General features: G+C 61.5%; 53 protein-coding genes and 1 pseudogene (2 of these 54 cut by a window edge). 33 read left to right on the top strand and 21 right to left on the bottom strand.

Annotated elements, in window-relative coordinates; genetic code table 11:
* Window positions 1-286, bottom strand: partial view of an SDR family NAD(P)-dependent oxidoreductase gene (locus NKH54_RS16475; protein WP_023696321.1) — the start only. Its footprint begins 512 nt before the window's first position; 286 of the gene's 798 nt are visible here — the first part of the coding sequence; its start codon is at window positions 284-286; its stop codon lies beyond the left edge, outside the window.
* Window positions 287-802: 516 nt separating this feature from the next.
* On the opposite strand from NKH54_RS16475, the gene NKH54_RS16480 reads away from it, so the two are divergent.
* From NKH54_RS16480 to NKH54_RS16500, 5 genes are all read left to right on the top strand, one after another.
* Window positions 803-1264 (top strand): hypothetical protein, encoded by a 462-nt coding sequence (locus tag NKH54_RS16480; RefSeq protein ID WP_352597037.1) that lies wholly within the window; start codon window positions 803-805, stop codon window positions 1262-1264.
* Complete coding sequence (locus NKH54_RS16485) at window positions 1261-2481, top strand: NRAMP family divalent metal transporter (RefSeq protein WP_352597039.1); 1221 nt, start codon at window positions 1261-1263, stop codon at window positions 2479-2481. Before NKH54_RS16480 ends, NKH54_RS16485 begins: the two co-directional genes overlap by 4 nt.
* Window positions 2481-2840, top strand: a complete 360-nt coding sequence (locus NKH54_RS16490) for a hypothetical protein (protein ID WP_023668067.1) — start codon at window positions 2481-2483, stop codon at window positions 2838-2840. The genes NKH54_RS16485 and NKH54_RS16490 overlap by 1 nt, the downstream gene beginning before the upstream one ends.
* Before the next feature lie 2 nt (window positions 2841-2842).
* A complete protein-coding gene (locus NKH54_RS16495; protein WP_023681169.1) occupies window positions 2843-3175 on the top strand; it encodes a hypothetical protein in 333 nt (110 codons plus the stop codon).
* 113 nt (window positions 3176-3288) lie between these two features.
* A complete protein-coding gene (locus NKH54_RS16500; RefSeq protein WP_023668069.1) occupies window positions 3289-3438 on the top strand; it encodes a hypothetical protein in 150 nt (49 codons plus the stop codon).
* On the opposite strand, the pseudogene NKH54_RS16505 reads toward NKH54_RS16500, so the two are convergent.
* A pseudogene (locus tag NKH54_RS16505) lies at window positions 3382-3831 on the bottom strand (GNAT family N-acetyltransferase); the annotation flags it as partial. The gene NKH54_RS16500 and the pseudogene NKH54_RS16505 sit on opposite strands and share 57 nt — an antisense overlap.
* Before the next feature lie 202 nt (window positions 3832-4033).
* Between NKH54_RS16505 and NKH54_RS16510 the strand changes: the two are divergent.
* The 5 genes from NKH54_RS16510 (at window position 4034) to NKH54_RS16530 (ending at window position 7867) form a co-directional block, all read left to right on the top strand.
* A complete protein-coding gene (locus NKH54_RS16510) occupies window positions 4034-4348 on the top strand; it encodes a hypothetical protein (protein ID WP_031201473.1) in 315 nt (104 codons plus the stop codon).
* Window positions 4349-4982: 634 nt separating this feature from the next.
* Complete coding sequence (locus NKH54_RS16515) at window positions 4983-5393, top strand: DUF427 domain-containing protein (protein ID WP_031209115.1); 411 nt, start codon at window positions 4983-4985, stop codon at window positions 5391-5393.
* 40 nt (window positions 5394-5433) lie between these two features.
* Complete coding sequence (locus NKH54_RS16520; RefSeq protein WP_023668074.1) at window positions 5434-5853, top strand: HD domain-containing protein; 420 nt, start codon at window positions 5434-5436, stop codon at window positions 5851-5853.
* A gap of 332 nt (window positions 5854-6185) precedes the next feature.
* The gene (locus NKH54_RS16525; RefSeq protein WP_023668075.1) at window positions 6186-6692 is read left to right on the top strand and encodes a YciE/YciF ferroxidase family protein; all 507 of its coding nucleotides are present in this window, start codon (window positions 6186-6188) and stop codon (window positions 6690-6692) included.
* A 128-nt stretch (window positions 6693-6820) separates the two neighbouring features.
* Complete coding sequence (locus tag NKH54_RS16530; RefSeq protein ID WP_352668291.1) at window positions 6821-7867, top strand: ATP-dependent DNA ligase; 1047 nt, start codon at window positions 6821-6823, stop codon at window positions 7865-7867.
* 653 nt (window positions 7868-8520) lie between these two features.
* On the opposite strand, the gene ku is transcribed toward NKH54_RS16530, so the two are convergent.
* A complete protein-coding gene (gene ku / locus NKH54_RS16535) occupies window positions 8521-9510 on the bottom strand; it encodes a non-homologous end joining protein Ku (RefSeq protein WP_502907537.1) in 990 nt (329 codons plus the stop codon).
* Here ku and NKH54_RS16540 point away from each other — a divergent pair.
* The 5 genes from NKH54_RS16540 (at window position 9503) to NKH54_RS16560 (ending at window position 19503) form a co-directional block, all read left to right on the top strand.
* The gene (locus NKH54_RS16540; RefSeq protein WP_353028572.1) at window positions 9503-10045 is read left to right on the top strand and encodes a DUF6894 family protein; all 543 of its coding nucleotides are present in this window, start codon (window positions 9503-9505) and stop codon (window positions 10043-10045) included. The two genes, ku and NKH54_RS16540, sit on opposite strands and share 8 nt — an antisense overlap.
* Before the next feature lie 23 nt (window positions 10046-10068).
* Entirely contained in the window at window positions 10069-10689 is a 621-nt protein-coding gene (locus tag NKH54_RS16545; protein ID WP_353028573.1) for a cysteine hydrolase family protein, read from the top strand.
* Window positions 10690-10983: 294 nt separating this feature from the next.
* Window positions 10984-11259 (top strand): hypothetical protein, encoded by a 276-nt coding sequence (locus NKH54_RS16550; RefSeq protein ID WP_023725485.1) that lies wholly within the window; start codon window positions 10984-10986, stop codon window positions 11257-11259.
* 446 nt (window positions 11260-11705) lie between these two features.
* Window positions 11706-17417, top strand: coding sequence for a HAMP domain-containing protein (locus tag NKH54_RS16555; protein WP_031198412.1), 5712 nt, complete (start codon window positions 11706-11708; stop codon window positions 17415-17417).
* A 49-nt stretch (window positions 17418-17466) separates the two neighbouring features.
* Entirely contained in the window at window positions 17467-19503 is a 2037-nt protein-coding gene (locus NKH54_RS16560; protein ID WP_245265500.1) for a PAS domain-containing hybrid sensor histidine kinase/response regulator, read from the top strand.
* Window positions 19504-19587: 84 nt separating this feature from the next.
* Here NKH54_RS16560 and NKH54_RS16565 read toward each other — a convergent pair whose 3' ends face one another.
* From NKH54_RS16565 to NKH54_RS16595, 7 genes are all read right to left on the bottom strand, one after another.
* Window positions 19588-20016 carry a GFA family protein gene (locus NKH54_RS16565; protein ID WP_081839719.1) on the bottom strand — a complete coding sequence of 143 codons (429 nt, stop codon included), beginning with the start codon at window positions 20014-20016 and terminating at the stop codon, window positions 19588-19590.
* On the bottom strand, window positions 20009-20185 hold the full coding sequence (locus tag NKH54_RS16570) for a PCC domain-containing protein (protein WP_023704643.1): 177 nt from the start codon (window positions 20183-20185) through the stop codon (window positions 20009-20011). The genes NKH54_RS16565 and NKH54_RS16570 overlap by 8 nt, the downstream gene beginning before the upstream one ends.
* Window positions 20186-20211: 26 nt before the next feature.
* Window positions 20212-20529 (bottom strand): hypothetical protein, encoded by a 318-nt coding sequence (locus NKH54_RS16575; RefSeq protein ID WP_023704644.1) that lies wholly within the window; start codon window positions 20527-20529, stop codon window positions 20212-20214.
* Window positions 20530-20798: 269 nt separating this feature from the next.
* Complete coding sequence (locus NKH54_RS16580) at window positions 20799-21770, bottom strand: SDR family oxidoreductase (protein ID WP_352668372.1); 972 nt, start codon at window positions 21768-21770, stop codon at window positions 20799-20801.
* Between the two features lie 183 nt (window positions 21771-21953).
* Window positions 21954-22595: a hypothetical protein gene (locus tag NKH54_RS16585; RefSeq protein WP_023691383.1), complete on the bottom strand. Its 642-nt coding sequence runs from the start codon at window positions 22593-22595 to the stop codon at window positions 21954-21956.
* Window positions 22596-23046: 451 nt separating this feature from the next.
* Complete coding sequence (gene ftsZ, locus NKH54_RS16590; RefSeq protein WP_023702103.1) at window positions 23047-24027, bottom strand: cell division protein FtsZ; 981 nt, start codon at window positions 24025-24027, stop codon at window positions 23047-23049.
* Window positions 24028-24349: 322 nt separating this feature from the next.
* On the bottom strand, window positions 24350-25219 hold the full coding sequence (locus NKH54_RS16595) for a LysR family transcriptional regulator (RefSeq protein WP_023668092.1): 870 nt from the start codon (window positions 25217-25219) through the stop codon (window positions 24350-24352).
* Window positions 25220-25454: 235 nt separating this feature from the next.
* Between NKH54_RS16595 and NKH54_RS16600 the strand changes: the two genes are divergently transcribed.
* Both NKH54_RS16600 and NKH54_RS16605 read left to right on the top strand, forming a co-directional pair.
* On the top strand, window positions 25455-25610 hold the full coding sequence (locus tag NKH54_RS16600) for a YjiS-like domain-containing protein (protein ID WP_023681184.1): 156 nt from the start codon (window positions 25455-25457) through the stop codon (window positions 25608-25610).
* Between the two features lie 141 nt (window positions 25611-25751).
* Entirely contained in the window at window positions 25752-26822 is a 1071-nt protein-coding gene (locus NKH54_RS16605; RefSeq protein WP_050485629.1) for a DUF930 domain-containing protein, read from the top strand.
* An 88-nt stretch (window positions 26823-26910) separates the two neighbouring features.
* Here NKH54_RS16605 and NKH54_RS16610 read toward each other — a convergent pair whose 3' ends face one another.
* From NKH54_RS16610 to NKH54_RS16635, 6 genes are all read right to left on the bottom strand, one after another.
* Window positions 26911-27654 (bottom strand): ribonuclease activity regulator RraA, encoded by a 744-nt coding sequence (locus NKH54_RS16610; protein WP_027048645.1) that lies wholly within the window; start codon window positions 27652-27654, stop codon window positions 26911-26913.
* Between the two features lie 23 nt (window positions 27655-27677).
* Complete coding sequence (locus NKH54_RS16615; RefSeq protein WP_023754437.1) at window positions 27678-28841, bottom strand: mandelate racemase/muconate lactonizing enzyme family protein; 1164 nt, start codon at window positions 28839-28841, stop codon at window positions 27678-27680.
* 32 nt (window positions 28842-28873) lie between these two features.
* Window positions 28874-29971: an ABC transporter ATP-binding protein gene (locus tag NKH54_RS16620; RefSeq protein WP_027048644.1), complete on the bottom strand. Its 1098-nt coding sequence runs from the start codon at window positions 29969-29971 to the stop codon at window positions 28874-28876.
* A 124-nt stretch (window positions 29972-30095) separates the two neighbouring features.
* Window positions 30096-30986 (bottom strand): carbohydrate ABC transporter permease, encoded by an 891-nt coding sequence (locus NKH54_RS16625; protein WP_353028574.1) that lies wholly within the window; start codon window positions 30984-30986, stop codon window positions 30096-30098.
* Window positions 30983-31942, bottom strand: a complete 960-nt coding sequence (locus NKH54_RS16630; protein WP_023702110.1) for a carbohydrate ABC transporter permease — start codon at window positions 31940-31942, stop codon at window positions 30983-30985. Before NKH54_RS16630 ends, NKH54_RS16625 begins: the two co-directional genes overlap by 4 nt.
* 81 nt (window positions 31943-32023) lie before the next feature.
* A complete protein-coding gene (locus NKH54_RS16635) occupies window positions 32024-33502 on the bottom strand; it encodes an ABC transporter substrate-binding protein (RefSeq protein WP_023668101.1) in 1479 nt (492 codons plus the stop codon).
* A 203-nt stretch (window positions 33503-33705) separates the two neighbouring features.
* Between NKH54_RS16635 and NKH54_RS16640 the strand changes: the two genes are divergently transcribed.
* The 5 genes from NKH54_RS16640 to NKH54_RS16660 are packed head-to-tail and all read left to right on the top strand — an operon-like array spanning window position 33706 to window position 38637.
* A complete protein-coding gene (locus NKH54_RS16640; protein ID WP_023681193.1) occupies window positions 33706-34416 on the top strand; it encodes a GntR family transcriptional regulator in 711 nt (236 codons plus the stop codon).
* 54 nt (window positions 34417-34470) lie between these two features.
* Window positions 34471-35637, top strand: coding sequence for a mandelate racemase/muconate lactonizing enzyme family protein (locus tag NKH54_RS16645; protein WP_023729476.1), 1167 nt, complete (start codon window positions 34471-34473; stop codon window positions 35635-35637).
* A gap of 56 nt (window positions 35638-35693) precedes the next feature.
* Window positions 35694-37052 (top strand): mandelate racemase/muconate lactonizing enzyme family protein, encoded by a 1359-nt coding sequence (locus NKH54_RS16650; protein ID WP_353028575.1) that lies wholly within the window; start codon window positions 35694-35696, stop codon window positions 37050-37052.
* A gap of 47 nt (window positions 37053-37099) precedes the next feature.
* Window positions 37100-37426 (top strand): NIPSNAP family protein, encoded by a 327-nt coding sequence (locus tag NKH54_RS16655; RefSeq protein WP_353028576.1) that lies wholly within the window; start codon window positions 37100-37102, stop codon window positions 37424-37426.
* An 8-nt stretch (window positions 37427-37434) separates the two neighbouring features.
* Window positions 37435-38637, top strand: coding sequence for a mandelate racemase/muconate lactonizing enzyme family protein (locus tag NKH54_RS16660; RefSeq protein WP_353028577.1), 1203 nt, complete (start codon window positions 37435-37437; stop codon window positions 38635-38637).
* 74 nt (window positions 38638-38711) lie between these two features.
* Here NKH54_RS16660 and NKH54_RS16665 read toward each other — a convergent pair whose 3' ends face one another.
* Entirely contained in the window at window positions 38712-39350 is a 639-nt protein-coding gene (locus NKH54_RS16665) for a MarR family winged helix-turn-helix transcriptional regulator (RefSeq protein WP_023681198.1), read from the bottom strand.
* Between the two features lie 117 nt (window positions 39351-39467).
* On the opposite strand from NKH54_RS16665, the gene NKH54_RS16670 reads away from it, so the two are divergent.
* Window positions 39468-40910, top strand: a complete 1443-nt coding sequence (locus tag NKH54_RS16670; RefSeq protein WP_353028578.1) for an MFS transporter — start codon at window positions 39468-39470, stop codon at window positions 40908-40910.
* A 69-nt stretch (window positions 40911-40979) separates the two neighbouring features.
* Window positions 40980-41816, top strand: a complete 837-nt coding sequence (locus NKH54_RS16675) for an amidohydrolase family protein (RefSeq protein ID WP_353028579.1) — start codon at window positions 40980-40982, stop codon at window positions 41814-41816.
* Between the two features lie 49 nt (window positions 41817-41865).
* On the opposite strand, the gene NKH54_RS16680 is transcribed toward NKH54_RS16675, so the two are convergent.
* On the bottom strand, window positions 41866-42651 hold the full coding sequence (locus NKH54_RS16680; protein ID WP_023729471.1) for an SDR family NAD(P)-dependent oxidoreductase: 786 nt from the start codon (window positions 42649-42651) through the stop codon (window positions 41866-41868).
* An 83-nt stretch (window positions 42652-42734) separates the two neighbouring features.
* Between NKH54_RS16680 and uxuA the strand changes: the two genes are divergently transcribed.
* The 5 genes from uxuA (at window position 42735) to NKH54_RS16705 (ending at window position 50074) form a co-directional block, all read left to right on the top strand.
* Window positions 42735-43919 (top strand): mannonate dehydratase, encoded by a 1185-nt coding sequence (gene uxuA / locus NKH54_RS16685; RefSeq protein ID WP_353028580.1) that lies wholly within the window; start codon window positions 42735-42737, stop codon window positions 43917-43919.
* 204 nt (window positions 43920-44123) lie between these two features.
* A complete protein-coding gene (locus NKH54_RS16690; RefSeq protein WP_353028581.1) occupies window positions 44124-45413 on the top strand; it encodes a D-arabinono-1,4-lactone oxidase in 1290 nt (429 codons plus the stop codon).
* Window positions 45410-46582 (top strand): alanine racemase, encoded by a 1173-nt coding sequence (locus NKH54_RS16695; protein WP_023702123.1) that lies wholly within the window; start codon window positions 45410-45412, stop codon window positions 46580-46582. Before NKH54_RS16690 ends, NKH54_RS16695 begins: the two co-directional genes overlap by 4 nt.
* Window positions 46583-46659: 77 nt before the next feature.
* Window positions 46660-48372 carry an aldehyde dehydrogenase family protein gene (locus tag NKH54_RS16700; protein WP_353028582.1) on the top strand — a complete coding sequence of 571 codons (1713 nt, stop codon included), beginning with the start codon at window positions 46660-46662 and terminating at the stop codon, window positions 48370-48372.
* Between the two features lie 49 nt (window positions 48373-48421).
* The gene (locus NKH54_RS16705) at window positions 48422-50074 is read left to right on the top strand and encodes an FAD-binding dehydrogenase (protein ID WP_023815859.1); all 1653 of its coding nucleotides are present in this window, start codon (window positions 48422-48424) and stop codon (window positions 50072-50074) included.
* 239 nt (window positions 50075-50313) lie between these two features.
* Here NKH54_RS16705 and dgoD read toward each other — a convergent pair whose 3' ends face one another.
* Window positions 50314-51462: a galactonate dehydratase gene (gene dgoD, locus NKH54_RS16710; protein WP_023668116.1), complete on the bottom strand. Its 1149-nt coding sequence runs from the start codon at window positions 51460-51462 to the stop codon at window positions 50314-50316.
* 7 nt (window positions 51463-51469) lie between these two features.
* Entirely contained in the window at window positions 51470-52159 is a 690-nt protein-coding gene (locus NKH54_RS16715) for a FadR/GntR family transcriptional regulator (protein WP_245259915.1), read from the bottom strand.
* A gap of 245 nt (window positions 52160-52404) precedes the next feature.
* Between NKH54_RS16715 and NKH54_RS16720 the strand changes: the two genes are divergently transcribed.
* The 4 genes from NKH54_RS16720 (at window position 52405) to NKH54_RS16735 (ending at window position 56743) form a co-directional block, all read left to right on the top strand.
* On the top strand, window positions 52405-53394 hold the full coding sequence (locus NKH54_RS16720) for an arabinose ABC transporter substrate-binding protein (RefSeq protein WP_353028583.1): 990 nt from the start codon (window positions 52405-52407) through the stop codon (window positions 53392-53394).
* A gap of 70 nt (window positions 53395-53464) precedes the next feature.
* A complete protein-coding gene (gene araG, locus NKH54_RS16725) occupies window positions 53465-54976 on the top strand; it encodes an L-arabinose ABC transporter ATP-binding protein AraG (RefSeq protein WP_023712137.1) in 1512 nt (503 codons plus the stop codon).
* A gap of 11 nt (window positions 54977-54987) precedes the next feature.
* Window positions 54988-55938: an L-arabinose ABC transporter permease AraH gene (gene araH, locus NKH54_RS16730; protein ID WP_023687901.1), complete on the top strand. Its 951-nt coding sequence runs from the start codon at window positions 54988-54990 to the stop codon at window positions 55936-55938.
* Window positions 55939-55963: 25 nt separating this feature from the next.
* Window positions 55964-56743 carry an SDR family oxidoreductase gene (locus NKH54_RS16735; protein WP_353028584.1) on the top strand — a complete coding sequence of 260 codons (780 nt, stop codon included), beginning with the start codon at window positions 55964-55966 and terminating at the stop codon, window positions 56741-56743.
* A gap of 62 nt (window positions 56744-56805) precedes the next feature.
* On the opposite strand, the gene NKH54_RS16740 is transcribed toward NKH54_RS16735, so the two are convergent.
* A protein-coding gene (locus tag NKH54_RS16740) for a GlxA family transcriptional regulator (protein ID WP_027050697.1) crosses the window boundary here: on the bottom strand, window positions 56806-57671 show its 3' portion. The gene runs 82 nt beyond the window's last position; the window shows 866 of its 948 coding nt (coding positions 83-948); the start codon falls outside the window, past its right edge — the gene reads right to left on this strand; the stop codon is at window positions 56806-56808.

Raw genomic sequence — 57671 nt, forward strand, 5'->3', positions numbered from 1 at the left:
TGCCGAGCCCGCGTCCCGCATTGAGAAACAACAGGTCGATATCGCGATCGCCGATCTGGGAGATCAACCGATCGGCGCCCTCGACGGTCGCCAGATCGGCCTCAATGGCTTCGACCGTTACATTGTGGGTTTCAAGTGCCTCTGCCGCCTGCCGGATAGCCGGCTCGTCGGCGGCGATGATCAGGTCGTAACCGTCTTTAGCGCACAGCTTTGCGAGTTCCCTTCCGATGCCACTCGAGGCGCCGGTCACCACAGCGAGTTTGGCGTCCGTCATCATATCCTCCATCTTCGTGCCATCGGAACCACGAGTGGGCACAATTGTTCCGCGGCGTTTGGGCTGGATTGATCGTGCGCTGTCATGACGGTCAGGCGACGGTCGTCGTCGCGGTCCTCGCGCGCATTCATGGATGGGCCGTTGCGACAAAAACCGTTCTACGCCATGAGAACTCGCCATGGCCTACCTTCAAAAAGGCCCCCCAAACGCATGGATTGAGTACTCAGAACGGATCAGTTGAAGTTGGAACAAGTGGCCCGGTTGGAAGTTCGAACCGTGCAGCGTTGTTGCCCTCCCATGTTGATGCTGCGCGATCGGGTCATCCCCTCAGCCCGATCTGCCCGCGCTTCTCCGCGCCAAAGAGAAGCGCGGGCCCCCCTCTTTTAACGGCTGTCCGGGATGGAGCGTTTTGTTACGTTGGACTAGCCGACCTCACAGGCTCGTCGTCGGTTTCGTTTGACGAGCTCTCCGAGCGCTCTAGATCATTGATGCCGGACGCAGTTGGTTCGGGCCGGGGAGGAAATCCGCGTGGCGCATCCAACGCGCGCTGTACCCCATAACGACCGTCATTTTCCGGTTGGCTGCCTGTGCTTGCTTCTGATGCTAGCCGGGTTGGCCGGATGCTCGTCTTCCAATCAGGTGGCGCAGCAATCACGAACAGCGGCCTCCGCGGCACAGACCGTATCGATGGTACTGGATGCCTGGGTGGAGGGAGCGGCACCGTCCGCCTATGCCACGGCCGCACTGCACTCGGTCGGAAAAACGCTGGCCGATGTCGAGGCGCAAATTCGATCGGCCGAGACCGCTGAACCAGCCGGGCGAGCTGGACTGACGGCAGCAGTCAACAGTTTGTCGGTGGCGGTGGCGCATGCCGAGGCTGGATTGCGGGTGAACAATCGCACTGAGGTGAAAAGCGCACAACAGGATCTTCGGGCGGCCATGCGCTCGCTCGCCGCCGCTTACACCAGCGCTTTCGGACCAAAGCCGTGAAGAAGCTTCTGGAAATATCGCTTGGCGTCGTCACCAGTGTCGGAGGTTTCCTCGAAGTCGGGTCGATGGCTACGGCGGCGCAGGCGGGTGCCGCCTTCCGATTCCAGCTGATCTGGGCCATAGTTCTCGGCACCATATGCATCATCTTTTTGGTTGAAATGGCCGGTCGGTTCGCGGCGATGAGCCATCACACGATCTCAGAGGGCATTCGTGAAAGGTTTGGGTTCAACGTCTTCCTATGGCCGTTGCTCGTCGTCCTTCTCGTCAATTTCATGGTGCTGTCCGCTGAGATCGGCGGTGTGGCCATCGCACTCGAACTTGCCACCGGCATAGGCTTCCAGTGGTGGGCACTGCCGGTGGCGTTGCTGGCATGGCTGCTGCTGTGGAAAGGCACGTTTGGCTTTATCGAGAAAGGCATTTCGGTCCTCGGCCTCGTGACGCTGTGCTTCGTGGTTGGTGCGGTGATGTTAAAGCCCGACTGGACAGCGGTCGCTGGCAGCGCCGTGCCCTCGCTGCCGGCTCACGATGCCATCAATTACTGGTTCATGGCGGCCAGCATTCTCGGCGCCTCGATATCGCCTTATCTTTTCATGTTCTATTCCTCGGGAGCTATCGAGGACAAATGGGATGAAAGCCACCTGGGAGCCAATCGTGCCATCGCCGGGCTGGGCATGACCTTCGGTGGGACCATTTCGATCGGCGTGTTGATCGTCGCTGCTCTCGTTCTCGCGACGCGCGGCATCGACCAGGTGGACGACTATCACCAACTGCCGTTGATGCTGATCCCTATATTCGGCTTCTGGGGGTTCGTTCTATTCGTTGCCTCGCTCGCCATTGCCTGTTTCGGCGCCGCACTCGAAGTAGGGTTGCAACAGGCATATCTGGTGGCACAGGGCTTTGGCTGGACCTGGGGCGAGGATCGCAAGCCGCGCGATGATCCGGGCTTCAGTGCCGTCTATACGGCATCATTGTTTTTGGCCGCCATTCCGATCATGCTTGGCCTCGACCCACTGAGGCTGACCATCTTTTCCATGGCGGTAACGGCGGCGAGCCTTCCGCTGACGGTAGTTCCATTTCTCTTCCTGCTGAATGACGAACGCTATGTCGGCGAACATCGCAACGGCATCATTTCGAATGCCGCCGTTGTCTTCATTATCGCGCTTGCCTTCGTGCTCGCCGTGGTGACGATTCCGCTGCAGATATTCGGAGGCACATGATGGAATTGATGCGTGATCTCCTGGACAAGCAGGTGTTCGACCGCCGGCGGGTCAAGATCGGCAAGGTCGACGGAGTGGTGGCCGAGTTGCGGCGGGGCAAACCACCAAGGATTGTCGCGATAGAACTCGGCTCCATCACTTTGGCGCGCCGCCTTGGCGCGCGGCCCGGGGAATGGATGGCGCAACTGGCGACGAGGGTGGGTGGCAAACGCCACGCCGAGCCACACAGGATTGCGTGGAAAAAGGTGCAGGACAACGGGCTCGACATCGAATGTGACATCGAGGTGGGCGAGACGTCGATTTTCGCCTGGCAGGACTGGTTGCGCGATCATGTCATCGGGCGCATCCCAGGAGCGTGATGATGAGGACAGTCAACCTCGAACATCTTGCCGGGCGACGCGTGCTCTCGCAGCGTGGAAAGAGCATCGGTCACATCGAAGAGATTCTCGCCGAACAGCGTGGCGACGAGCTCGTCGTTACTGAATTCCACGTTGGCATCTACGCCGCGTTCGAGCGTCTGTCGGCTTCGACCATCGGCATCGCGATGCTCGACCTGTTTCGGCTGCGCCGTCGCGACGGCCTGTACCGCATTCCCTGGGATAAACTCGATATCTCCGATCCGGCGCGACCGCGGCTGCTATGCCCGATGACCGAGCTTCCCGGATGGAAAGGGCAAAAGGACCTTCGGGAGTAGATGGCTACGGCTGGGAGGGCTAAGGCGCCGGCGTTTTGCCGGCGAACAGCCGTTCGTGCAGATGGCGCCTCCGCAAAGATTACTGCAGGTTTCTTGCGAAGGAAGATGCGGGCATGTCCTGGAATAACGAATTCGACTTTGCCGAATTCCTCAAACCCATGAAGCCGGTAAAATTGAGGCGCCTGGAAACTGCTCGTCTCGACGACGGCTCTCTTGCATCCGCGCCTAATGGCTTCCTCCTCAATCGCCATAAGAAGCTGTGATCCATAGGATCGGCCACGCAATTTGTCAGGCAAGAAGAACATGTCGAGAAACAGGAGCCCCAGTTCCGTTCTGCCCCAAATTCCACCCCAGATCTTTCCCGAGGGGTCGGTAAGCTCCGCGCCGATCACTGCCCGGTCATCGATTCCGGTTTGTTCGATGTTGTGTCGATAGAGCGCAGCGGCCGCCTGCGTTCGTGCATCCCCGTTGTGAGCCAGAGCGATTGTAAATCCTTCGGATCGAGCCGGCATGCGTTCTGCTCCTGCGTCGGAATGGTCTTGAGATTCAACCGTCAGACTAACATCAAGGCGGCCGGTTCGCTCGCAGCTCTGATCGCCGCTTCTGTTGTAACCCGTCTTGCCCACATTCCGCATCGCGATCCGCGTCGGATGCATGCAGCCGCGCCCAACATATCGCTTTGGTGTTGAACAAAGCCCATCCTGCCCTTGTCAGGTCTCATCACAATTCGTGCGACGTCAAGAGTGTCCACCTCGACGAAGGCTGCTGCGGATCACAATCCATTACGCCGGGAACAATGAGAAAAACCTGTCGTTGGGAAAGCGATCGCAATTCGGCGATTCAAACACGGAGACTCCAATGTTGAAGAAAATTCTAGCCGCGTCGGTGCTAACTATTGCCTTGGCCGGTTCCGCCTTGGCGCAGACAAATGGAACGGGTGCTGGCGGCACGGCTGGCACGGGTAATGGAACTGGTACTGGAACTGTTGGCAGCGGCGGCGCCGCTGGCACTGGCAGCGGGAATGCGGCCGTGCCAACCGATCCGAATTCCACAAACTCGACTACAAAATCGAACGGCATGACCGACCGTTGCAAGGACGCCGCAGGCAATGACATCGATAACAACACTGCAAGTGGCGCAACGACCTCGACCGTGCAAAATTGCAACAAGTAGTCGATGGACCTAGCGGCTTCGGCCGCCCGAAGGCCCGCCATCAAGACAATGGCGGGCCTCCGAATACGTGCCTCGCATGCTGCCTGGATACATAGGAGCACATGTGTCCAAAGAGACCCGGCGGGCCAAACTCGATCGCTTAGCAGCCTCGATTCCGAAGCACGAATTCGAATTCCTAATGAAGATTGCAAAGCTAAGCCGTCATGACCTACTTGGCCTGATCGCTAAACACGATGGCGGCAGGGGCAAGGTCTATAGGGACCTTGCGGCCCACTTGGCAGCAACTCAGGCCGCCCCGGAGCCCGTGCGTGAGGCGGCAGCTGACGACGGCCAAACAGCTGGAGCATCTCCTGCCAGGAACTCGCCCGCCGGCAAGTAGCGGCGAAGATCATTTCGGTGCCAGCCCTGACGCTCCACGGAAGCGACCACCGTGTCGTCTTCCAAAGTCTTCGAATGGGTTGGACGAGCATTTCACCGCGCCTTACCGACGAGTACTGCTGGATACGGCAACCGATAGGCGCTTTAAGTCCGGCTGCAATTCAGGTTCATCGGACATGCCGGAACCTGAAGCGCCGCCGCGCATTTCGTCTCCAAGCATGACCGATCTTGCGGTAATCGCCAGGGAGAAATCCAAATGCAAACTTCAGGCGCAACTTCACAGCAAAACCTTGGCCGATTGGCCATAGAACCGTTTTCCGGCACGGTGACGGTGCGGTTTTCCGACGCCATCGTCGCAGCTACGGAGCGGGCGAAGGTCCTGCGTGAAGACGGGCACGAGCCCGTTTTCTATATCCCCTTCGAGGACATCTATTTCGATCTTTTCGAAAAGACCGACACCACCACCCGGTGCCCGCTTAAAGGCACCGCAAGCTACTGGCGTGTCCACGCCGTCGGCAGTTCTTCCGACGATTTCATGTGGGCCTACGAAACGCCCGATGCGGCCGCTCTGGCTATTGCAGGTCACGCCGCTTTCGATCCGGAAAAGGCCCGTATCGATGTCGACCCTGCCGAGGACAAGCGACACACGCCACATATCGTCGAATAGGTTTCATCAGGCAGAGACAATCACGGTAACGACAGGCGCGATGAGCAGTTTCTACCAGGCGGCAAAGATTGCGGAGGAGGTTCACGCGTCGCAGCGCGATAAGACCGGGCGGCCCTACATCGAGCATTGCCGCCGTGTCGTCGACGCTGTCGAGACAATCGATCAGAAGACTGTTGCCTACCTTCATGACGTTCTGGAGAAAGGCGAAGGCTGGACCCGCGCCAAGCTCGAAGAAGCAGGCTTCGGACCGACAATTGCCGCGGCGGTCGATGCCATGTCGCGCAGGCCGGATGAGGAGTATTTCGCCTTTGTCCGGCGGGCTGCGTCGAACCCAGTGGCGCTCCCCGTAAAACGCGCCGATCTGGAGGACAACATCTGGCAGTCGAGGCAGGTCGGAGCGTCGGCGGCCAAATATGAAGAGGGCCTTCGCATACCTGACCAAGAGTTCTCCCGACAATAGTGCGCGCCCGACGCTGGCATTGCATCTGCCGAGGCAGCCATCGCCTGCGAGAGCTTGCGGCGCACAGCACGTTTCGGCTCTCCTGGCCGTCAGTTTTTCCGCGCCGGCGTGCGCCTGGGGGTCGTCGTCTGGACCATGGAACGTGTGATCGGGTCAAAGCTCCTCCGGAGATGGATCGCAGCGTCTCGAAAAGGAGTAACGGCCCGGCTCGGAATCAGGAACTCCTCCGGCACCGGCGCGTTGACCAGCAAGCCGGGACGAGTTCCCGGCCTCCGCGGGTGGCGGGCAAGCCGCCGCCAAACCCGAACTTCTGCACAATGAAAGGTAAGGCCATGGGCTTCTTTTCGAAGGACATCAAGACACTCGACGATCTCTTCGTGCACACGCTGCGCGACATCTATTACGCCGAAAAGCAGATCGAGAAAGCGCTGCCGAAGATGATCGGCAAGGCAACCGATCCGCAATTGAAGGCCGGATTCGAAAAACACCTCGAGCAGACCAAAGGCCATATCGAGCGCGTCGAACAGGTGTTCGAATTGCATGGCGTCAAGGCCAAGGAGGTCAACTGCCCGGCGATAGACGGCATTCTCGAAGAAGCCGACGATGTGAGCGGCGACGTTGACGACAAGGAGGTCCTAGACGCGGCACTGATAGCGTCGGCGCAGGCGGTCGAACATTATGAGATGACCAGATATGGCACGCTCATCGCCTGGGCCAAGCAGCTTGGCCGCAGCGACTGCGCCAACGTGTTGGCCAAGAACCTGAAAGAAGAGCAGGCGACCGATCGCAAGCTCACCGAAATGGCGGAAAGCAAGATCAACATGCAGGCTGCCGAGTAGACCGTCCGAGGTCATGATGAGATCTGGTTGAAATCTCATCATGACCTAACCCTGTTGAAGCATGATTTTTCCAAAACCGGCACCAGTGCTGCGTTGAGTCGATCTCCATCGTTGTCCACGGAACTTTCATGACGGGCGAATCTGCCATCTCTCGCGATCTGCCGACGAGTGTAAAATCGTCTTTCGGCGTGGCGTTGAGCACGGCGCCGATGGAAGCAAAGGCTGCCGACACGTTGCCGGCCGATGCTGGCCGATGGCAATACGAACCCAAATGGGACGGGTTCCGCTGCCTGGCCTTTAAAGCCGGCGCGGCCGTGGAGTTGCGTGCAAAATCCGGCAAGCCGTTAGGGCGGTATTTCCCGGAAGTCGTCGCGATGTTGCATGAACTGAAAACAAAAGAGTTCGTGGTCGATGGTGAGATCGTCATCGAAATTGCAGGCTCTCTTTCTTTCGACGCCTTGCAGATGCGGCTGCATCCGGCGGAAAGCAGGATCCGGAAACTGTCGGTCGCGACGCCGGCAAAGCTGATCCTCTTTGACATGTTGGCGACCTCCGAGGGCGCCTTGATGCAGCAGCCGCTCTCGGTTCGGCGCGCTGCACTCGAACTGTTCGTGAAGTCGGCCGGGCGAAAGGATCTCGAACTGTCTCGGGCAACGCGTGATTTGGCGGCGGCAGGCAGATGGCTTGGCCAATCCGGACAAGGTTCGACCGACGGGGTCGTTGCCAAGCTTCTCGATGATGAATATCGGCCCGGCGAGCGCGCCATGGTCAAAGTCAAGCGCCTGCGCACGGCCGATTGTGTCGTCGGAGGGTTCCGCTACCTGGCGAATTCGCGTGAAGTCGGCTCCCTGTTGCTTGGCCTGTACAATGACCAGGGGCAACTCGACCATGTCGGGTTCACTTCGACGATTGCCCGGGAGGACAGGGCCAAGCTTACGCGACAACTTGAAGCTTTGCGATCGGCTCCTGGCTTCGCGGGAAAAGCGCCGGGCGGTCCCAGTCGGTGGAGCACGGAAAGAAGCGGACAATGGGAGCCATTGCGGCCCGAACTGGTGGCGGAGGTGCGGTTCGATCATGTCACCGGCGATCGTTTCCGTCATGGCACCAAATTTCTGCGATGGCGTCCTGACAAAAGCCCGAAGCAATGCACGTTCGAACAGATACTTGGAAAATGAGGCTTGGCGAAGCGTCGATAGGTCCACACTATCGAGACCAAATCCGTCAAGCATTCGGCGCAGCCAAATCCAGTCGCATTTCACTGGCGATCATGAACCCGGCGCCGAGATAAACGCCTTTGCAGGAGGATGCCGGACCAAACCCGTTGTTCAGTCTGTCACCACGCCTCGCTTTGGCGGATCACGGTTCTCGTCCGGATTAGGAACTGGCACTTCGTCGGGAAGAAGATCCGGCTCAGGCTCGCGTATGTCCGGCGTCCACGTCGGCGCATCCACTGGCGGCTCTTCGGTTGGCTCTGGTTTGGGGGGCACATCTATTCTCCGGGTTTCGCTTGGGCGTGGGTTCGGCCGCCACAGGTCGCGCGTCGCCGCGTCTGGAGGCGAAAGGGTCTTTTCACACCCCATGTATTTTTACCGATGGCCGGCGGTCCTGGGGCTTGTCGGCGCTCGATCAGAGTCCTGCGTTCCGGCTCCTTTGAGCGCAATGTTGGCATCCGCTGCATCTGGCTCTTTGAGGACTGCCCTGTCGACGTTCTTGATCTCGGCCGTAAGGCATCGTCCTTGGTGGCCAACGGGCAACCGCGAGAATTGTTCCAAACGATTTAGGGGCGGCTGGGGCTGCTGTGCGGACCTTCTGGCTGGGCAGTTATCAACTATGCTGTCTTGCGTTTCGGTGAGGCTCTCTTTGTGGATCTCGCCAGCCCTTCCTGTTTGAGGCTCTTCTTCAGCACCTCAGCGAGGTTGATGACATTCTCCTGTGGCCTTGGTGCGGGCTTCGGCAGCTTCTTGCCTTTGCGCTTTGCATCGATCATGGCGATCAGCGCGTCTTCATAGGTGTCTTCAAATTTCGAGGGATCGAAGGTCGTCACTTTTTTGTCAATAAGCATGCCGGCGATTTCGAGCAGATCGGGGTCGTATTTCTGCTTGGCCAATCCATCGAACACAGTGCTTTCCGAAACCATTTCGTTGTGGTTGCGAAGCTCGGTCATCACCATCCCCTTGCCATAGGGCTGAATCAGCACTTCGCGGCCGCGCTGGTAGAGCACCACGCAGGATCGAGCGGCCACGCCCTTGTTCTTCATGGCATCGCGGATCACTCCGTATGCTTCGATTGCGGCGCCGTCGGCCGGGATCAGATAGTAGGGCTTCTCGAGATAGCGCGTATCGATATCGTCAATCGATACGAATTCGCCGACTTCGAGCGTGTGCTTCGACGTCAGCTTCAACGCCTTTATGTCGTCAGGTTCGATCTGGAGAAATTCGTCCTTTTCGATCTCGAAACCCTTCACCTGATCCGCTGCATCCACCAGCTTTCCGGTCTCCTCGTCGGCGTAGACGCTCCTGACCGGCAGACCGTCCTTGCGGTTCAAAATCTTGAAATGGATCTTGGATGCTTCGCTGGTTGCGCCGACAATCTTCACGCCGCAAGTAACCGAACCAACCTTCAAGAAGCCCTTCCAGGCAGCACGTGGCGCGGCCATTTTGCGCTTATCCCGTTTCCAGCTAGAGCAACGCGTTTCCGTTCGAATTGTTCCTGCGGCGGGGGCTCGGTGCACCGTGAATGTCCGGTGGGGAAGTCCTGTCAGTCTCGACAGCCGGGCCGGCGCCTGCATCCGCAGGAACCGAAAGCGCACCATGAACATTGTCAGACACGGGCAGGAGAGTGTCATGCAAGTCGTTCGGACCGAAGTGGTGAATGCCAGGGCGCCAGACGGGCAGTCGGTTCGCCGGGTGATATTTTGCGGCGAGGGCGGCGACTGCGTTACGGTGGACATGGCAAACGTCGGGATACAAGCTGAAGATGACGTGCTTGCCCGCGCAAAGGCAATCCTGGTCCAGACAGCGACCTTTGATCTCGCAGCCAATGAATATGACGCGAGCAGCAACGGCAATTTCGACCAGGTCGAGATAACCTCTGCAAGCGATGGCGCCGGCGACGTATATGTCTTTGAGTATCGCGATGGCGAAACCAGCCGACGCATACCGCCGTCGAGGATGGCGAGCCTTGAGGCGGCCCGGTCCGAAGCTATCCGCTGCGCAATCGATCTTCTCGCCGACCTGCAGCCTGGCACGGACGCTCTGTCCGGCTGGCTTGTGAGGGTATCCAACGAAAACGGTGAATTGCTTTACACTGTTGATGTGGCTGAGGCCGATGCAGCGCGGCAGGCAGGCCAGTAACCCAAACCCGACGGAATCCACCAGTGGCCGCCCAAGGATTGATTCACGGACCAATAGGCGACGATGGCCTGCATCTGTGCGTCGACATGCAGCGCCTGTTTGCGCCGGGTGGACCTTGGCCCGTGCCGTGGGCTGAAAAGGTGGTCCCGGCGATCGAAGAACTGGTCGCCAGACATGCCAGCCGTACCCTGTTCACGCGCTTCATTCCTGCCGCCCGCCCGGGCGAGGCGCCGGGAATGTGGGCAAACTACTATCGTCGGTGGGCGGAGGTAACCCTTTCCAACATCGATCCGCGCCTGATCGAGCTGATGCCTCAACTTGCACGATTTGTACCGCCGGCGACGGTGGTCGACAAACACGTCTATTCGCCCTGGACCGAGGGGCGGCTCGACGCGCTGCTGAGTGGCTCCGGCGTGCGTGCGCTCGTGATCACGGGTGGCGAAACCGACGTTTGCGTTCTCGCGACTGTGCTTGGCGCCATCGATCGTGGCTTTCGCGTCATTCTCGTCACCGATGCCATCTGCAGCTCTGCCGACCGGACCCATGACGCACTGATGGAAGTCTACCATTCCCGCTTCAGTGAGCAGATTGAGGCGGCCAGCATGGCGGAGGTGTTGGAGTGTTGGCCACAACTCACTCGCTGATCTGGGGGGCTTCAAGTGAAAGGGCCGACAATCGTCATTCTGGTCGGGCGGACTGTTTCAGTTGGCGGACGGCTACAGTGAACCGGAAAACGGATATGAACGGCACGATTGCCTGATCTGGTCGCTCGCGTGAATCAGTGTCTGGAAGCGTACAAAGCCTTGCAGAGCTATCGACAGCGCGGCCAACCGTCATAGAATGAACAGGATACAGCGCCGAAGACTCGATGCCGGCATCTAGCAATCTTTGCGAGACATCCGGCGCCTCTGCGGTCGGCCTTCCGCAGGGAGGATGATGTGCTGAAAACCGAAGTCATTGACCTTGAAACCTATAGCGCAGTCTACGCGGTGATCTCTGGCTATCGCGCTGACGACATTATCTCGACGGCGTTTGCGGTCGATGAAATCCGCGCAAGGTTTCCTGAGTGTCGCTGCGACGACGAGGAATTGGTCGGGCTTATGGTCCATGCCATGTCCGGCAAGAAAATTGCCGTGAGCTTCGACCACCGGGTGGAACCGGTCAGGCGGCGTGCTGCGCTGCCGATCGCTTCGGAGAGCAAAGGACTGCGATAATTGGACCACCATAGGTCCGTTGCGATTTTGGAAGACGAGGCGTTTATCGCGCTCGAACGAATAGCTACGTTGCTTGACGCCCGAAACATCCCCTTTGTCGTCCATTCGGCAAGCTACGCCAATTTGGGTTTTCACGATCCGATTTTCCTTCACGGGACATGGGTCGCAAAGCCTGCCTCGCCTTCCGAGTTGCGCAACGCAATTCATGCCTCTCTGGCAATGGCAAACGGCGATGACGTGTCGTGGTCGGCTGAAGCCCGATAAATCGCAACCGCATCATGAAATCCGGCGTTCAAACCAAGGCGCAATCGTCGGCCTGGAATTTCACGGCACGATGGAACAAAATTGAAAATGCGGCGTTTGGGGTCTCGCGGCGCGATCCACCATTGGCCGCGGGGGCAACTTTATCCGTATAAATCCATAGGGCTGGGAGTGGCGCTGTGACCGTGCAGGCATCCAAGAAGCAATTGGACCGTCGAAGCATCCTGAATTCTCTGAAAGCCTTCCGGCGCGGCGATTTCTCCGTCCGCATCGACAATGTTTATGAAGGCCTCGATTCCGAGATAGCTGAGACTTTCAATGAGATCGCTGACCTCAACGACCAAGTGACGCGTGAGTTCGAGCGCTTGAGCCGGGTCGTCGGCAAGGAAGGGCGGATAGGCGAGCGCGGCCGGGTTCGCAATGCCACCGGCAGTTGGGAATCCAGTGTCCGTTCAGTCAATGATCTCATAGAAGACATGGTTCAGCCAACGGCTGAGGTTGCGCGCGTTATCGGCGCCGTCGCCAAGGGCGACCTGTCGCAGACCATGATGGTCGAAATTGATGGCCGACCGCTGCGTGGCGAATTCCTGCGCATCGGCAAGATCGTCAACACCATGGTCGGCCAGTTGGCCTCCTTCGCCTCCGAGGTGACGCGCGTGGCGCGCGAGGTCGGTACGGAAGGCAAGCTCGGCGGCCAAGCCCGGGTCAAGGGCGTCGCCGGCACGTGGAAAGATCTGACCGACAACGTCAACGCGATGGCCACGAACCTGACCGGGCAAGTGCGCAACATCGCGGAGGTTACGACCGCGGTCGCGTCGGGCGACCTGTCGAAGAAGATCACAGTCGATGTCAAGGGCGAAATCCTAGAACTGAAGAACACCATCAACACGATGGTGGACCAGCTTAATTCCTTCGCTTCGGAAGTGACGCGCGTGGCGCGCGAGGTCGGCACTGAAGGCAAGCTTGGCGGCCAGGCGCGCGTTGAGGGTGTTGGTGGTACGTGGAAGGATCTGACCGACAATGTGAATTCCATGGCCGAGAACCTGACTGGCCAGGTGCGCAACATCGCCGAAGTGACGACCGCGGTGGCTTTGGGCGACCTGTCGAAGAAGATTACGGTGGACGTGAAGGGCGAGATTCTCGAGCTGAAATCCACGATAAACACGATGGTGGACCAGCTGAATTCATTCGCGGGCGAGGTCACGCGCGTGGCACGCGAGGTTGGCACCGAAGGCAAGCTTGGCGGCCAGGCGCAGGTGCGCGGCGTCGCCGGCACCTGGAAGGACCTCACCGACAACGTCAACTCGATGGCCGAGAACCTGACCGGTCAGGTGCGCAATATCGCCGAGGTGACCACGGCGGTCGCGTCGGGCGATCTGTCCAAGAAGATCACGGTCGCCGTGCAAGGCGAAATCCTGGAACTCAAGGACACCATCAACACGATGGTCGACCAACTGAACTCCTTTGCCTCGGAAGTGACGCGCGTGGCACGCGAGGTCGGCACCGAAGGCAAGCTGGGCGGCCAGGCAGAGGTGAGGGGCGTCGGCGGCACATGGAAGGATTTGACCGACAACGTCAATCTCATGGCCGCCAACCTGACTGGCCAGGTTCGAAACATCGCAGAAGTCACCACCGCCGTGGCGCGCGGCGACCTGTCGAAGAAGATCACCGTCGACGTCAAAGGCGAGATCCTGGAGCTCAAGGACACCGTCAACACGATGGTCGACCAACTGAACTCCTTCGCCTCTGAGGTCACGCGTGTGGCCCGCGAAGTGGGATCGGAAGGCAAGCTTGGTGGCCAGGCGCATGTCGAAGGCGTCGGTGGCACCTGGAAGGATCTGACCGACAACGTCAACGCCATGGCCGGCAATTTGACGGTGCAGTTGCGTGACGTGTCGAAGGTGGCAACGGCCATAGCGACCGGCGACTTGACCCAGAAGATCACCGTCGACGCGCTGGGCGAGATCTTGCAGATCAAGGACGTCATCAACACGATGGTCGACCAGCTCAATTCCTTCGCTTCGGAAGTGACACGTGTGGCGCGCGAGGTCGGCTCCGATGGCAAGCTCGGCGGCCAGGCCCAGGTGCGCGGCATCGGCGGCACGTGGAAGGATCTGACCGAAAACGTCAACGCCATGGCGGCCAACCTGACCGGCCAGGTGCGCAACATCGCCGAGGTGACCACCGCCGTGGCGCTCGGGGACCTTTCGAAGAAGATCACCGTCGATGTCCGCGGCGAGATCCTGGAGCTGAAGGACACCATCAACACAATGGTGGACCAGCTTAATTCCTTCGCTTCGGAAGTCACGCGCGTGGCACGCGAGGTCGGCACGGAAGGCAAGTTGGGAGGCCAGGCGCAGGTGCGCGGCGTTGCCGGCACGTGGAAGGATCTCACAGACAATGTGAACTCGATGGCCGAGAATCTGACCGGCCAGGTGCGCAACATCGCCGAAGTCACGACCGCCGTGGCGCGCGGCGACCTGTCGAAGAAGATCACCGTCGATGTGAAGGGCGAAATCCTGGAGCTCAAGTCGACCATCAACACCATGGTGGACCAGTTGAACTCCTTCGCCGGCGAGGTCACCCGAGTCGCGCGTGAGGTTGGCACCGAGGGCAAGCTTGGTGGCCAGGCGCGCGTCGAAGGTGTTGCCGGGACCTGGAAGGACCTGACCGACAACGTCAACCTGATGGCGACGAACTTGACCAATCAGGTGCGCGGCATCGCCGATGTCGTGACGGCGGTCGCGCAAGGCAATCTCAGGCGCAAACTGACGGTCGACGCGAAGGGAGAGATCGCCCTGCTGGCCGACACCATCAACGGCATGATCGAGACGCTTGCCACCTTTGCCGACCAGGTGACCAACGTCGCCCGTGAGGTGGGCATCGAGGGCAAGCTCGGTGGTCAGGCGCGTGTGCCAGGTGCCGCCGGCCTCTGGCGCGACCTCACCGACAATGTCAATCAACTCGCTGCCAATCTGACCACCCAGGTGCGTGCCATCGCCGAGGTTTCGACGGCGGTGACCAAGGGCGATCTTACCCGTTCGATCAGCGTCGAAGCCTCCGGCGAGGTCGCCGCGCTGAAAGACAACATCAACGAAATGATCCGCAATCTGAAGGATCAGACGCTGAAGAATGCCGAGCAGGACTGGTTGAAGACCAATCTCGCCCGGTTTTCGCGCATGCTGCAAGGCGAGCGCGACCTTGCCACCGTCTCGCGGCTCATCATGTCCGAACTCGCTCCTCTGGTGAACGCCCAGTATGGGGTGTTCTACGTCACCAATCGCGACGAGGAGGAATCCTATCTTGAGCTGGCGGCTTCCTATGGCGCCGAGAGCAAAGCTGCCATCAAGCAGCGGCTTGATCTGCGAGAGGGCCTGGTTGGGCAAAGTGCCGCCGACAAGCGCGCCATCATGCTGGACAATGTGCCGCCAGAATTCCTTCGGGTCACATCTGGTCTTGGCAGCGCCTCGCCAGCCAATGTCATCATCCTGCCTGCTCTGTTCGAGGATGAAGTCAAAGCCGTCATCGAGCTCGCCTCGTTCGGCGAGTTTCGTGACACACACCAGTCGTTCCTCAACCAGCTCATGGAATCCGTCGGCATCGTTCTCAACACAATCGCTGCGACGATGCGCACGGAGGGCCTGCTCAAGCAGTCGCAACTGCTGACGTCGGAATTGCAAGCGCGTCAAACCGAGCTGACAAAAAAGCAGGAAGAGCTGCATGCGACGAACGAGGAGCTGCAGGAAAAGGCGCAGCTGCTCGAGAACGAAAAGAAGCAGGTCGAAAACAAGAATCTCGAAATCGAGATGGCGCGACGCGCGCTGGAGGAAAAAGCCGAGCAACTGGCGCTCACGTCGAAATACAAATCCGAATTCCTGGCCAATATGAGCCACGAACTGCGCACGCCGCTCAATTCGCTGCTCATTTTGTCAAACCTGCTGGCGACCAATCAGCACGGCAACCTCAACGAAAAACAGGTAGAGTTCGCCCGCACCATCAATTCGGCAGGAACCGATCTTCTCAGCCTCATCAACGATATCCTCGATCTGTCGAAGATCGAGTCGGGCACTGTTTCCATCGACATCAACGATATGCCGGTGACGCATCTTCGCCAGCATATGGAACGAACTTTTCGTCAGCTGGCAGCCGACAAGGGACTTGGCTTCACCATCAAGGTCGATCCGGCGCTTCCCGACACGGTCCGCACAGATGAGAAACGCTTGCAGCAGATTGTCCTCAACCTGCTTTCCAACGCATTCAAATTCACCTCGGAAGGCGAGGTCAGCCTGAACTTCCGGGTTGAAAAGGCCGGCCGCCGCAATGGCGCGACGCAGCCGGTGAAGGCTCTCGCGATCGCCGTCACCGACACCGGCATTGGCATTCCAGAAGACAAACAGAAGCTGATTTTCGAGGCCTTCCAGCAGGCCGACGGCACCACCAGCCGCAAGTATGGCGGCACCGGCCTTGGGCTCTCGATCAGCCGCGAGATCGCTCGCTTGCTTGGCGGCGAATTGCGGGTCGAAAGCACGCCGGGTAAGGGGTCGACATTTACCCTCATCATCCCGTTCGACGGCCCCCGCGTGACGACAGTACAGTCGACCTTGGCTCCGGCGGCGGAGGCAGTTGCTGCGACAGCTCTGCTCAGCAGTCCGCCCTCGGCAGAGCTGATCGACGACCGCGATTCAATCCTACCCACCGATCGGATCGTGTTGATCGTCGAAGACGATCCGACCTTTGGCGGGTTGCTGCTTGGCCTCGCCCGGTCGGCCGGGCTGAAAGGCGTTCTGTCGACTGCAGGTTCCGGCACGCTGGCATTGGCCCGCAAGCTCGTTCCCGACGCAATCACACTTGATCTCGGACTTTCGGATATCGATGGCTGGGTGCTTTTCGATCTGCTGCGGCATGACCAGAAGACGAGGGGAATTCCCATCCATGTCATCTCGGGTGCCGAAGACATCGACAGTCTCGCACGCAAGGGGGCGTCCAGCATTTCCACCAAGCCCGTTTCCTCGGACGAGCTGATGAAGGTGTTTCAGGATATCCACTCGAAGAAGCTCCGCGTTCAGCGCCGCGTTCTGGTCGTGGACCCTGACCCGGAGCGGCGTCTGGCGCTGGTCGAGGCAATCCGCGACGGCGTAACGTCGGTCACCGCGATCGGTCGTGTTGCGGCAAATGCAGAAGACGTTGGCCTCGCCTCCTATGATGCCGTCGTGCTCGGCTTTGGACGCTCCGCCAAGGACAACGCAAAGGCGCTGGACGAGATCACCGGCCAATTCGGCGAAGCCTTGCCGCAGCTGCTGTTCTTTACGCCTCACCCGGACGCGCTTGAACAGGTACTGGCATTGAACCCGGCCTTGGCGGAAGCACCGCGGGCGGAGAACTTCGCTCAATTGGCGCTGCATATTTCGGCAACGCTGCCGGGAGAAGGTCGTCAAGAGGCCTGGGCAGGAACTGAACATAACGGCAAGTCCGATCTCGCCGGGGCGAAAGTTCTCATCGTCGACGACGACATTCGCAACATCTATTCGCTCACCAGTGTTCTGGAGACCTATGACATACAGGTTCTGCATGCCGAGCGGGGCCGTGATGGCATCGCGCTTCTTGAACAGGCGCCCGATGTCGACGTGGCATTGATCGATATCATGATGCCGGAGATGGACGGCTACGAGACGATGCGGCGGATTCGCGGCACACCGGCGATTGCTCATATCCCGCTGATTTCCGTCACCGCAAAGGCGATGAAGGGGGATCGGCAAAAATGTCTGGATGCCGGGGCTTCCGACTACATCGCCAAACCCGTCGACCTGGATCTCCTGCTGGCGCTGCTTCGTGTCTGGATCGGGCGTGCCCGATCCCGTGTCGAGAGCCCGGAAAAAATTCTCCTGGCAGCGAACTGACGGCCGTTCGATGCAAAAGCTGGCAAGAAACAGGGTAAGGAAACTTGAGGTGGCAGCTCTTGCCGAAGGGCCGGCAAGAGCCCGCATCCTGGCGGTGGACGACGATGAGCGCAATCTGCTGGCGATCAGCGAAGTGCTCGCGACTATCGGAGAGGTCATCTGCGCCCAATCGGGCGAAGAGGCTCTGCGCTTTCTGCTGAAAGAGGAGTTCGCCGTCATTCTCCTGGATGTCCTCATGCCAGGGTTGGACGGGTATGAAACGGCCGCACTTATCCGCCAGCGCGAGCAATCCAAGCGCACCCCAATCATCTTCTTGACCGCCATCAACAAGGAGGATGCGCATATGCTGCGCGGCTACGACGCCGGCGCAGTCGACTATGTGTTCAAGCCATTCGATCCGATCATGCTGCGTTCGAAAGTCGCGGTTTTCGTCGAACTCCACGAGAAGACGCTCGAGATCCAGCGCAAGGCGGAGGTCGAGCAGGGACTATTGGCGCAGGCGTTGCAGGCGCACAAGGACAAGCTTCAGGCCGAACGCGCGCTGCGCAGCGCCGAGCAACGGCAGGACGCCATCCTGAATTCGTTGCCGGTCTGCTTTCATGCTCGGGCAGCCGAGCCGCCCTTTGCGGCGCGCTTTGTTACGGAGGGCGTCGAGCGCTTGACCGGCTTTGCGCCTGAATACCTGACATCGGATCCAGAGTTCGGTCTCAGCCGCGTTCATCCGGACGACCTGCCGCGATTGAGGGAAGCGCTGCTGGCGGCAAAAACCACCGGCTCCTATACGTGCGAGTTCCGCTGGCAATGCGCCAATGGCGAGTATCGCATTTTTCTCGACCAGGGGGTGATGTCGGACGGCTTAGATGGCCGTGAACCGGAAATCATCGGCACATTGCTTGACATCACCGAGCGGCGCGGTCTTGAGGATCAGCTGCTTCAATCCCAGCGCATCGACGCTATCGGCAAGCTAACCGGCGGCCTGGCGCATGATTTCAACAACCTGCTCGCCGCAATTCTCAGTGGGTTAGGGCTGCTTGAACGCCGAGCCACGTTGGATGATCAGGCGCAACAGGTACTCGACCTGACGCGGCGTTCTGCAAAACAAGGCGCTGACCTTGTGGCGCGAATGCTGGCATTCTCGCGGCGCCAGACCCTGAAGCCGGAAGCGGTGCGCCTTGCTGCGCTGAACGACACGATGAACGGATTGGTGGCGCCCGTGCTGGGGGGGTTGATCCGTTTCGACTGGCAGATCGATGACACGATCTGGCCGGTGCATGTCGATGCAGGCCAACTTGAATTGGCCTTGATGAATCTGGTTTTCAACGCGCGTGACGCCATGCCCTCTGGCGGGACAATAACCGTGCATGCGCAGAATCGATCGATCGGGACGCCAACAGAGGATATTCCGCCGGGCGACTATGTCATGATCGCCGTCAAGGACACCGGATCCGGCATACCCCCCGATCTTGTCGCCAAGGTCGTCGAACCGTTCTTCACCACCAAGCCGGTCGGTAAGGGAACGGGCCTCGGCCTCAGCACGGTCTACGGCTTCATGAAGCAGTCAGGTGGGACACTTCGCATAGAAAGCGTCGTCAACCGCGGAACTACCATGCAACTCTGGTTGCCACGATCGACCGAACAGCCGGTCGATCCTGTGGTGGAACCCGACATTGAACGAGCGTTCGCCGATGCCGGGATGGAGCACCCATCAATCCTCCTGATCGACGACAGCCATGTTTTGCGGCAATTGACCGCCGAGTCCCTTCGCCAGCGTGGTTTCGAGGTGACCTGCGCGGGAGGAGGGGCGGAGGCGCTGGCCATGATGGAGCGCACTCCCGACGAGTTCGACGTCATTATCACCGATTTCGCCATGCCACTCGTATCCGGCGTCGACGTGATCCGCTTCGCGCGCAATTTGCGCTCGGACTGGCCAGCGGTCATGATCACGGGCTATGCCGATGCCCGGGAGATTGCCGATCGGCCAGCCGACGTGCCCTTGCTCGGCAAGCCCTTCCGGGACGAGGATCTGTTCGAAGCGATTTTCCTCGCGATAGAGAATGCGGCCCCCCAAAGGATCAAAACCGGCTAGCGCTTAGGGGTTGTCAACGGTCTGGCCACGTCGCAAAGGGCCGCATTCCTGATCGGCAATCTTGGTCATTCGCAACAGGCGGCGCTACCAGCGTTCCTCGGTGTCGCGGTCCGGTAGGTCTATTCCGCAGCACACCCAACCAAGGCGCTGCGCTGAACCATAGTTGTACCGAGGCTCCAGATGAGCCGGATCATCGAAGGTACCGACGTGCAGCGCGATCTCGGTTGGCGACGCGTCATAGCAAAGGCTGAGCGGCGACCCGCATTCTGGGCAGAAGCCTCTTTGCGCGATCGGCGAAGACCTTCGATATGTTGGCGTTCCGGAATTCCAGGTCAGGCTTTGGCAGGGCATCCAGGCAAGAACTGCAAACGCGCTGCCGGTCGCTCGTCTGCACATATCGCAGTGGCAGTAGTGAACCCTCGGTTCGATCCCGGCGCTGAATCGGATCCTGCCACAGAGACATCCGCCCTTGATGGCCAAGGAGCCGGGTAGGCGCTTGCCAACCTCACGCATTAAGATCGATCAAGGCGGCGCCGAACGCTCCGATCGCAGTCAAAGAGGCACTGCCGAGGTTTTGGTCGGTTGCGAAGGCTGTCAGCGCACCGAAGCCTTCGTCGCCGAGGTCGAGCACGACGACGAAAGTCCTTTGCCCGCTGACCTGATTGACGAGCTTGGGTTTCATGGCGTTCCGAACCTGTTGCGGGGCAGTTAATGGGCATGGTGCTCGGCATTCCGCTTGCGGGTTGCCGCTGCCTTCTTTGCCGATTCCGATCGGCTTTCGGCTGACCGTGAAGCCGATGCCTTGCCGCCGCTTTTCCCACCCTTGTGGGCCGCGGGGTGTCCGGTGTGTTTACCACGACCCGAGCCGCCTTCTTTCTTGCCGCCGCCATCGTCCTTGTTGACGGTCGCCCATGCCCGGCGCTCGGATTCCTTCTCGGAAACACCGCGCTTCTCATAGCCTGCGGCAATGTGGTCGGCTGTGCGTTCCTGTTTGTCGCTGTATTTCGATTTGTCGCCTCGTGGCATGGTCGTTCTCCTGGCTCAATGATGTTTGAACGGTATGCCGGCGGGAGAGTTCCAAGCGGAAATTCAGAAAATTGAAAACGCGAGCGAGGATTTCGACCAACACGGAGCGCTATTGCTCCGGAGCCGTGGCGGGTGCCGTGTAGCGGCGGCGCACGGCACCGATCACGCGTTTCTTGAAGCGATCGAGCGCGGCAAGCGTCTCCCTGGAGACGACGTCGTCGCGTGCCGTCTACTCGGTAGCCCAATGCAACGAAATACGTTCCGCGACCTCAGTAGCCACCGACCACCGGCAGGATCTCTCCCGTGATGTAACTCGAGCAATGCGACGAGGCGAGGAACACGTAAGCCGGGGCAAGTTCTTCCGGTTGCGCTGGCCGTTTCATCGGCGTATCCGCGCCGAATTTCGAGACGTCGTCGGCTTCCTTGTCCGAAGGGTTGAGCGGCGTCCACACCGGACCTGGCGCGACCGCGTTTACCCGGATGCCCTTGCCGATCAGATTGCCCGAAAGCGCTCGCGTGAAGGCATGAATGCCGCCCTTGGTCATCGAATAGTCAACCAGTTGCTTGGAACCGTCGATGCCGGTCACCGAACCGGTATTGATGATCGCGGAGCCCGGCTCCATGTGCGGCACGCTCTCCTGCGCCATATGAAAATAGCCGTAAAGATTGGTCTTCAGCGTCGTGTCGAAATGTTCCTCGGTCAGGTCGTTGAAGTCACTGGAATGGATTTGGAAAGCGGCGTTGTTGACCAGCACGTCGATCCTGCCGAATTTTTCGACCGTCAGCGCCACGGCGTTGCGGCAATGCTCGCGTTCACTGAGATCGGCTTTTATCAGTATGCAACGCCGGCCTTCCTTTTCGACGGCGTTTTTGGTCGCTTCGGCGTCCCTGTCTTCACTCAAGTATACGATCGCAATGTCGGCGCCCTCGCGGGCGAACAAGACTGCCACCGAACGGCCGATGCCGGAATCACCACCCGTGATAAGCGCTACCTTGTCGTCGAGTTTTTTCGATCCGAGGTAGTAAGGCGCATCGTAGAGCGGAGCGGGCTCGATCGCCCATTCATGCCCCGGTTTGGGTTGATGCTGCTCGGGAAAAGGCGGCTCGGGATATTTGCGGGCGCCGGCTTGCATCGCTTGTTGCATTTTGCCATTGCTCTTCGTCTCGTCTTTGGCGTCGATACCACGCTGGATATGGCGTTGCTTGGCGGCTTCAGCTGAAGTCTGCGACTTAGTCTGCATGGCTTTCTCCTGTGCTCGGAGAACGAACAACGCATGCCGGGCAAAAAAGTTTGCGCAAATATCTCGATCCCGAAAGGGCTCGCCATTGCGAACAGCCCGCGAAGAGCGTGGAGCATTGGTCGTCAATGAGACCGGAATTGCCATGCCGGTGGCGTTCAGACAAACACCACATTCGTTACCCGCTCAAAGCACGCTCTTTTCAGAACCATAGGGTTTGGCAATGCGGACCATGCCTTTCGTCCGAAGGCGCTGGTATAAATAGAAAATCGTCATCAAGCCGATTGCTGTTCCGGCACCAAGACACAGCGCGAGCAATAGTTCTGCACCGACACGAAACGCAAGCAGAGTAACGCCGGCCGCAGCGACGATGGCATTTATGAATGCGATCATAGTCGCTGCAGTGGTCAGGTACGCCAGGAGTGGCCCAGTACGAAGAGAAGGTTCGGCGTCATTTTCGGGCCAGCGACCGAATTCCTTGGAAAACTGGAAGGCAGCCTCGTCGCCCAAAGTTCGATAGTAGGCTCTGATCCGGGCAATGCCGATATGGGCCTGCATGTTCTCAGCGGCGATGTCGACCAACCTCAAGACGGTAAAGGCACCCAGTAAAAAGACCGATGGCAGCACAACCGCGACAAACGGCAGGAAGAACTCGGAGGACTGCGTAACAAAGCCCGTTGCCACCAGAGCGCTCGACAGAGCCATAATGTAGATGGTCGTCCGCGACGCCATTTCACTTATGGACGTGCTGATCGCTGTCTGCTGCACGAAATGCTCTGTCGTCAGGGCCGCGAGAAACGAAGCATCGGGTGTCGGCGTGTCAGCCATGGAGTATGCTCCTGTCGGGTCGACCTGAGTTTTTTTTCGATATAGCGCTTGCGAGGCTGGCCGCCACTGGATGCTCCCGACGTCTGACCCATGCCGGTTTTATTGTGCCATATCCAGCGAGCCCGCATCACCGATCAGAAAGGGCCGATCATGTGGTCAGCAGACGCTGGCCATATCGCAGGCGAAATGTCTGCCGCGGTCAATCTGTATGGCCTCCTGTTGGGGATCCGGGTCGAAGCGCATTCGCGGCGCGGTTGCAGTTGGAGCGGTTCCGCGGCGGCGCTGACGCGAGTTCGCGCATTCGTGGCAGCTGCCTCGAAACAATTCGGTGTCTAGGCCGGCAACGCGAATTCACCGGCAAGTTCAATGGTGCGGCTTGCGGGCCGACTTTTCGGTGGCGAAGCCCATGACCACGTCCACCAGAGTCATAAATCAGCAGCCCGGATCCTGCCTACTGCGGTATCTCCAGGCCCTGCCGCAATCCTGTCGCGACGACTGAGACCCTGAATTTTCCGGCGAGTGCCCGGTCGAATATGGCGCCGACGATGATGTCGGCGTCGGCGTCGACCTCCTCGCGGATGCGGGTGGCGGCCTCATCGACTTCGAACAGCGTCATGTCCATGCCGCCCGAGATCGAGACCAGGACGCCCTTGGCGCCGATCATCGAGGCTTCGTCGAGAAGTGGGTTTGCTATCGCCGCTTCGGCGGCCTTCCTGGCGCGGTCCTCGCCCGTGGCTTCCCCGGTACCCATCATTGCGCGGCCCATGTCGCGCATCACCGACTTCACGTCGGCGAAGTCGAGATTGATCAGCCCCTCCTTGACGATGAGATCGGTTATGCAGCCGACGCCGGAATAAAGGACGCGATCAGCCATGGCGAAGGCGTCCGCGAAAGTCGTCTTTGCGTCGGCGATCCTGAAGAGGTTCTGGTTCGGAATAACGATCACGGTATCGGCGCATTCGCGAAGCTGCTCGATGCCCTCTTCGGCGGCTTGCATGCGGCGCTTCCCTTCGAAGGTGAACGGCTTGGTGACGACCGCCACCGTCAGGATGCCGGCTGCCCGTGCAGCGTTCGCTATGACGGGCGCGGCACCGGTTCCAGTTCCGCCTCCCATGCCGGCGGTCACGAAGCACATATGGGTTCCCGCTAGGTGGTCCCTGATCTCGTCGATCGATTCCTCGGCTGCCGCGCGGCCGACCGCCGGCAGCGACCCGGCGCCCAGGCCTTCCGTGACATGGGCACCCAGCTGGATCAGCCGCGATGCTTTCGACATGGTCAGTGCCTGGGCATCGGTGTTGGCGACGATGAACTCCGCACCCTGCAGATTTTCGGCAATCATGTTGTTGACCGCGTTGCCGCCGCCACCGCCGACACCAATAACGGTTATCTTCGGCCGCATTTCCGAGATGACGGGCCTTGCCGCGGTGCTCATCGTCTTGTCTCCTTGGAATTGATCGACAAAAAAGTTCCCGGAACGCGCCGCTTGAACACGCCAGGTGCAAGAATCACGTTCTATCGCCTTGGCACAGGGAATCAGAGGGTGAACTTTGCGGCAAGACAAGATGTGGGACTTGTACCATATGCGCCTGAATGAGCCGACCTTTTGAACGGGTCTCCAGTTCAATCTTCCGGAATCGGCTCGGATTCTGGCCAGCGAAAATCCACAATCTCCGGGATCCAACCCCTCCAAGCTTCACGCGCCCGCCTCACGCGCCAGAACCTTGAGAATCTGGCGGCCGATCGACGCCTGACGCTTAGCGGATCGGCATCTTGCCGCGAAACAGCGGCTGATGGGCCCGCATCAGAGCGGCAATCCGGTCGGCAATCTTTCGTACCGGCGGGGAGTGGCGTTCCTCATGGTGGGTGACGATCCACTGGTCGGTTTCGAGTTCTGGGATAGGATGAGCGACGCGAACCAGCCGCGGATCGCTGTCACCGACGAAGCACGGAAAGATCGAAAGGCCGGCGCCTGCGGCCACCAATTCGCGCACTGAATGGGTGTTGTTGCCGCGCACGGCGATGCGATCGCCGTGATGGGCTTGCAGCCAGCGCGCCGAGGCAATGTTTGCCCCTTCGCCGGTGACGCCGACGAACAACCCGGCGGCGATGCCGTTGATCAGGTGGCGTCCGGAATAGATGGCATACGCGACCTTGCCGCTCTGACGGCCGGCCAGCCACTGTTCGGTCGGGCGCTCGCTGCGGATGCCGATATCGGCGGCGCGGCGACCGATGTCGACCCGGTCGGTGGTGGTGACGAGTTCCACCCTGATGCCGTCATCGACGGTCCAGATTTCGCCGATATGGGTGGAAACGAAGGCCGAGGTCCATGGCCCGGCCGAGACGCGGACAATGCGGTCGGGCAGGTTTCCCTCGCGCCAGCGGGTTAGCGACTGCATTGCTGCTTCGACGTCTTCGGCGCGCCGCAGCAGTTCTTCACCGACCGGGGTTAGCCGGTAGCCGGTCTGCTGACGTACGAACAGCGCTTCGCCGATCTGCTTTTCGAGCGCGGTGACGCGTCGTCCGAGTGTGGCTGCGCTGAGGCGCGTGGTTGCCGTCGCCGCGCTCAGGCCACCCAGCCGCGCAACGTCGAGAAACAACCTCAGATCGTCCCAGCCAATATCCATTTTGCAGAAATGAAAAACTCCTTGCGACCGTGGCTGTAGCGCGAAGCGGCCATCACGCGCAAGTATGCAGCCGTTGGAGGCGCTGGAAATTCCTGCCCTGGTGGGACAATGACAGGCACCTCGGTTGGCCAGGCAGTCAGCGCAATCCGTTCGATCGTGCATACGCTTTGCGCGATTGCTTTGCGTTTTCGACCAATCCAAGAACGTGGGTATCCCGCTCGCCAAGGAGACGATCATGTTGCATGAACTTCGACACCGTTTCGCCCGCTGGCTTGCCTATCGCCAGACGCTTGCGAGCTTGAGGCGGCTTCCAGACAGCATATTGGCGGATGCGGGCCTTTCTCGCGAAGAGCTCCGCGAGCGTGCCCGCGACGCCAGCCTGCGACGCTGAGATTGGAGGCGGGCATGCAGAGAATGGAGCCGGCGGCGAGAAGCAATCAGGCGTCGTCTCCTCACTGTTGAGCTGCGGCTGAATGCGCCAATACGGTTGCCACGCTTGATGCCGCCGCAGTTTCGCTCCACATCGTGAGGGATGAAGACCGAGAAATCCGAGCGGCGTCGGACTTTGCTGTGGGCCTTGCCCGCATCGCTGGTCCTGCATGCGCTCATCACCGCATTCCTGGTCTATGGCCTGCCCGTTCCTGCCCAGCAGCCGCAGGAGGAGGAACCGGTCAATGTCGCACTCGTCCCGCCGCCCGAACCGCCGAAGCCGAAACCCGAAGCCAAAAGTCAGCCTGAAAAGAAGGTCGAAAAGCCGGTGCCGGACAACCTGCCGTCAGAGAAAGTCCTGAAGCCTGCATTCCAGTTCGGTGACAAAGACACCGGCCCCAGGAAATCGCTGGATGGGAGAAGCGCTCAGGACCAAGCGTCGTCCACGACCAAGGATAGCGAGCCCAAGCCGGCTGCCACGCCAACTGATGCGGAGAGCAGATCTGAACCGACGCCCGACGCTGCAAAGCCGGCGGAGCCAGCCAGCATCGACGAGAAGCCGGAAGCTGACAAACAGGAGGCGGGAGCCCCTGACGCCGACAGGCACGAATCGGCCGCTGCAATACCTTCGGCTGATGATGGCGGTGAGATCGAGCTTCCTGCGTCGGCTCAGGCGCCTGAGGCCAGACCCGACACTGCACCGAAACCCAGCCCGGCGAAGGCCGCGAAGCCGCCGCGCGCAAAGGCCGTAGAGCCAAGCCCCACGGCCAACTCACTAGCGTATGCGGGGCTTCCGGGTGTTCGCAAGCTTTTTTCAAAAGGCGCGACCGGCGATCCCTTCGCAACGAACTCGATGGCCGACGTGCCACGGGGGCAACGCGTAGCCGACCTTTGCTCCAATCTTCTGGGTCAGCAACTGAACGACGCCGCTTATCGCCCCGTATTGCTCCCAAGCATTCCACTAGAGGTCGGCAATCTTCTGGACGCCCCGGATACCGCTTTTCGTACCGCGACGACTTGGTATCATGTGCGCTTTCGCTGTGGGATCGACACCAATGCGACGCATGTGACGTCCTTCACCTTCCGTATCGGAGCCGCCGCTTCACCCGAGGAAAGCGTTTTTCTGGATCGGGAGGCCCGTCGGCAGGGTTTTCGAGTGGGACCAGGCATGTAGCCGAAGGCAAGGGTCTCAAAACCCACGTATTGCGGGGCAACAATCACCTCTTGGACAGCTGCATGCCGAATGCCGTTGCTGCCGGGCCTCAGCCCTTCACTGGATTGGCTTTGCGCCACTCCTCATATTCGCCGCGGGCGTCGTCATGCAGCGGATAGTAGCGCTGCAGCGGCGCTCCCTGCATCAGCTTCTCTCGCGAGAACTCTTCCCAATCGTGATGCTTCCGGGATTCTTCGATCACCTTTGCGGCCATTGCGACGGGAAGCACTACCACCCCATCGTCGTCTGCGATGATAATGTCGCCCGGGATCACCGTGACACCGCCGCAGGCGATCGGAACGTTGACGGCGTTCGGATAGATGCTGGTTTGCACATGGTAGTTGGGCGTCCAGCCGCGCAGCCATAGGGGCAGATCGAGCTTCTCGACATTGGGCCGGTCGCGCATGCAGCCGTCGATGACGATGCCCGCGCCGCCTCTGCCCTTGAAATAGGTCGACATCATATCGCCGAAGACGCCCGAGCTCATGTCACCGCGCGCGTCGACGACGACCACATCGCCTTCCTGCGCGTGATAGAGCACGTGCCGGTGCAGTTGCGTTTCCGGGTCGGCGTATTCTCCCTCGCTGAAGAGGTCCGGCCGCTGCGGCAGGAACTGCAGCGTCAGCGCCGGCCCGACGATCGACTTCCCATGGTTCTGCGCCACCGGACCGACCATGTGAGGATTGCGGAAACCCATATGGCCAAGCGTGCCGGCGACCGTCGCGGCGCCGATTTCCCTCAGGGCGTCAATGAGGTCTTTGGGCGGTCGCGTGATGTCAGGGATATGCGTCATCGTGGACTCCGGTTGAGATGGAACTACCAGTTCGTAACAGACCCGTCCCGGCGCCTGAGGTGAGGCGCTTCCCAGAAACGAAAAGCCTCCGCCTGGACCGCCGCTTCGTTGACCTCGACGCCGAGGCCCGGCAGGTCGCTGACCGGATAGTCGGGACCGTCGAGCCGTGGCTGCACGGGGAAGAAGTCGGAATTGTCGAAGCCCAGCTTCGTCTCGGGTTCCCTGGTCTCGAGCCACGCGAAGTTGGGTACCGCGGCGGCGAGATGTAGGGTCGCGGCCGTGCACACCGGACCAAGCGGATTGTGCGGCATCAGGTCGACATAGTGCGCCTCGCTCCAGCCAGCGACCTTCATCGCCTCGGTGAGCCCGCCGACATTGCAGACATCGAGACGGTTGAACTGATGGATGCCGCGCTCGATGTAGGGCAGGAACTGCCACTTGCTGGCAAATTCCTCGCCGATGGCAAAGGGAATGTCGGTCATCCTGCGCAGGGATTCGTAGGCTTCAGGTGTCTCGTCGCGGATCGGCTCCTCGAGAAAATCAAGCACGCCGCGGCCGAGCTTGTTGCAGAAGCTCGCCGCCTCTGCCACCGACAGCCGATGATGATAGTCGATGCCGAGAACGACGTCGTCGCCAAGCGCCTCGCGCGCCTTGTTCAGCATGCTCGCGGTAGCGCCGATCGACTCGCGGGGTTCGAAGATGTCCCTGCTGCTTTGCCCTGCGGGGAAGAAGCGGATCGCCTGCCACCCCCGTGCGCGCAGCTCCCGGGCTCGTTCGATGGCGAGGTCGCCCTCGGCCTCGTCTCCGGTCGAGGCGAAGGTGGGGATGCGGTCGCGCTGCTTGCCGCCCAGCAGTTCGTAGACCGGCACCCCCAGCGCCTTGCCCTTGATGTCGTGAAGGGCGATGTCGATGGCGGAGATAGCCGCCTGCAGAACGCGCCCGCCTTCGAAGTACTGGCTGCGATAGGCCTCCTGCCAGATTCGCCCGATCTGCATCGGGTCACGGCCGATGAGAAACTCGCGAAAATGCTCGACCGCGCCGGCAACGGCCTTTTCGCGCCCGCTCAAGCCGCTCTCGCCCCAGCCGAAGACGCCCTGGTCGGTCTCGATCTTGACGAGCATCTGATTACGCGTTCCAACCCATACAGGATAGGGTTTGATCGCGGTGATCTTAAGCTTTTCAGTCATCCCCAACGTTCCCAATGAACCCCCGTCTTGTCTCAGCCGGCCTTGAGGGCCAGTTCAGTTTCGCCATCGAACAGATGCAGCCGCTCCTGGTCGAACTCGAGCCAGATCTGCTCGTCAGGTGCGACGGCGATGTTGGGGGACACGCTGATGTTGACGATGGCGCCTGACAGCAACGCCTGCACGAAGGTGACGTCTCCGGTCGGCTCCACTGTATAGGCCCTGGCCGGGACGCTGCCTGGCACCGCGCTCTTGTGGAGCCTGATGGTCGAGTGACGTGCGCCGAGCACGACTTTCCTCGACGTTGCCCCCGCAACCTTCCGGGCGTTGAGCGGCGAGAGCTCAAGGCTCCAGCCCTCCGCGCCGGTCAACGCAGTGTTGCCGTTTGCTGTCGATGCCTCCAGTGGAACAAGGCTCATCGCCGGGCTGCCGATGAAGCTGGCGACGAACATGTTCACCGGATGGGCAAAGACCTGCGCCGGAGAATCGTATTGCAACAGGTAGCCGCCGTTCATCACCGCCATCTTGTCGGCCATGGTCACGGCTTCGAGCTGGTCGTGCGTGACATAGATGATGGTCGCCTTGAGATCCTGGTGGAAGCGCTTGATCTCCGAGCGCATCTGGACGCGCAGTTTGGCGTCGAGGTTGGAGAGCGGCTCGTCCATGAGGAAAACGGCAGGGTCGCGGACGAGGGCGCGCCCCAAGGCGACACGTTGCTGCTGCCCGCCTGAAAGTTCGCGCGGCTTGCGCTCGAGCAGGTGCGTCATGTCGAGCACGCGCGCCGCTTCCTTGACCTTCCTGTCGATCTCGTCCCTGGGCAGCTTGCGCATCTGCAGCGGGAACGCCAGGTTCTTGTAGACCGATTTCTGCGGGTAGAGCGCGTAGTTCTGGAACACCATCGCGATGTCCCGGTCCTTGGGGTCGAGGTCGTTCACCACGCGGTCGCCGATGACGATGTCGCCCGATGTGACCGGGATCAATCCCGCGACAAGATTGAGCGTGGTTGTCTTGCCGCAGCCCGAAGGGCCGACGAGCGCAACGAACTCGCCGTCATTGACCGTCAGCGAAACGTCGTTGACAGCTTTGAAGCCGCCATAGGTCTTGACGAGATCTCTCAGGACCACGTGGGCCATCGGCAACTCCCTACGGCATGATGCCGAAAAGTGTGAAGCGGTTTTCGGACGACATCATGCTCTATCTCTTTGATTTAGAGGCGCATTCAGATTTCAGGTCGAACAGACCTGAAATCATCCGGCTCTAGTGTTTGACCGCGCCTTCTGTAAGGGCGCGTACGAAGTATCGTTGCAGGAGGAGGAACAGCACCACGACGGGCACGCTCATCATGAAGCTGGCCGCCATCAGGCCCGGAAAGTCCGTCGTATTCTCCGAGAAGAAACGCTGTATGCCGACCGGCAGGGTCAACTGCTCGTTCTTGGAAAGGAAGGTGTAGGCATAGATGTACTCGTTCCAGGCGCCAATGAAGGAATAGATCGCGGTGGCGATGATTCCGGGCGTCGAGAGAGGCATCACGATCAGGATGAAGGCCTGGAACCGGGTCGCCCCATCGATCCGCGCCGCCTGCTCGAGCTGCACCGGAATGTTGTCGTAAAAGCCCTTGAGCAGCCAGATCGCCAGCGGCAGGCCGAAGGTGAGATAGGTGAGAATGAGCGAGCCATGCGTGTTCACCAGCCCGATCGCGCGCATCAGGATGAAGAGCGGCACGAGAAAGATCACCGCCGGGAACATGTTGCGCAAAAGCACGGTGAAGAACAGGAAGTTTCGACCGGGGAAATGAAAGCGCGAAAAGGCGTAGGCCGCAGGAACGGCCACGATCACCGAAAGGATTGTGGTGACCGTGGACACGTAGAGGCTGTTCCAGAAAAAACGCAGGAAGTCCTGGCCGACGCTGTTTTGCGGATCGAGCAGCTTCTGGTAGCTGGCCAGGGTAGGCTCTTCCGGCCACCATTGCGGCGGGAACTGCATCGCCGCGAAGCCGGACTTGATCGAGGTGATCAGCATCCAGATCATCGGCAACGCGGTGTAAAGCAGCATGAACACGAGGAAGATGCGCCCGGCCCAACGCCATCCGTCGATGCGCATGCGGCGCCGGGCCGGACGTCGAGGGACTGTCTCGACGATCGTGCTCATGCGCTCCCCTCTTTGCGCTCGTTGCCGGCCAGCGCACGGACGTAGAAGTAGCCCAGCACCATCAGCATGAGGAACAGGAGTACCGAATAGGCCGATGCGACGCCCCATCGCTGCCGGCCGAAGGCGAGCTCATAAATGTGGGTGATCCAGATGTGCGAAGCGTTCGACGGCCCGCCACCGGTCATGATCCACGGGATGATGAAGGAATTGAAATTGGCCACTGCGAGCAGCAGGATCGTCACCGTCGAGACGTTGCGCAGATGCGGGAAGGTGACGTGCCAGAAACGCTGCCATGCATTGGCCCCGTCGACTTCCGCGGCGCGCAGCAACTGGTCGGGGACCGTCTGCAAACCGGCCATCATCATGATCATGGCAAACGGAAACTCGCGCCAGATGTTGACGACGATCAAGGAGGGCAGCACCGTGCTGACGTTGTCGATGAAGTTCGGCGGCCGGTCAGCCAATCCGAGGCCGACCAGCACCGCGCCGATGATGCCGAAGTCCGAATGGTAAATCCACTTCCAGATATAGGAGGCGGCAACCGCGCTGATGACCCAAGGAATGATCAGGATAGCGCGCAGGACACCCCGGCCGATAAACTCGCGGTGGAGGGCCAGCGCGGCGGCAAATCCCAAGGCAAAGGCAACGAAGGTAGATGCGATCGTCCAGATCAGGGTGTTCAAGGTGACTTTCCAGAACACCTGACTGGTGAGGATGGCCGTGTAGTTGTCCAATCCGATGAAGGTCTTGTCGCGGAGCTGCAGGCCAGGCGGTGTCTTAAAGAACGACAGCTCGACCGTGTAGTAGATCGGATAGGCGATGACGATGAGCATCACGGCGATCGCTGGAAGCACGTATGCGTAGTCGGCGCGGTGCTCCCAGATATTCCGCAGCACCCCGGAGCTACCGGGTTGCAATCTTTGGCGAGCCTCGGCCTTGCCGGTCACGATCGTCACGATGGCGTGCCCTTGTTCTTCGGACCAAACCGGCTGCACGCACTGTCGGCACAGCCGGTCGGATCGCAGGTCAGGCCCGGACTAGAGTCCGTCCATCAGGTTCTTCACCTTCTCGGCCGCGTCGTCCGCTGCCTGGTCGACGGTCATCGCTCCGGTCAGGGCGTTCTGCAGCATGTCCGGGACTATGATATTCATGATCTCGGGGGATTGCGGCAGCGCCGGGAACGGAATGCCGTATGGCAACATCGAGGTCGTGACATCGAGGAACTTGATGTTGTCCAGACGTTCCTTCATCCATTTGGTCTTAAAGCCGTTGAGGTTGCCCGGGTTCGAGCCGGCATACGCCATCTTCAGCGACCATTCAGGGCTCGTCCACATGCAGATGATGGCCTTTGCAGCCGGCTCGTCCACCTTGCCGCCCTCGACATATTCGGGCTTCAGGATGTGAATGTTCGAGCCGCCAAACACGACGGCGCGCTTGCCGTCGGGGCCGGTCGGAATCAGGCCATAGCGCATGTTGTCGATGACGGTCTGCGCCTTGTCCTTGTCGGCGCCCGTTGCCTTCTTCTGCAGGTCGAGCATGACGTTATAGTCGGACGGGTGCGAGACCATCATGCCGAGTTGGCCGGCGACGAACAGGGGCTGGTTATCGGCCTGCTGGTTGGTGAGGGCCGAGACCGGAACCGACTTGTCGCGAACATACATGTCGTAGGAGGCTTGCAACGCCGCCTTGCTCTGCGGGCTATTGAGCTCGACCTCCTTATAGGTCGGGTTCGCGGAGGCTTCGTCGAAGACACCGCCGCCATAGGCCCATAGTTGCGGCATGAAGCGGTACGGCGTGTTGCCGGCGTTCTTGCGCGCCACGAGGCCGTAGCCGGCTATGCCGAGCTTGTCATGGATCTGCTTGGAATATTTGACGACGTCGTCCCAGGTAGCCGGAGCCTTGTCCGGATCGAGGCCAGCGCGTTTGAAGATGTCGGCGTTCCAGATGAACGCCATCGTCTCATTGTTGGTGGGAATGCCGTAGGTCACGCCATCCCAGGTTACCGCCTTCATGGCGCCGGGCCAGAAATCCTCCGTGGGATAGCCCACATCTTCCGGCTTGAGCGGCTGCAGATAACCCTTCGAGGCGAACTCGGTTCCGCCCAGGATTTGCAGGCGGACCGCCATCGGCGCGGCATTGCCGAGCAGCGCCGTGCGGAACTTGTCGAGAAGGTCGTTGTAGGTGAGGGCCTGATCCTCGAGCTGGATGTTCGGATAGGTCTTGCGGAAGGTCTCGAAGAAATCCTTGTAGTACTGGCGCAGGAGATCGGGGTCGCCCTCGAACACACCCTGATACCAGAACGTCAGTCGCCCCTTGTAGTCGAGCGGAGTGACCTTACCGCAATCGGCGGCCGTGTCGAAATCCTGTGTTCCGGCGATGGAGCGCACATATTCCGGCGACCACTTACTCAAATCGACCGGCGGCGAACCCAATGCCGATCCCGACATCAGCGACGCCATCAAAGCAGTGGCTACAGTGCCGCGCAGGACGGCACCGCCGAGTGTAATCCTCGTCATAGTATCCTCCCAGATTCTCCCATGCCGCCGTGCGCCAAGGGGCTCGTTCGACCGTGCGGGATGCGTCCTCAGCTCAATGTATCCCTTCGATCATCTGGTACGTTTTCAGATCGTGGATTGCCTGTCAACGCACCCGATCGTACATTGTTTGCAAAACCCGTGTATGATATCGAGCATGTGATGTACTAATCGGGGGGGCGGCTTTGGCCGAAACAAGTGATTTCAAAGCAGAGCCACCCGTGGGGATTGATCCCATCGGGGCGTCCAGCGAGGGCGCCTCGCTTTATGAGCTGATCCGGGAAGACATCATCGAGGGACGGCTCGCCGCCAACGAACGGCTTGTGGTCACCGATCTCGCCCGGCGTCACGGCACCTCGACCAACCCCGTACGCGAGGCGCTGCAGCTGTTGCGAGGGGAGGGCTTCGTCACCTTTGTCGCCAACCGTGGCGCGCGCGTCCGGCCCATAGACCAGGATTTTGTCCGGGATATCTACGAGATCGGAGTCCTGATCGAGCCGGCCCTGACGCGATGGTTCGTGAACATGGCGACCGGCGAGGACATCGCCGAACTCGAACGCATCCAGGCTCTGATCGAAGAGAACAACTTCACCGACACATTGCGGCACAGTGAACTGGATACCGCCTTCCACACCGTAATGTACCAGCGCCACTACAACCGCCATGCCGCCGAGCTTTGGTGGAAGCATCGCGAAGTGCTGCGAGCCGTGAGCCGGCGTTTCAATTTCACGCTCGCGCGGCGGGCCGCCATCATGCGTGAACACCGCGAGCTCATCGCGCATATCAAAGCCGGAAATGCCGACGAGGCGGCCGAACTCATTGCCCGCCATGTCGAGGGTTCCGGCCGGCACGTTCTCGAACAGATGCGTGCGCGCAACGCCGCTCGGGCCGGATAGAATTTCCAGCCCAGAAAATCATTGGTCCGGCCATCAGACAGAGGTAGTTGAGAGATGAAAATCACGAGCGTTCGGCCGTGGCTGATCAAGTCCGATGCTTCCTATTGGGGAGAGTTCCTGTTCGTCGAGGTGACGACCGACGAAGGGGTGAGCGGCTGGGGGGAAATCACCACCACCACAAGGCTCGCCAACCGTGCCCTGTGCACGATCTTGCGGCAGATCGGTGTCGCCGTGACAGGCGAGGATCCGGCGCGTATCGAGCATCTCTGGCACAAGATTTTCCGCAGCTTCACCTATATGGGCAGCCGCGGCGCCGCGGTCGAATGCGTGAGCGCTATCGACATAGCGCTCTGGGACATTCGCGGCAAAGTTCTCGGCAAGCCGATCTACGAGCTGCTGGGCGGACCGGTGCGCGACGAAATCGCGCTCTATACCCACCCCAACCAGGCCAAGTTTACCAGCAAGGAGGCTGTGGTTCGCGAAATTCGAGACATCGTCGAATCCGGACACACCGGGCTGAAGTTCGATCCTTTCCCCCATCAGGGTCGCACAGCCGATGGCTTGGCGCGCGAACAGCGGGACGGCTACCTCGATGGCAGCATGACCCGCAAGGACGAGCGCGAGGCTGCCGAACTAACGGCTTTGATCCGTGAAACGGCGGGGCCCGATGTCGACATTCTCATCGACGCGCATGGCCGCTTCGACGTCCCCACCGCCATTCGCCTCTGCCGAAGCCTCGAGGAAGCCGGCCAGATCGACTGGTTCGAGGAGCCATGCCCGCCAGAAAGCCTCAATGCTCTCAAGCAAGTGCGTGAGAAGGTCAGTGCCGCCATCTCGTGGGGTGAGCGCGGCCACACCAAATGGGATTTCGTGCCGGTGCTCGAGAACAGGCTTGCGGACTACATCATGCCGGACGTTACCTGGACCGGCGGCATTACCGAACTGAAGAAGATTTCCGCCCTGTGCGAAGCCTACTACATCCCGGTCTCGCCCCATGACGCCGCGGGACCGATCAATGTGGTTGCGGGAGCGCAGGTGATGATGACGGTTCCCAACTTCTACAAGCTCGAAACGTCGGAGTGGAACCTGGACAAATATAATCACCTCATCGACGAGCCACTCGATGTCTCGAACGGCAGCCTCAAGCTGGCGTCGAAGCCGGGTCTCGGTGTCGAGATGAACCGAGACTACCTGCAGGCCCACGAGATAGAGCTTGGCTAGCAACGCTTATGCAGGCCGGGGGTGCGGGGCGCCACCAATCAGAACGAGGATAAGCCATGGCAAAGACGGGTAGCGCCGGCGAGGCGCTCAATCGGGTAAATACGAACTCCAGGCCGAGCGACCTGCGCATCACCGACCTGCGCGTTGCCGAGATCGTCGGCGCGCCGTTCACCTCGGCGCTTGTCAAGATCTACACCAACCAGGGCATTGTCGGCCTGGGCGAAGTGCGCGACGGCGCCAGCGCGACCTATGCGCTGATGCTGAAGAGCCGGTTGCTGGGCGAGAACCCTTGCGACGTCGACCGGCTGTTCCGCCGCATCAAACAATTTGGCGGCCATGGGCGGCAAGGTGGCGGTGTCTCGGCAATCGAGATCGCGCTTTGGGACCTCGCCGGCAAGGCGTATGGCGTGCCGATCTACCAGATGCTGGGAGGACGGTTTCGCGACAAGGTGCGTGTCTATTGCGACACCGACGCGGACAAGCCCAGCGGCATCGAGACCGGAAAGCGGCTCAAGGCGCGGATGGATCTCGGTTTCACCTTCCTCAAGATGGATCTCGGTCTGGCGCAGATTTCGCACATATCGGGCGCAGTGGTGGCGCCGGCCGGCGTGCTCGACGGTTTCCGCAGCCATGCCGCGCGCGGTCCGGCACGCACGCTGGACGAGCGCCGGGCGCGTAATGCCGCCTATGACGCGCAGAACGTGCCGCATCCCTTCACCAGCCTCCATTTCACCGAAAAGGGCCTCGACCTGCTCGACCAATATATCCACGAGGTCCGCGAGGTGATCGGCTACGAGGTCCCGCTCGCCATCGACCATGTCGGCCACATCTCGCTGCAGGACGGCATCCGTCTGGCCCGGCGGATCGAGAAGTATGCACCGGCCTGGCTCGAGGACGTGATCCCCTGGCAGTACACTGAGCAGTATCGGCAGTTGCAGCAGGCGACCTCCGTGCCGATCTGCACCGGTGAAGACATCTACCTCAAGGAAGCATTCCAGCCGCTGCTCAACGCCGGCATCTCGGTCATCCATCCGGATCTGCTGACCACCGGCGGCATTCTCGAGACCAAGAAGATCGGCGACGCAGCGCAGGAGCATGGCGTCGCCATGGCCATTCACATGGCGGAAAGCCCGATCGCGGCAATGGCCGCCGCGCATGTCGCTGTAGCCACGGAAAACTTCATGGCGCTCGAATATCACAGCGTCGAAGTCGACTGGTGGGACGATATCGTCACCGGCCTGCCCAAGCCGCTGGTCAAGGACGGCTTCATCACCGTGCCCGACAAGCCTGGTCTGGGCATCGACGACATCGTCGACGAAGTGATCAGCCAGCACCTGCAGCCCGGCGTCACCGGCATCTGGCAACCGACCGATCACTGGGACGACGAATACTCCTGGGACCGCACCTGGAGCTGACTCTACACTTCTCTCCTCGGAGGGAGAGGTAAACAGAAGGATGGACCATGATCTACGAACTTCGCATTTACGACTGCGTGCCGGGCCAGCTGCCGGCGCTGCTCAAGCGTTTCAACGACCATACCTTGGCGCTGTGGGATAGACATGGCATTCGCCAGGCCGGGTTCTTCACCACGGTGGTCGGCGAAAACAGCAATCGACTGACCTATTTCATCGCCTGGGAATCCCTTGCCGAGCGCGAAGTGAAATGGAAGGCCTTCACCACCGATCCGGCATGGCTCGAGGCCCGCGACGAGTCCGAGCGCGATGGCCCGATCCTGGCCAATATTTCCAGCCAGTTTCTCGCGCCAACCGCCTTCTCGTCGGTGAAATAGAGGACATCATGAAGATCACCGATCTCAGGTGCGCCGTCATCGGCAAACACCCCATCGTCCGCATCGTCACCGACGAGGGCCTCCATGGCCTCGGCGAGGTTGAGTACACCAAGCCTTATCTGAAACCCTGGGTGCTGCATTTCCGCGACGCGCTGATCGGCGAGGACCCGACCGATGTCGAACGCGTGATGTTGAAAATCCGCCAGCGCGGCTCGTTCAAGCCCTACGGCGCCGCCGTCAGCGCTATCGAGCATGCTCTCTGGGACATCGCCGGCAAGGCGGCAGGCGTTCCGGTCTACAAGCTGCTCGGCGGCAAGGTGCGCGACAAGGTGCGGGTCTATAACGGTTCCATCCGCAAGAAGCGCTCCGGCGACAAGCCCGAGGATTACGCGGCCGACGTCAAATGGATGATGGAGCGGCCGGAAGGTTTCTTCATGGTCAAGCAAGGCATCAGCTTCCACTCCAACATGAAGACCAGCGTTCCCGACTTCCACTATGGCGTGCGCCAGCCGCCGACCTATCACGGCGCGATGGACCAGGGGCAGATCAGCGAGCGCGGCATGGCGCATATGATCGAATGCGTCATCGCCATGAAGGAGGTGCTCGGCGACAAGGTTTCGCTGGCGCTGGATTGCGGCCCCGGCTGGTTCCTGCCCGACGCCATCCGCTTCGCGCGGGCCGTCGAAAAATACAATCTGATGTGGCTGGAGGACATGCTGACCGGCGACTACGTGCCATGGGTCAACCCGCAAGCCTATCGCGAACTCACGACATCGACGTCCACCCCCATCCACACCGGCGAGCAGATCTACCTGCGGCATAACTTCAAGGAACTGATCGAGACCCAGGCGGTCCGTGTCATCGGTCCGGACCCCGCCGATATCGGCGGCATCGCCGAGCTCAAATGGGTGGCCGAGCACGCCTATATGCACTCGATCATGATGGCGCCGCACGGCACGGCGAACGGTCTGCTCGGCCTCGGCGCGCTGATCAATGTCTGCGCCACGCTGCCGGCCAACTACATCGCCTTCGAATATCCCAGCGCCTCCGACCCGTGGTGGGAGGACATCGTCATCGGCCTGCCCAAGGGGCAGATCGTCAGGGATAGTATGGTCGACCTGCTCGAAGCTCCGGGACTCGGCCTCGACATCGATGCCAAAGCGGCTAAGAAATACCTGGCGGAAGAGGACGCCGGTTTCTTCGGCCGATAACGATCCGAGGCGACCTGAGCGTCAAGGGCTATCGAACGGCTCGCACACATGGGTGAGCGTCCACGCCGTGCCGCCTATTTCGTTTCGGGCAGCATCTCGTCCATCAACTGCTTGACGGCCTTGGCGGATCTTTTCATCCCGGCTTCGTCCATGGCCCAACCGGCGAAGCGTTCCAGCAAGGTGGCGAACCTTACTAGGTCCTGCTCATCCCACTGTGCCAGCGATCCGGCGAAAATCCGCCATTTGGTCTGGCGCACCGCCGCCACGAGGCGCTCACCCTTGGCGGTGAGTTTGAGGCAGATGCGGCGGGCATCGCGTTGCGATGCGACACGGCAGGCATAGCCGCGTTCGACGAGGTCGGCCGCGATGCGGCTGGCGCGCGACGGATCGATCTCGAGGCGCTCGGCGATGACGCCAACCGTCACCTCATCCTGCTGGGTAGCGCTGAAAAACGGATTGTTCGCGATGGCGCTGATCGCATCGAGATGGCTCACTTCCAGCGAAGGGTCTACGCGCGCCAGGATCATGCGGCCGAAGTCGCGGCGCTGGATCGAGCGGCGCACCTTGCTCATTACCGCATCGATGGCGGCCACGGCCTCGGCCGCCGGTTCGGACAGGCCGCTGCCGCGCGCCAGATCGGCGAGATCCCGGTCGCCGCGCGTCTGGAACAGGGCTGGAAATCGGTCCGGACTGCCGGATGCGTTGCTGCTCATCCCATAGCGCGTTAGCAAGAATATATGCTGATGTCAATTATATGCTACGCGCACATATCTGATTGACACCTCTTGGTTGTGGGGACATAAATCGCGCCCCAAGCTACGGAGACACCGATGACTGTCGAGCAGACGCTGCCGGATGCGCCGCCCGTGGAGGCCCAAGCCAGGCCCGACCTTACGACCTTGATCGTCTATTTCGGCGCGTTGGTCGCCATGTTCATGGCCACCATCGACATGCAGATCGCCGCGGTATCGCCATTCTACGGCAAGCTTGGCGACATGTATGGCCGCAAGAATGTCGTGCTGACGGCGATCGGCCTGTTCCTGCTGGGCTCGCTGGTCTGCGGCATGGCATGGTCGATGGAGAGCCTGATCGCCGCGCGCGTGCTGCAGGGTATCGGCGGGGGTGGGTTGATGGTTTCGGCCTTCGCCATGATCGGCGAACTGTTTTCGCCGCGCGACCGCGCCAAATATCAGGGCTACAGTTCGGCGGTGTTCGCGCTGTCGTCGGTGCTCGGCCCGCTGGCCGGCGGCTACATCACCAGCCTGTTCGGCTGGCGCTGGGTGTTCCTGGTCAATCTGCCGATAGGCATCATCGTGCTGGCGGTGCTGGCCTTCGCCATGCGCAGCCGGTTCAACGAGAAGCGGCACCGCATCGACTATCTCGGCGGCGCGCTGCTCGCCATCGGCACGACGGCGATCGTTTATTGGGGCTATCACGTGCTCGACCCCAACGGACCGGACCTCATCACCTTCGCGCTGCCGCTGCTGGCAGTGGCCGCCATCACCTTGTTCGTCATGGTCGAGCGGCGGGCCGAAGAGCCGATCGTACCTCTGCGGCTGTTCGGCAATTCGACGGTCAGCATCGTCTCGGGCGTGTCGCTGGTCGCCGGAACGGTGACGCTGGGTATGTTCTTCTATTTCGCCCTCTACATGCAGACGCTGACGGGCCTCAGCCCGGCCGAAGTCGGCTTCCTGTTCCTGCCGGCGTCGCTCACGTCCATGGTCATCTCGATTGTGGCCGGGCGGGTGATCGCGGCAACCGGACGCTACAAATGGATGCCGGTGGTCGCCATGGCTATTGGCGGGTTTCTGATGCTGGGCTTCGTCCTCACCAACCAGCACACGCCGATCTGGGTGCTGGCGACGATGATGGCAGTGTTCGGCATCAGCATGGGCCTGCAGTTCCAGGTGCTGATCGTGGCGATCCAGGCGGCAGCACCGCTGCAGGATATCGGCGCGGTGACGTCGCTGATCACCCAGGCGCGGACGCTCGGAGCATCGCTCGGACTGGCGCTGAACGGCGCGGTGATGATCTGGGCGCTGAACCGGCAGACGTCAGAGCTTCCCACTGAGGCCGCCGTATTGCTGCCGCAGGGCCTGAACGGGTTGACGCCGCACCTCGCATCGAGCCTGCCGGGCGCGATCCGCGAAGTGGTGCTCGACCATTACTCCAGTGGCTTCAACGTGATGTTCATCTGGGTGGCGGCGCTCTATTTCGTCGCCATGGGGCTGACGCTGCTGCTCGAGGACAAAGAGATCCCGAAGCGGGGCTGAGCCAAAGCTTGTGCCATGCGCTGGGTTTAGGCATTTGGCGATGATCTGAAATCACCGAGGAGGACAGCCATGATCATCGACACTCATCTGCACCTGATCGACCTGTCGGCGCTGCGCTATCCCTGGCTCAGCCGCGAGCCGGCGCTCAACCGCGATTTCCCGCACGCAGAATATGCGATCCAGGCCCGCCGGGCCGGCATCGAGGCCGCGCTGCATATGGAGGTCGACGTCGATGAAGCCGACATCCAGGCCGAGACCAGCCATGTGAAGGCGCAGTCGCTGGAGAAGGGCAGTCTGTTGCGCGGGGCGATCGCCTCCTGCCGCCCGGAGGAGGCCGGTTTCGCCGCCTATCTCGGGCGCCAGCAAGCCGATCCCTTCGTCAAGGGGTTCCGTCGCGTGCTGCACGTCATGCCGGACGAGCTTTCGGACAGCGCGCTGTTTCGCGAAAACATCAAGCGCCTTGCCGGCACCGGCCTGACCTTCGACCTCGTCGTCCTGCCGCATCAGATTCCAAGGGCGGTTGCGCTCGCCGATCTGGCGCCGGATGTGCAGTTCGTGCTCGACCATTGCGGCGTGCCCGACATCAAGGCCAGTGCGGAACATCCGTGGCGCGAGCATATGACCGAGATCGCGCGGCGTCCCAATGTCATCGGCAAGATCTCCGGCGTCGTCGCCTATGCCGATGCCGGCTCATGGACCGTCGATACCTTGCGCCCCTATGTCGAGCACACGATCGGCATTTTCGGCTGGGACCGCGTCGTGTGGGGCAGCGACTGGCCGGTGTGCACGCTTGGCGGTGGCCTTGCCACCTGGGTGGCGGCGACACACGCGCTGATCGCGGGCGCCAGCCCTGAGGAGAGGACGAAACTGCTGTCGGGCAATGCCAAGCGGATGTGGAAGCTGTAGCGCGGTCGGACACCGATTGCCTGCAAGCGCGCAGAACGCCATCATAGCGCTACTTCACGCCGATACCTGCCGTCAGGCCGCCATCGATCCTGTAGTCCGCGCCGGTGCAGAAACCGGCCTTCGACGAGCACAGGAAGGCGATGAGTTCCGCCACTTCCTCCGGTTCGCCGATACGGCCGAGCGGATGCGCCGCGCCGAAGCGCTTGTAAGCCTCTTCGACATCGGCATCGCTGCCATTGCCGCCACGCGCGGCCTTCTCCAGGATTGGCGTGCGGATCGAGCCCGGGCTGACCGAATTCACCCGAACGCCTGATGCCGCATAGTCGAGCGCCAGCGAGCGCGTCAGCGTGTGGATGGCCCCTTTGGTCGTGGCATAGGCGGCAACGTTCTGCTGGCAGGCAAAGCCCTGCACCGAGGCGACATTGACGATGGCGCCGCCTCCGCGCTTGATCATTTCGGGGATGCCGAAATGCGCGGTCAGGTAGATCGAGCCGACATTGACCGTCATCGTTCGGTTCCAGGTTTCCCAGTCGGTCGTCGTCGCCGTGCCATAGGGATGGACGGCGGCTGAATTGACGATGACATCAAGGCCGCCGAACCTTGCGACGCCAGCCGCCACCGCGTCGCGCACCTGGTCGGAGATGGACACATCGGTTTCGATGACCAGCACCGCAGCTCCAGCGCTTTCCAGTTGCGCTTTCATCGCCGCATTGGCGCTGCGGTCGATGCCGCAGGCGATGATTGCGGCGCCACCGGCCGCAAGGCGTCTGGCGGTTGCCAGGCCAATGCCGGTCGTCCCCGTCACCAGGGCGACCTTGCCGTCGAAATCCATCATTTCTAAAAACTCTTCCATTTTCTATCGACTCCCATCGAGGTCCAACAATAAGTTGCCAACCTCTCGCAGAAGGAAAGCCGAAAATGGAACAATGCTGGCGCTGGTATGGGCCCGATGATCCGGTGACGCTCGATCATGTCAAGCAGGCGGGCGCCACCGGCGTGGTCTCGGCGCTCCACCATATCTATGACGGCCGGGCGTGGCCTGAGGCCGAAGTGCTGGAGCGCAAGCGCATTATCCAGGAAGCAGGACTGACCTGGTCGGTCGTCGAGAGCATTCCGGTCCACAATTCCTTCAAGATCGGCGCGCAGGAACGCGAGCGCTATGCCGGCTATTACCGCGATTCGATCCGCGCGCTGGCCAAGGCCGGCATCGCCACGATCTGCTACAATTTCATGCCGGTGGTGGACTGGACCCGCACCGATCTAGCCTACCGTCTGCCGACGACAGGCTACGCCCTGCGTTTTGATGCCGTTGATTTCGCCGCCTACGATCTGTTCGTGCTGAAGCGCAAGAACGGAGCTGACAGCTACACGCCGGCGCGTATTGCGCAGGCGGAAGCGCGGCTGAAGGAATTGCCGCCCGAGAAGATCGACCAGATCGAGCGCAATCTGATCGCCGGCCTGCCGGCTACAGAGCGCAAGTATGACCGCGACAGTTTTCGCGAGGCGCTTGCGGACTATGACGGGATCGGGCCGAAGGAGTTGCGCGACAACCTCGCGTGGTTCCTGCGCGAGATTATTCCGGTGGCGGAAGAGGAGGGGGTGCGCATGTGTATCCACCCCGACGATCCGCCGTTTTCGCTCTACGGCCTGCCGCGCGTCGTTTCGACCGCCGAGGATGCGCGTTTCATTCTCAATGCCGTCGACAGCCAGGCCAATGGGCTGACGTTCTGCACCGGGTCCTACGGCACGCGCGCCGACAACGACATCGTCGCCATGGTCAAGGAATTCGCCGACCGCATCCACTTCGCCCATCTGCGCAACATCACCATCGAGGATGACGGCTCGTTCTACGAGGCCGAGCATCTCGAGGGCGGCACCGACATGGCGCACGTCATTCTGGTGCTGATGCAGGAAGAGAAACGCCGCCACAGAGAAGGCCGCGCCGACTGGCAAATCCCGATGCGGCCGGACCATGGCCACCTGCTCGCCGACGATATCGGCAAGACAAGGATCAATCCCGGCTACTCGCTGATCGGCCGCCTGAAGGGCCTGGCCGAATTGCGCGGCATCATGCGGGCCGTGGAAACGTTTGGGCTGGCTTGAAGGGGCAACGAACTGCGTTCAATGCCGACGCCGGCTCAGCGTGCGTCGCTGTAGATCCATGCGGCCGGCGCGGACGCAAGACACCTCCGATTGCCAGCTTGACAGAAAGCTGACAATGTATCATATCCGGAAAAGCTGACTATGTATCATATTATCTAGCGCTAGGAGAAAGACCGGCAAAGCCGGCGTCCCAGGGAGGCAATTTTGGGAGAGGCTATCAGCCAGTGGAGCAATTGGTCGGGCTATGTCACGGCCACGCCGCAGGCTTTTGCCGAACCGCAGAGTCTCGATGAGCTGAGTGGTGCCATTCGCAACGCGCCGGGACCAGTTCGATTCGCTGGCACGGGCCATTCCTTCACGCCTCTGGTTAAGAATGACGGGACGATCCTGTCGCTTGATCGCTTCGAGGGCCTGAGGTCGCACGATCCCGAAAGGCTGACAGCACGGGTCGGCGCCGGCACCAAGATCGGCGCGCTGGCAAAGCTGTTGCACGGCGTCGGCCAGGCGCTGCCGAACATGGGCGACATCGACAAGCAGGCGTTCGGCGGGGCGCTGGGCACCGCCACCCACGGCTCGGGCATCACGCTCGGCGCTTACCATACCCAGCTCGAGGCGATGCAGATCGTCGACGGGCGTGGCGCCGTGAAAGAGTTCGACCGTGCCAAGAGCCCCGACATGATCGAAGCCATGGGCGCTTCGCTCGGCGCTTTCGGCGCCGTCACCGAAGTGACGATCCGCAACGTGGCGAGTTACCGGATGCGGCACCGCCGCTGGACGGCGCCGATTGCCGATGTGCTTGCGCAATTCGAAAGCACCATGACGGCGCATCGTTCGGCCGAGTTCTACTATGTGCCGTTTTCCGGCCAGGCGCTGCTGATTGCCAGCGACATCACCGAGGCGCCGGCGACGGTGCGTCCGCCGACGGAAGACGACGATGCGGTGACGACGCTGAGAAAACTGCGCGACTATCTCAGCTGGCTCCCTTGGCTGCGCCGCCGTCTCATCGGCTCGGCCTTCGCCAAGGTGCCGGCCGAGGATTATGTCGAGGAGTGGCTGAAGGTCTTCACCTCCGAGCGCAACGTCAAGTTCAACGAGATGGAATACCACCTGCCGTTCGAGGAAGGGGCGCCCGCACTCAGCGAAATCATTGCGCTGCTCGAGACGCGGTTTCCAGAGGTCTATTTTCCGATGGAGGTGCGCGTCGTCGCGCCCGACAATGTCTGGCTCAGCCCCTTCTACAAGCGCCCAACCTGTTCCATCGCCATCCATCACGGCGTCGAGCGCGATCCGATGGCGTTCTTCAACGCCGCCGAGCCGATCTTCAGGAAGCGCGGCGGCCGCCCGCATTGGGGCAAGATGCACAGCCTGACATCAAGGGATTTGAGCGCGCTCTATCCGCGCTGGAACGATGCGATGGCGGTCCGCCGCGAGATGGACCCGGACAACCGCTTCGTGTCGCCCTATATTGCCAGGCTGCTCGGCGTCGCGGCATGAGCTTGACCGACACCTATTTCGCGGAAATGTCGGGCGCGCTCAGGGCAGCCGGGATCTTTCAGCCTTGCCTGGTGCTCGATCTCGACCGGCTCGATCACAACATCGCTGCGATCAAGGCGAAGTTCGCCACGGGCCTCGATCTGCGCCTCGTCGACAAGTCGCTGCCATGCCTGCCGCTGATCGACCATATCCGCGCGGCGTTTGCGACCGACAGGCTGATGACCTTTCATCTGCCGATCAGCGCCGAGATGCTGAAAGTGTTTCCCCAAGTCGATCTCCTGTTGGGCAAGCCGATGCCGGTTGCCGGCGCCAGGCACGCGCTGACGAAGGGCGTTCTCGCCGGGCTCGGCGAAGCTACGTCGCGCATCGTCTGGCTGATCGATACCGAGGAGCGGCTGGCCGCCTATGGCTCGCTTGCCGCCGAGCTCGACCGCGAGCTGCGCGTCTGCTTCGAGGTCGATGTCGGCCTTCATCGCGGCGGTATCAGCGATCCCGACTCACTGGCCCGGGCAGTTTCCGCGTTGGCGAATTACCCGCGGCTGAAATGCGAAGGCGTCATGGCCTACGAGGCGCATATCGGCCATATCCCCAAACTGCTGGGAGGACCGGCCAAGGCGCGCGTCAAGGCGATCAGCCTGTTTCGCCAGTATGTCGCTTGCCTTGCCGCCGACCAGCGCAAGATCCTCAATCTTGGCGGCAGCAGCACCGCATTGCTCTATGACAGCTGGGTCGGCGCCAATGAATTGTCCATCGGATCGGCTTTTATGCTGCCGACCGATTTCGATGTGCCGAGCCTCAGCCAATTGCGGCCTGCCGCATTCATCGCGACGCCGATCCTGAAGGTGGTCGATGTCCAGGTGCCGGGCCTCGACCAGCGCTCCTGGCTGCTGCAGAAGCTCGGGCTGTTGCCGCGGCGCGGCTGTTTTCTCTATGGCGGAAAATGGATGGCGAAGCCCGTCCATCCCGTGGGGATGAAGACCGACAAGACGTTCGGCTTTTCGACCAATCAGCAATTCATGGCGCTGCCCGACAACGTCAATGTCGGGCCTGACGACTACGCCTTCCTGCGTCCGACCCAGAGCGAATTCGTGCTACAGCAGTTCGGTTCGATCCAGGTCTATTCCGGCGGGAAATTCGTCGAGCAATGGGCCGCACTGCCGTTTTCGTAGAGCAATTCCAGGAAAAGTGTGAAGCGGTTCCGTCCGGAGTTGCGTCAAACAAAGAGACCGAAGTGGAGGAGGATAGGATGGTCGCCAAGGCAGTCAAAACTCAGCCCGTGCAGCCTGAATGGGCAGCCGAACTCGACCTCGCCCTCACCGATCTCGACGCCAGGAAGGACGACTGGGCGCAGACCTCGAATGGCGAGCGGATCGCCTTGCTGCGGCAGGTCAAGGATCACATCCGCGAGGTCGCCGAGGCGTGGGTCAAAACCGCGACGCGCAAGAAGGGCATCCCGACCGGCTCGCCGCTGGAAGGCGAAGAATGGCTGGCTGGCCCGGCGGCGCTGATGGATGGCTGCAACCAGTTCATCCACACGCTCAGCCTGATGGAGGGCAAGAAGTTTCTCGACAGACTGCCGGTCCGCACCTTGCCTAGCGGACAGGTGGCGGTAACGGTGGTTCCGAATTCGCTCTGGGACAAGGTGTTGTTCACCGGGCTGAAGGCCGAGATCTGGATGCAGCCCGGCGTGACCAAGGCGAACCTCGCCGCAAACACCGCATCGGCCTATGACGCGCCCCGCACCAGCCGCAAGGGCAAGATCGGCCTCGTGCTCGGCGCCGGCAATGTCGCCTCGATCGCGCCGCTCGACTGCCTGCACAAGCTTTTGGTCGAGCACCAGGTGGTTCTGCTCAAGATGAACCCGGTCAACGACTATCTGATCGATTTCCTGCGGCCGGCGCTGCGGCCGCTGATCGAATTCGGAGCACTGCGCATCGTGCGCGGTGGCGCCGATGTCGGCGCGTATCTGTGCAACCACGATCTCGTCGACGACATCCACATCACCGGTGCCGCCGCCTCGCATGACGCGATCGTCTGGGGGCCTGGCGAGGAGGGCCGCAAGAACAAGGCGGCGGGCAAGCCGCGCAACAGCCGGCGTATCACCTCGGAGCTTGGCGGCGTGGCACCCACCATCGTGGTGCCCGGCCCGTGGTCGGATGCCGATATCACCTACCACGCCGAACTGATCGCTACTCAAAAGCTCAACAATTCCGGTTTCAACTGCATCGCCTGCCAAATGCTCGTGTTGCCCGAAGGCTGGGGCAAATCCGATGCGCTTTTGGCAGCACTCGAAAAGGTGATGCAGAAAGCCCCGTCGCGCCCGGCCTATTATCCCGGCGCGACCGAGCGCCTCGCCGCCTTCGAGGCGCACGCCGACACGGCACAAAAATTCGAGCGGCCTGGCGGGCCCGCCTGCGTTGTGGTGCCGTTCCGGCCGGGCACGGACGCCTATCTCGAAAATGCCGAGGTGTTCGCGCCGGCGCTCAGCGTCATGCGGCTGCCGGCGGGCAATGCGGAATCCTATCTGCGCGCCGCTGTCGCCTACGCCAATGAAAAGCTGCACGGCACGCTTGCCGCCAACATCCTCATCCATCCCAGGACGATCGCCGAGATCGGCCGGCAGCGCTTCGAGGAAATCATTGCCGAACTGCGCTATGGCGGCATCGGCATCAATTCCTGGAGCGGCGTTCTGTTCGCGCTGCTGCGCCCGACCTGGGGTGCTTTCCCTGGCCACACGCTCGACGATGTGCAGAGCGGCATCGGCGTCGTCCACAACACCTATTTGTTCGACAGACCGGAGCGCAGCGTGCTCGAAGCGCCGTTCCGCATCATGCCGAAGCCGGCCTGGTTCCTGACCCACAAAAGGGCACACATGGTCGGCCGCCTGATCACCGAGTTCAACTACCAGCCGAGCCTCCTGAAGCTGCCGCGCATCATCTGGAACGCGCTGCGCGGCTAGCAACGAGCATCCGATCTCGAAAACAAAAGCCGGCACAGGAGCTACGACAATGGCTGACGCGGACGCAATCATCGTTGGCGGCGGGCTGGCCGGCCTGGCCGCAGCCGCGGAACTCGGCGATGCCGGCAAGCGCGTGATCATCGTCGAGCAAGAGGGTGGCGGTTTTCTCGGCGGCCAGGCATTCTGGTCGCTCGGCGGCCTGTTTTTGGTCAACACGCCCGAGCAGCGCCGCCTGCGCATCAAGGACAGCCGCGACCTCGCCTGGCAGGATTGGCTGGGTTCTGCCCAGTTCGACCGGCCCGAGGACCATTGGCCAAGGAAAGTGGCGGAAGCCTATGTCGATTTCGCCGCCGGCGAGATGCGGCCGTGGCTCTACGCCATGGGCATGCGCTGGTGGCCGGTGGTCGGCTGGGCCGAGCGCGGCGGCGCGCTGGCCAATGGCCACGGCAATTCAGTGCCGCGCTTCCACCTGACATGGGGCACTGGGCCGGGCGTGGTCGCGCCGTTCGAAAGGCGCGTGCGCGAGCACGTCGCCAAAGGGCTGATCACTTTGAAATTCCGTCATCAGGTCAGCCGGCTGATCAAGACCAACGGCGCGGTCACCGGCGTCGCGGGCGAAATCCTGGAGGCATCCGATGTCGAGCGCGGCAAGCAGTCGAGCCGCACGGCCGTCGGCGATTTCGACCTTTCGGCCGGTGTCGTGATCGTCACCTCCGGCGGCATCGGCGGCAATCATGAGTTGGTTCGCAAGGTCTGGCCGGTCGGGCGGCTGGGGCCAGCGCCGAAGCGTATGGTTGCCGGCGTGCCGCACCATGTGGACGGCCGCATGGTGGCGATCACCCAGGACGCCGGCGGGGGCGTCATCAACGCCGACCGCATGTGGCACTATGTCGAGGGGATCAAGAACTGGAATCCGATCTGGCCGAACCACGGCATCCGCATCCTGTCGGCGCCGTCGCCGCTATGGTTCGATGCTCTGGGACAACGCATGGAGGCGCCGTTCTTCCCGAGCTTCGATTCGCTCGGCACCTTGAAGCGTATCCTGTCGACGGGACACGATTATTCCTGGTTCGTGCTGAGCAAGACGATCGCTTCGAAGGAGTTCGTGCTGTCGGGTTCGGAGCAAAACCTAGACTTTACGGCCAAGGATTGGCGGGCCGTGCTGAAGAACCGGCGCGGCGGCAAGGCGCCACCATCGGTGGCAGCGTTCCTGGAAAAGGGCGAGGACTTCGTCGTCCGCGACAACCTGGCCGACTTGGTCGCCGGCATGAACGCGCTGTCAGGCGACAATCTGCTCGACTACGACCGGCTCAAGGCGCAGATCGTGGCGCGCGATCGCGAGGTCGACCATGCCTATACCAAGGATGCGCAGGTCACAGCCGTCCGCGGCGCCCGCAACTACATTGGCGACAAGATCTTCCGGGTGACCAAGCCGCACAAGATACTCGATCCCAGGCACGGGCCGCTGATCGCGGTGCGCCTCAACATCCTGACGCGCAAAACGCTTGGCGGCCTGCACACCAATCTCAATTCGCAGGTTCTCGACGGCAATGGCGAACCCATTGCCGGGCTCTATGCGGCAGGCGAGGTGGCCGGCGGCGGTGGCGGCGGCTATCACGGCTACAATGCGCTGGAAGGGACATTTCTCGGCAGCTGCATCTTCTCCGGCAGGAACGCAGGCCGGCACGCCGCGGGCAGGTGACGCGGCTGGCGGGCCAAGAAAAGGTCGATGAGAACAGGACATCCGCCATGTTCCATGGATAGCGACTGCTTTCGATCGCTTGCCGCAACCCAGGCGGTCAGCCGTTTGCGGCTTGCCGGCGCCGACGGTTCCCATGCGCTGGTGCTCGGCGCTGCGGCACATCAGAGGCCTGCGTTACGCTGGCGCCACCGCGAAATTGAGCTCGAGGTCCTGAAGGCCTGGCCGCAAGGTCGGCCGGGCTACCACTCGGCGAAGGAGCCGTCCTTGTGACGCCAGACCGGGTTGCGCCAGCGGTGGCCTTCCTTGGCCCTTTCCTTGACGTAGTCCTCGTCGATCTCGACGCCGAGGCCGGGACCATCGGGGATTGCGACATAGCCATCCTCGTAGCGAAAGACGTCCTTGTTGGCGGCATAATCGAGCAAATCGTTTGCGGCGTTGTAGTGGATGCCGAGGCTCTGTTCCTGGATGAAGCAGTTGTAGCTGACGGCATCGAGCTGCAGGCAGGCGGCAAGCGCGATCGGCCCGAGCGGGCAGTGTGGCGCCACCGCAATGTCATAGGCCTCGGCCATCGCCGCGATCTTGCGGCATTCGGTGATGCCGCCGGCATGCGACAGGTCCGGCTGGATGATATCGACGGCGCCTTGCTCGAACACCGACTTGAAATCCCAGCGGCTGTAAAGACGCTCGCCGAGCGCGATCGGCGTCGAGCCCAGCGCTGCGATCTCCTTCAGCGCCTCGCGGTTTTCGCTGAGCACCGGCTCCTCGATGAACATCAGCCGGTAGGGTTCCAACTCCTTGACCAGCATGCGCGCCATCGGCCGGTGGACGCGGCCGTGGAAATCGACGGCGATGCCAATGTTGGACCCAACGGCCTCGCGCACCATGGCGACTCGTTCGACAGCCGCATCTATTCTGTCATGGCTGTCGACGATCTGCAGTTCCTCGGTGCCATTCATCTTCAGCGCCTGGAAACCGCGCGAAACGACCTCCCTGGCGCCAGCAGCCACTTCCGCCGGCCGGTCGCCGCCGATCCAGGAATAGACCTTGATGCTGTCGCGCAACTTGCCGCCGAGCAGTTCATGCACAGGCACGCCGAGCGCCTTGCCCTTGATGTCCCACAGCGCCTGGTCGATTCCGGCAATGGCGCTCATCAGGATCGGCCCGCCGCGGTAGAAGCCGCCGCGATGCATCACCGTCCAATGGTCCTCGATCAGGCGCGGGTCCTTGCCGATCAGATAATCGCCAAGTTCCTTGACCGCTGCCTCGACTGTCAGCGCACGGCCTTCGACGACAGGCTCGCCCCAGCCGGTGACGCCGGCATCCGTCTCGATCTTCAGGAACAGCCAGCGCGGCGGGACGATGTAGGTGGTGAGCGAGATGATTTTCATGCTGGTCTCAGTTGTTCTTGAGTTTCTTGGCGCTGACCAGGTCGCGCGCCGCAAGGTCGAGGATCCGGCCTGCCGCCGCACGCGCCGCCGCGGCATCGCGCATGCGCAGCGCCTCCACCACCTCACGGTGCGCCGCCACCGCTTCCATGCGCCGGGCGAGCGAAATGGTCGCCGTTGCTTCGAGCGAGAATTTCAGCCCGGTGTCGATCAGATTGCCGATCTGGCGGAAGATCGGGTTGTGACTCGCAGCATAGACGATCTGGTGGAAGGTGATGTCGGAGCGCGAGAAGGCGGCGAGATCCTCGCCGGCATTGGCCATGCCGCGCCAGGCGGCTTCGAGATCGGCGATCTCCTGCAGCGTCGCACGAGTCGCCGCCAGTTCAGCTACCAGAGGTTCGATGGCGCGGCGCGTTTCGAGGATGGCGTCGAACAATTTGTCGTCCAGCGCATGCGGCGCGTGCCAGGCCAGCACCTGCGGGTCGATGATGTTCCAGTTGTCCTGTTCACATACAACCGTGCCGATGCGCGGCCGCGACAGCACCAGCCCCTTGGCGGCCAGCACCTTCAGCGCCTCGCGGATGACGGTGCGGCTGACGCCATATTCGACGCCGAGTTCGTTTTCGGTCGGCAGGGACGAGCCGGCGGGATAGCGTCCGGAAAAGATGTCTGAGGCAAGCGCCTTGGTCACATCGGGCATGACGCGCGGGCGGCGGGTGTCGCCTGATGCCTTCTTCGAAGTTTCGGTCACCTCAGCCCTCCTCCAAGGCGGCGAAACCACTGATCTCGCGTCTCCGGCCTTACCGGATGCGGAGGATTTACGCCAGCGATCCCTGGTCAGAGCATGTAGCTCAATTATCATACCAGATCAATTGACGAGTATGATAAAAAGAATTAGAGACTCTGCATCCGGGCTGAGCGCCCGGCCATCGCTGGGAGGTAATCATGCGACTTCTGAAGACCGCGCTCGTCGCGGGCGCGCTTGCCGTGCTGTCCGTCACGACCATCGCTGCATATGCTCAGGACACCAAGATAGGTTTTATCGTCAAACAGCCCGAGGAGCCGTGGTTCCAGGACGAATGGAAGTTCGCCGACCAGGCCGCCAAGGAGAAGGGTTTTACCCTGGTCAAGATCGGCGCCGAGGACGGTGAGAAGCTGATGTCGGCGATCGACAATCTCGGCGCGCAGGGCGCGCAAGGCTTCATCGTCTGCACGCCTGATGTTAAGCTCGGCCCCGGCATCGTCGCCAAGGCCGCCGCCAACAATCTCAAGCTGATGACGGTTGATGACCGTCTGGTCGGCGCAGACGGGAAGGCGCTGGAAGACGTGCCGCATATGGGCATTTCGGCGACCAAGATCGGCGAGGCCGTCGGCCAGGCGATCGTCGACGAAATGAAGGCGCGCGGCTGGAAGGCCGACGAGGTCGGCGCCATCTGCGTCTCCTATGATCAGTTGCCGACCGCCGTCGACCGGGTCGAAGGCGCCATTTCGGTGCTGAAGGCCAACGGCTTCAAGGCCGAAAACATCTTTGACGCGCCGCAGGCCAAGACCGATACCGAGGCTGCGCTCAATGCGGCGACGGTGGTACTCAACGCCCATGCCGACATCAAGAAGTGGGTCTCCTTCGGCCTCAACGACGAAGCCGTTCTCGGCGCCGTGCGCGCTTCCGAAAGCGTCGGCATCCCGGCCGAAAACGTGATCGGCGTCGGCATTGGCGGCGCGGATTCGGCGATCAACGAGTTCAAGAAGCCGACCGCCACCGGCTTCGTCGGCACGGTGATCATCTCGCCGAAGCGTCACGGCTACGAGACTGCGCTCAACATGTATGACTGGGTCGCCAACAACAAGGAACCCGAGAAGCTCATCCTGACCGCCGGTGCGCTGGCCAAGCGCGACGACTACCAGACGGTCCGCAAGGGTCTCGGCATCGAATAATCCTCCCTGTACAAACAGGCGGCGGCTCACAGTAGCCGCCTGTTTGGCATGGCAAAAGGATAGGCGCCCCATGTCCTTTCTCGACTTCTCGGAAATCACCAAGACCTATCCGGGCGTCAAGGCGCTGTCGGACGTCTCGTTCGGCGTCGACAAGGGCGCCGTGCACGGCCTGATGGGCGAGAACGGCGCCGGCAAATCCACGCTGATCAAGATCCTGTCCGGCGACCAGCATGCCGATGACGGCGAGATCCTCATCGACGGCAAGATGCAAGCCTATGCAACGACGCGAGATGCCTTCGACAATGGCGTCATCGTCATCCACCAGGAACTGCAGCTGGTTCCCGAGCTCACTGTTGCCGAAAACCTCAGCCTCGGCCGCTTCCCCGCCAACGCCGGCATCATCGCCCGTGCCAGGATGCTGGACGATGTTGGCGCCAAGCTGAAATCAGCCGGCATCGACATCGATATCAGCCGCAAGGTCAAGACGCTGTCGATCGGCGAGCGCCAGATGGTCGAGATCGCCAAGGCGATCATGCTCGACGCGCGCGTCATCGCTCTGGACGAGCCGACCTCGTCATTGTCGTCGCGCGAAAGCGAAATCCTGTTTGCCCTGATCGACCGCCTGCGCGGCGAGGGCAAGGTCATCATCTATGTCTCGCACCGGCTGGACGAAGTGTTCCGCCTCTGCGACAGCCTGACCGTGCTGCGCGACGGCAAGCTCGCGGCGCACCATGCGTCGCTGAAAAACGTCACACGCGACCAGGTCGTCGCCGAAATGGTCGGCCGCGAAATCTCCGATATCTGGGGGTTTCGCCCACGCCCGGCCGGCGATGTCCGGCTGAAGGTCGACGCTGTTTGCGGAGTAAAACTGACGACGCCCGCCAGCTTCGAGGCGAGGGCGGGCGAGATCGTCGGCTTCTTCGGCCTGATCGGCGCGGGGCGCTCGGAACTGATGCGGCTGGTGTTCGGCGCCGACCCGCGCTCAGGTGGCACCATTACCGTTGATGGCAAGGTCGTGCATGCCACCGATCCGCATGACGCGATCCGCGCCGGGATCGTTTTGTGCTCGGAAGACCGCAAGCATGACGGCATCATCCAGGGCCGCTCGATCGAGGAGAACATCAACATCTCGTCGCGGCGTCATCACACACGCTTCGGAATCCTGAACCGCGCTAGCGAGATCGCCACCGCCGAGACCTTCATTAAGAAGCTCAAGGTCCGCACGCCATCGCGCAAGCAGGACATCATCAACCTCTCCGGTGGCAACCAGCAGAAGGTCATTCTCGGCCGCTGGCTGTCGGAGCAGGGCGTGCGCGTGCTTATCGTCGACGAGCCGACACGCGGTATCGATGTCGGCGCCAAAGCGGAAATCTACGAACTGCTCTACCAGCTTGCCGAAGACGGCATGGCGATCGTCGTCGTCTCGTCCGAACTGCCGGAAGTGATGGGCATTTGCGACCGCATCCTGGTGATGTGCGGCGGGCGCATCAGCGCCGAACTCGCGCGCGACCAGTTCGCCGAAAAAGCGATCCTGGCCGCCGCTCTTCCCGATCAGAAAACCCCCGACGCGATCGCATCCTGAGGATCTTTGCCATGACCGATCAGTTGAAGAAGATCCTGCTCGGCGAACAGGGCCTCGTCGTCATCTTCATCGTCGCCTTCGTGCTGGTGTCGCTGCTGGTGCCGAACTTCCTCACCGACCGCAACATGCTCGGCCTGCTGCAGTCGGTGGTCACCGTCGGCATTGTCGCCTGCACGATGATGTTCTGCCTTGCCGCGCGTGACTTCGACCTCTCGGTCGGCTCCATCGTCGCCTTTGCTGGCATGGTCGCGGTAATGGCGTCGAACTATACCGGTTCGATCCTGCTCGGGCTTCTCGCGGCAATCGCCTGCGGCGCCTTCGTCGGCTTCATCAATGGCGTCGTCATCGCCAAATTCCGCATCAACGCGCTGATCACGACGCTTGCCACCATGCAGATCGTGCGCGGCCTTGCGCTGATCGCATCCGATGGCCGCGCCGTCGGCATCAACAGCCCGGATTTCTACCAACTGGCGCTATCCAAGCTGTTCGGCATTCCGACGCCGGTCTGGGTCCTGGCCGTGCTGTTCTGCATCTTCGGTTTTGTCCTCAATCGTACCGTCTTCGGCAAGAACACGCTGGCCATCGGCGGCAACCCGGAGGCCTCGCGCCTGGCGGGCGTCAATGTCGACTGGACGCGCATCTGGATCTTTGCTCTGCAAGGCGTGGTCTGTGGCATCGCCGGCATCCTTTTGGCCTCGCGCATCACGTCGGGCCAGCCCAATGCGGCGGTCGGGCTTGAACTCTCGGTCATCTCGGCCTGCGTGCTCGGCGGCGTCTCGCTTGCCGGCGGCCGCGCCACCATGTCGGGCGTCATCGTCGGCGTGCTGATCATGGGCATTGCCGAAAACGCCATGAACCTGCTCAACATCCCAGCCTTCTACCAGTACATTGTGCGCGGCGTGATCCTGCTGCTTGCCGTTTTGCTCGACAATCTGCGTTCGTCGGCACTGGGCCGGCGCTGATCCGTCTTCCAGTGGAGTGACAGCCATGGCTGAGCGCCTGTCCGGCAAACGCATCTTCCTCACCGGCGCCGCGCAAGGCATCGGGGTTGCCATCGCCGAGGCCTGCCTGGCCGAAGGGGCAAAGCTGTTCCTGGTCGATCGCGACGGCGCGCTGCTGGACAAAACGGTCGCCGGCCTTGCCGCACCGCAGGGCCATGTCGGACATACCGCAGCCGACATCAGCGACGGGGCCGCGATTGCCGCTGCCGTCAGCCGGGCGACCGACGCGATCGGGCCGATCAACGCGCTGATCAACAATGCGGGGATGAATGTGTTCTCGACGCCGCTCGAGGCGACCGAGGAGGAGTGGAATCGCAATTTCGACGTCAACGTCAAGGGCGCCTGGAATTGCAGCAAGGCGGTGCTGCCAGGAATGATCGCAAATGGCGGTGGCGCGATCCTCAACATCGCCTCGACGCACAGCTTCACCATCATCCCTCATACCTTCCCTTATCCCGTGGCCAAGCACGCGCTGCTTGGGCTGACCAAATCGCTGGCGCTGGAATATGCCGGGCAGGGCGTGCGCGTGAACGCGCTGGCGCCCGGTTATGTCGAGACGCAGAAGGCGACCGACTATTGGAACAGTTTTGCCGATTCGGTTGCGGCGCGCGCCAGGACGCTGGCGCTGCATCCCGGCGGCCGCATCGCCTCGGCGCGCGAGATCGCGCTGGCCGCTGTGTTCATGATTTCTGAGGAGTGCCCGTTCATGAACGCGGCGACCCTCGTCGTCGATGGCGGGCTCAGCCAGCTACAGCATCCCGCCTGAACGCTGGAGAGGCTCTATTTCTACGGCGTCGACCGCCGGCTTAATGGCGCAAGCCGTCGCGATCAGAAACGCTCGCGATAGGCGCGCGGATTGGTGCCCAGCACGCGCAAAAAACCGCGCCGCATGGTTTCTTCCGAGCCGAAACCGCAGCGGCGGGCCGTCTGGTTGACGGGCTGGCCCCGCTCCAGCATCCGTCGCGCCGCCTCGATCCGGATCTCCTCGATCGCGCGGGCGGGTGTCCGGCCCGTGGCCTCGCGATAGCGCCGCGAGAAGCTGCGCGGGCTCATATTGGCGTGGTCGGCCAACTGCGTGAGCGACAGGTCGCCGGCCAGATTTTCGAGGATCCAGCCATGCAGCCGGTCGAAGCGCCCGTCGCCTTGCTGCAGCTTGAGGGTTTGGCTGAACTGCGCCTGGCCACCGGGACGTTTCAGGAAGACCACCAATTCGCGCGCCACGGCAAGCGCCGTGTGCCGGCCAAGGTCGGCCTCGACAAGGGAGAGGGCGAGATCGATCCCCGCCGTTACGCCGGCGGATGTCCAGACATTGCCGTCGCGGATGAAGATCGGATCGGGTTCGAGGCGGACTGCGGGAAAGCGCCGGGCGAACTCCGCGCAGCGTCCCCAATGGGTCACCGCGCGGCGGCCGTCGAGCAGGCCAGCCGTCGCCAGCAGCATGGCGCCGCTGCAGACGGAAGCGGTTCGCGTGGCATCGCGCGAGCGGCTGGCAATCCATTCGACCAGCTGGGCATCGTCGCAGGCCGCGTTGACGCCCCATCCGCCGGGGACAAGCAGCGTGTCGATCTCACCTCCGTGGGTTGGCAGCGCCGTGGCCTCCAGCACCAGACCGGCCGAGGTCCTTATCCGGGGCGAGGCGGCGACGACCACGACCTCGTAGGGGGCCGGCTCGCCCGCCTGCCGCTTGAAGTCGT

Origin of the sequence: Mesorhizobium sp. M1004 (assembly GCF_040318795.1) — a bacterium.
Lineage (GTDB): Bacteria > Pseudomonadota > Alphaproteobacteria > Rhizobiales > Rhizobiaceae > Mesorhizobium.

What these genes read in the sequence shown, in the direction of transcription:
- NKH54_RS16530 (WP_352668291.1), top strand. Translation starts at nt 6,821, where the DNA reads ATGACGGGCGAATCTGCCATCTCTCGCGATCTGCCGACGAGTGTAAAA.
- NKH54_RS16715 (WP_245259915.1), bottom strand. Translation starts at nt 52,159, where the DNA reads ATGCCCGATGTGACCAAGGCGCTTGCCTCAGACATCTTTTCCGGACGC.
- NKH54_RS16620 (WP_027048644.1), bottom strand. Translation starts at nt 29,971, where the DNA reads ATGGCCCACGTGGTCCTGAGAGATCTCGTCAAGACCTATGGCGGCTTC.
- NKH54_RS16645 (WP_023729476.1), top strand. Translation starts at nt 34,471, where the DNA reads ATGAAAATCACGAGCGTTCGGCCGTGGCTGATCAAGTCCGATGCTTCC.
- NKH54_RS16655 (WP_353028576.1), top strand. Translation starts at nt 37,100, where the DNA reads ATGATCTACGAACTTCGCATTTACGACTGCGTGCCGGGCCAGCTGCCG.
- NKH54_RS16515 (WP_031209115.1), top strand. Translation starts at nt 4,983, where the DNA reads ATGCAAACTTCAGGCGCAACTTCACAGCAAAACCTTGGCCGATTGGCC.
- NKH54_RS16700 (WP_353028582.1), top strand. Translation starts at nt 46,660, where the DNA reads ATGGTCGCCAAGGCAGTCAAAACTCAGCCCGTGCAGCCTGAATGGGCA.
- NKH54_RS16695 (WP_023702123.1), top strand. Translation starts at nt 45,410, where the DNA reads ATGAGCTTGACCGACACCTATTTCGCGGAAATGTCGGGCGCGCTCAGG.
- NKH54_RS16665 (WP_023681198.1), bottom strand. Translation starts at nt 39,350, where the DNA reads ATGAGCAGCAACGCATCCGGCAGTCCGGACCGATTTCCAGCCCTGTTC.
- NKH54_RS16500 (WP_023668069.1), top strand. Translation starts at nt 3,289, where the DNA reads ATGTCCTGGAATAACGAATTCGACTTTGCCGAATTCCTCAAACCCATG.
- NKH54_RS16650 (WP_353028575.1), top strand. Translation starts at nt 35,694, where the DNA reads ATGGCAAAGACGGGTAGCGCCGGCGAGGCGCTCAATCGGGTAAATACG.
- NKH54_RS16670 (WP_353028578.1), top strand. Translation starts at nt 39,468, where the DNA reads ATGACTGTCGAGCAGACGCTGCCGGATGCGCCGCCCGTGGAGGCCCAA.
- NKH54_RS16625 (WP_353028574.1), bottom strand. Translation starts at nt 30,986, where the DNA reads ATGAGCACGATCGTCGAGACAGTCCCTCGACGTCCGGCCCGGCGCCGC.
- NKH54_RS16570 (WP_023704643.1), bottom strand. Translation starts at nt 20,185, where the DNA reads ATGAAACCCAAGCTCGTCAATCAGGTCAGCGGGCAAAGGACTTTCGTC.
- NKH54_RS16605 (WP_050485629.1), top strand. Translation starts at nt 25,752, where the DNA reads ATGAAGACCGAGAAATCCGAGCGGCGTCGGACTTTGCTGTGGGCCTTG.
- NKH54_RS16540 (WP_353028572.1), top strand. Translation starts at nt 9,503, where the DNA reads ATGAACATTGTCAGACACGGGCAGGAGAGTGTCATGCAAGTCGTTCGG.
- NKH54_RS16615 (WP_023754437.1), bottom strand. Translation starts at nt 28,841, where the DNA reads ATGACTGAAAAGCTTAAGATCACCGCGATCAAACCCTATCCTGTATGG.
- NKH54_RS16510 (WP_031201473.1), top strand. Translation starts at nt 4,034, where the DNA reads ATGTTGAAGAAAATTCTAGCCGCGTCGGTGCTAACTATTGCCTTGGCC.
- NKH54_RS16565 (WP_081839719.1), bottom strand. Translation starts at nt 20,016, where the DNA reads ATGCGTGAGGTTGGCAAGCGCCTACCCGGCTCCTTGGCCATCAAGGGC.
- NKH54_RS16495 (WP_023681169.1), top strand. Translation starts at nt 2,843, where the DNA reads ATGAGGACAGTCAACCTCGAACATCTTGCCGGGCGACGCGTGCTCTCG.
- dgoD (WP_023668116.1), bottom strand. Translation starts at nt 51,462, where the DNA reads ATGAAAATCATCTCGCTCACCACCTACATCGTCCCGCCGCGCTGGCTG.
- NKH54_RS16575 (WP_023704644.1), bottom strand. Translation starts at nt 20,529, where the DNA reads ATGCCACGAGGCGACAAATCGAAATACAGCGACAAACAGGAACGCACA.
- NKH54_RS16490 (WP_023668067.1), top strand. Translation starts at nt 2,481, where the DNA reads ATGGAATTGATGCGTGATCTCCTGGACAAGCAGGTGTTCGACCGCCGG.
- NKH54_RS16580 (WP_352668372.1), bottom strand. Translation starts at nt 21,770, where the DNA reads ATGCAGACTAAGTCGCAGACTTCAGCTGAAGCCGCCAAGCAACGCCAT.
- araH (WP_023687901.1), top strand. Translation starts at nt 54,988, where the DNA reads ATGACCGATCAGTTGAAGAAGATCCTGCTCGGCGAACAGGGCCTCGTC.
- araG (WP_023712137.1), top strand. Translation starts at nt 53,465, where the DNA reads ATGTCCTTTCTCGACTTCTCGGAAATCACCAAGACCTATCCGGGCGTC.
- NKH54_RS16585 (WP_023691383.1), bottom strand. Translation starts at nt 22,595, where the DNA reads ATGGCTGACACGCCGACACCCGATGCTTCGTTTCTCGCGGCCCTGACG.
- uxuA (WP_353028580.1), top strand. Translation starts at nt 42,735, where the DNA reads ATGGAACAATGCTGGCGCTGGTATGGGCCCGATGATCCGGTGACGCTC.
- NKH54_RS16525 (WP_023668075.1), top strand. Translation starts at nt 6,186, where the DNA reads ATGGGCTTCTTTTCGAAGGACATCAAGACACTCGACGATCTCTTCGTG.
- NKH54_RS16720 (WP_353028583.1), top strand. Translation starts at nt 52,405, where the DNA reads ATGCGACTTCTGAAGACCGCGCTCGTCGCGGGCGCGCTTGCCGTGCTG.
- NKH54_RS16675 (WP_353028579.1), top strand. Translation starts at nt 40,980, where the DNA reads ATGATCATCGACACTCATCTGCACCTGATCGACCTGTCGGCGCTGCGC.
- NKH54_RS16600 (WP_023681184.1), top strand. Translation starts at nt 25,455, where the DNA reads ATGTTGCATGAACTTCGACACCGTTTCGCCCGCTGGCTTGCCTATCGC.
- NKH54_RS16520 (WP_023668074.1), top strand. Translation starts at nt 5,434, where the DNA reads ATGAGCAGTTTCTACCAGGCGGCAAAGATTGCGGAGGAGGTTCACGCG.
- NKH54_RS16660 (WP_353028577.1), top strand. Translation starts at nt 37,435, where the DNA reads ATGAAGATCACCGATCTCAGGTGCGCCGTCATCGGCAAACACCCCATC.
- NKH54_RS16680 (WP_023729471.1), bottom strand. Translation starts at nt 42,651, where the DNA reads ATGATGGATTTCGACGGCAAGGTCGCCCTGGTGACGGGGACGACCGGC.
- NKH54_RS16610 (WP_027048645.1), bottom strand. Translation starts at nt 27,654, where the DNA reads ATGACGCATATCCCTGACATCACGCGACCGCCCAAAGACCTCATTGAC.
- ftsZ (WP_023702103.1), bottom strand. Translation starts at nt 24,027, where the DNA reads ATGAGCACCGCGGCAAGGCCCGTCATCTCGGAAATGCGGCCGAAGATA.
- NKH54_RS16705 (WP_023815859.1), top strand. Translation starts at nt 48,422, where the DNA reads ATGGCTGACGCGGACGCAATCATCGTTGGCGGCGGGCTGGCCGGCCTG.
- ku (WP_502907537.1), bottom strand. Translation starts at nt 9,510, where the DNA reads ATGTTCATGGTGCGCTTTCGGTTCCTGCGGATGCAGGCGCCGGCCCGG.
- NKH54_RS16635 (WP_023668101.1), bottom strand. Translation starts at nt 33,502, where the DNA reads ATGACGAGGATTACACTCGGCGGTGCCGTCCTGCGCGGCACTGTAGCC.
- NKH54_RS16735 (WP_353028584.1), top strand. Translation starts at nt 55,964, where the DNA reads ATGGCTGAGCGCCTGTCCGGCAAACGCATCTTCCTCACCGGCGCCGCG.
- NKH54_RS16595 (WP_023668092.1), bottom strand. Translation starts at nt 25,219, where the DNA reads ATGGATATTGGCTGGGACGATCTGAGGTTGTTTCTCGACGTTGCGCGG.